Annotated in this window: 50 protein-coding genes, 1 tRNA gene and 1 pseudogene (1 of these 52 running past the window's edge); 24 read left to right on the top strand and 28 right to left on the bottom strand. The window is 65.9% G+C overall.

Going from position 1 to position 57089, the window contains the following annotated elements; all coding sequences use genetic code 11:
* Both Amac_RS38650 and Amac_RS38645 read left to right on the top strand, forming a co-directional pair.
* On the top strand, nt 1–965 hold the 3' portion of the coding sequence (locus tag Amac_RS38650; RefSeq protein WP_155359384.1) for an adenylosuccinate synthase. Its footprint begins 319 nt before the window's first position; the window shows 965 of its 1284 coding nt (coding positions 320–1284); the start codon falls outside the window, past its left edge; its stop codon occupies nt 963–965.
* A 49-nt stretch (nt 966–1014) separates the two neighbouring features.
* Nucleotides 1015–1938 carry a glycerophosphodiester phosphodiesterase family protein gene (locus Amac_RS38645; protein ID WP_155359383.1) on the top strand — a complete coding sequence of 308 codons (924 nt, stop codon included), beginning with the start codon at nt 1015–1017 and terminating at the stop codon, nt 1936–1938.
* 11 nt (nt 1939–1949) lie between these two features.
* On the opposite strand, the gene Amac_RS38640 is transcribed toward Amac_RS38645, so the two are convergent.
* Nucleotides 1950–2579: a response regulator gene (locus tag Amac_RS38640; RefSeq protein ID WP_155359382.1), complete on the bottom strand. Its 630-nt coding sequence runs from the start codon at nt 2577–2579 to the stop codon at nt 1950–1952.
* Complete coding sequence (locus Amac_RS38635) at nt 2579–6760, bottom strand: HAMP domain-containing protein (protein WP_155359381.1); 4182 nt, start codon at nt 6758–6760, stop codon at nt 2579–2581. The genes Amac_RS38640 and Amac_RS38635 overlap by 1 nt, the downstream gene beginning before the upstream one ends.
* A 96-nt stretch (nt 6761–6856) precedes the next feature.
* Here Amac_RS38635 and Amac_RS38630 point away from each other — a divergent pair, with 96 nt between their 5' ends.
* A complete protein-coding gene (locus Amac_RS38630; protein WP_246268994.1) occupies nt 6857–8374 on the top strand; it encodes a PP2C family protein-serine/threonine phosphatase in 1518 nt (505 codons plus the stop codon).
* On the opposite strand, the gene Amac_RS38625 is transcribed toward Amac_RS38630, so the two are convergent.
* Both Amac_RS38625 and Amac_RS38620 read right to left on the bottom strand, forming a co-directional pair.
* Nucleotides 8371–10119, bottom strand: coding sequence for a S9 family peptidase (locus Amac_RS38625; protein WP_155359380.1), 1749 nt, complete (start codon nt 10117–10119; stop codon nt 8371–8373). The genes Amac_RS38630 and Amac_RS38625 overlap by 4 nt on opposite strands.
* 131 nt (nt 10120–10250) lie before the next feature.
* Nucleotides 10251–11018 (bottom strand): putative RNA methyltransferase, encoded by a 768-nt coding sequence (locus Amac_RS38620; RefSeq protein ID WP_344447837.1) that lies wholly within the window; start codon nt 11016–11018, stop codon nt 10251–10253.
* Nucleotides 11019–11125: 107 nt separating this feature from the next.
* Between Amac_RS38620 and Amac_RS54000 the strand changes: the two genes are divergently transcribed.
* A complete protein-coding gene (locus Amac_RS54000) occupies nt 11126–11272 on the top strand; it encodes a hypothetical protein (RefSeq protein ID WP_170322873.1) in 147 nt (48 codons plus the stop codon).
* Nucleotides 11273–11426: 154 nt separating this feature from the next.
* Nucleotides 11427–12176 carry an MBL fold metallo-hydrolase gene (locus Amac_RS38615; protein ID WP_155359378.1) on the top strand — a complete coding sequence of 250 codons (750 nt, stop codon included), beginning with the start codon at nt 11427–11429 and terminating at the stop codon, nt 12174–12176.
* On the opposite strand, the gene Amac_RS38610 is transcribed toward Amac_RS38615, so the two are convergent.
* Nucleotides 12128–13357 carry an MFS transporter gene (locus Amac_RS38610; RefSeq protein ID WP_155359377.1) on the bottom strand — a complete coding sequence of 410 codons (1230 nt, stop codon included), beginning with the start codon at nt 13355–13357 and terminating at the stop codon, nt 12128–12130. The genes Amac_RS38615 and Amac_RS38610 overlap by 49 nt on opposite strands.
* A gap of 88 nt (nt 13358–13445) precedes the next feature.
* On the opposite strand from Amac_RS38610, the gene Amac_RS38605 reads away from it, so the two are divergent.
* Nucleotides 13446–14318: a TolB family protein gene (locus Amac_RS38605; protein ID WP_155359376.1), complete on the top strand. Its 873-nt coding sequence runs from the start codon at nt 13446–13448 to the stop codon at nt 14316–14318.
* 95 nt (nt 14319–14413) lie between these two features.
* Here Amac_RS38605 and Amac_RS38600 read toward each other — a convergent pair whose 3' ends face one another.
* Nucleotides 14414–14905: an NUDIX domain-containing protein gene (locus Amac_RS38600; RefSeq protein WP_218041546.1), complete on the bottom strand. Its 492-nt coding sequence runs from the start codon at nt 14903–14905 to the stop codon at nt 14414–14416.
* Between the two features lie 170 nt (nt 14906–15075).
* Here Amac_RS38600 and Amac_RS38595 point away from each other — a divergent pair, with 170 nt between their 5' ends.
* Complete coding sequence (locus Amac_RS38595; protein ID WP_155359374.1) at nt 15076–17310, top strand: MMPL family transporter; 2235 nt, start codon at nt 15076–15078, stop codon at nt 17308–17310.
* A gap of 35 nt (nt 17311–17345) precedes the next feature.
* Here Amac_RS38595 and Amac_RS38590 read toward each other — a convergent pair whose 3' ends face one another.
* Complete coding sequence (locus Amac_RS38590; RefSeq protein ID WP_155359373.1) at nt 17346–19157, bottom strand: sensor histidine kinase; 1812 nt, start codon at nt 19155–19157, stop codon at nt 17346–17348.
* Between the two features lie 171 nt (nt 19158–19328).
* On the opposite strand from Amac_RS38590, the gene Amac_RS38585 reads away from it, so the two are divergent.
* Nucleotides 19329–19682: a hypothetical protein gene (locus tag Amac_RS38585; protein WP_218041545.1), complete on the top strand. Its 354-nt coding sequence runs from the start codon at nt 19329–19331 to the stop codon at nt 19680–19682.
* On the top strand, nt 19634–20026 hold the full coding sequence (locus tag Amac_RS38580; protein WP_155359372.1) for a nuclear transport factor 2 family protein: 393 nt from the start codon (nt 19634–19636) through the stop codon (nt 20024–20026). The genes Amac_RS38585 and Amac_RS38580 overlap by 49 nt, the downstream gene beginning before the upstream one ends.
* Here the strand turns inward: Amac_RS38580 and Amac_RS38575 are convergent.
* Nucleotides 20010–21185 carry an NUDIX hydrolase gene (locus Amac_RS38575; protein ID WP_155359371.1) on the bottom strand — a complete coding sequence of 392 codons (1176 nt, stop codon included), beginning with the start codon at nt 21183–21185 and terminating at the stop codon, nt 20010–20012. The genes Amac_RS38580 and Amac_RS38575 overlap by 17 nt on opposite strands.
* Nucleotides 21186–21194: 9 nt before the next feature.
* Nucleotides 21195–22055, bottom strand: a complete 861-nt coding sequence (locus Amac_RS38570; RefSeq protein ID WP_155359370.1) for an aldo/keto reductase — start codon at nt 22053–22055, stop codon at nt 21195–21197.
* Nucleotides 22056–22133: 78 nt separating this feature from the next.
* On the opposite strand from Amac_RS38570, the gene Amac_RS38565 reads away from it, so the two are divergent.
* Nucleotides 22134–25289: an AfsR/SARP family transcriptional regulator gene (locus tag Amac_RS38565; protein ID WP_170322872.1), complete on the top strand. Its 3156-nt coding sequence runs from the start codon at nt 22134–22136 to the stop codon at nt 25287–25289.
* On the opposite strand, the gene Amac_RS38560 is transcribed toward Amac_RS38565, so the two are convergent.
* The 4 genes from Amac_RS38560 to Amac_RS38545 all read right to left on the bottom strand — a co-directional run bounded on the left by Amac_RS38560 (nt 25227) and on the right by Amac_RS38545 (nt 29158).
* Nucleotides 25227–26069: an ABC transporter permease gene (locus tag Amac_RS38560; RefSeq protein ID WP_155359368.1), complete on the bottom strand. Its 843-nt coding sequence runs from the start codon at nt 26067–26069 to the stop codon at nt 25227–25229. The genes Amac_RS38565 and Amac_RS38560 overlap by 63 nt on opposite strands.
* A complete protein-coding gene (locus Amac_RS38555) occupies nt 26066–27013 on the bottom strand; it encodes an ATP-binding cassette domain-containing protein (protein ID WP_155359367.1) in 948 nt (315 codons plus the stop codon). Before Amac_RS38555 ends, Amac_RS38560 begins: the two co-directional genes overlap by 4 nt.
* A gap of 92 nt (nt 27014–27105) precedes the next feature.
* Nucleotides 27106–27825 carry an HNH endonuclease family protein gene (locus Amac_RS38550; RefSeq protein WP_155359366.1) on the bottom strand — a complete coding sequence of 240 codons (720 nt, stop codon included), beginning with the start codon at nt 27823–27825 and terminating at the stop codon, nt 27106–27108.
* The gene (locus tag Amac_RS38545) at nt 27812–29158 is read right to left on the bottom strand and encodes an AAA family ATPase (protein WP_155359365.1); all 1347 of its coding nucleotides are present in this window, start codon (nt 29156–29158) and stop codon (nt 27812–27814) included. Before Amac_RS38545 ends, Amac_RS38550 begins: the two co-directional genes overlap by 14 nt.
* 594 nt (nt 29159–29752) lie before the next feature.
* Here Amac_RS38545 and Amac_RS38540 point away from each other — a divergent pair.
* The 3 genes from Amac_RS38540 (at nt 29753) to Amac_RS38530 (ending at nt 33759) form a co-directional block, all read left to right on the top strand.
* Nucleotides 29753–30301, top strand: a complete 549-nt coding sequence (locus Amac_RS38540; protein WP_218041544.1) for a hypothetical protein — start codon at nt 29753–29755, stop codon at nt 30299–30301.
* Between the two features lie 95 nt (nt 30302–30396).
* Nucleotides 30397–31809 (top strand): PepSY-associated TM helix domain-containing protein, encoded by a 1413-nt coding sequence (locus tag Amac_RS38535; RefSeq protein WP_170322870.1) that lies wholly within the window; start codon nt 30397–30399, stop codon nt 31807–31809.
* Nucleotides 31810–31929: 120 nt separating this feature from the next.
* Nucleotides 31930–33759: a bifunctional copper resistance protein CopD/cytochrome c oxidase assembly protein gene (locus tag Amac_RS38530; RefSeq protein ID WP_170322869.1), complete on the top strand. Its 1830-nt coding sequence runs from the start codon at nt 31930–31932 to the stop codon at nt 33757–33759.
* Here the strand turns inward: Amac_RS38530 and Amac_RS38525 are convergent, their stop codons facing one another.
* From Amac_RS38525 to Amac_RS56710, 4 genes are all read right to left on the bottom strand, one after another.
* Complete coding sequence (locus Amac_RS38525) at nt 33760–34353, bottom strand: copper resistance CopC family protein (RefSeq protein WP_170322868.1); 594 nt, start codon at nt 34351–34353, stop codon at nt 33760–33762. It lies immediately after the preceding gene.
* A 75-nt stretch (nt 34354–34428) separates the two neighbouring features.
* On the bottom strand, nt 34429–34689 hold the full coding sequence (locus tag Amac_RS38520) for a hypothetical protein (RefSeq protein ID WP_155359360.1): 261 nt from the start codon (nt 34687–34689) through the stop codon (nt 34429–34431).
* A gap of 509 nt (nt 34690–35198) precedes the next feature.
* Nucleotides 35199–35660, bottom strand: a complete 462-nt coding sequence (locus Amac_RS38515; RefSeq protein ID WP_155359359.1) for a DUF2267 domain-containing protein — start codon at nt 35658–35660, stop codon at nt 35199–35201.
* Nucleotides 35661–35745: 85 nt separating this feature from the next.
* Nucleotides 35746–37434, bottom strand: coding sequence for a bifunctional NAD(P)/FAD-dependent oxidoreductase/class I SAM-dependent methyltransferase (locus tag Amac_RS56710; protein ID WP_155359358.1), 1689 nt, complete (start codon nt 37432–37434; stop codon nt 35746–35748).
* Between the two features lie 79 nt (nt 37435–37513).
* Here Amac_RS56710 and Amac_RS38505 point away from each other — a divergent pair, with 79 nt between their 5' ends.
* On the top strand, nt 37514–38095 hold the full coding sequence (locus Amac_RS38505; RefSeq protein ID WP_155359357.1) for a helix-turn-helix domain-containing protein: 582 nt from the start codon (nt 37514–37516) through the stop codon (nt 38093–38095).
* Nucleotides 38096–38150: 55 nt separating this feature from the next.
* On the opposite strand, the gene Amac_RS38500 is transcribed toward Amac_RS38505, so the two are convergent.
* Nucleotides 38151–38666 carry a DUF6624 domain-containing protein gene (locus tag Amac_RS38500; protein ID WP_218041543.1) on the bottom strand — a complete coding sequence of 172 codons (516 nt, stop codon included), beginning with the start codon at nt 38664–38666 and terminating at the stop codon, nt 38151–38153.
* 153 nt (nt 38667–38819) lie between these two features.
* On the opposite strand from Amac_RS38500, the gene Amac_RS38495 reads away from it, so the two are divergent.
* From Amac_RS38495 to Amac_RS38475, 5 genes are all read left to right on the top strand, one after another.
* Nucleotides 38820–40223, top strand: a complete 1404-nt coding sequence (locus Amac_RS38495; RefSeq protein ID WP_155359355.1) for an ATP-binding protein — start codon at nt 38820–38822, stop codon at nt 40221–40223.
* A 139-nt stretch (nt 40224–40362) separates the two neighbouring features.
* Nucleotides 40363–41343, top strand: coding sequence for an HNH endonuclease (locus Amac_RS38490; protein WP_218041542.1), 981 nt, complete (start codon nt 40363–40365; stop codon nt 41341–41343).
* A gap of 171 nt (nt 41344–41514) precedes the next feature.
* Nucleotides 41515–42603, top strand: a complete 1089-nt coding sequence (locus Amac_RS38485; protein WP_218041541.1) for a Fic family protein — start codon at nt 41515–41517, stop codon at nt 42601–42603.
* A gap of 480 nt (nt 42604–43083) precedes the next feature.
* Nucleotides 43084–43416 carry a hypothetical protein gene (locus tag Amac_RS38480; RefSeq protein ID WP_155359354.1) on the top strand — a complete coding sequence of 111 codons (333 nt, stop codon included), beginning with the start codon at nt 43084–43086 and terminating at the stop codon, nt 43414–43416.
* Nucleotides 43409–44035 carry a DUF2637 domain-containing protein gene (locus Amac_RS38475; protein WP_155359353.1) on the top strand — a complete coding sequence of 209 codons (627 nt, stop codon included), beginning with the start codon at nt 43409–43411 and terminating at the stop codon, nt 44033–44035. Before Amac_RS38480 ends, Amac_RS38475 begins: the two co-directional genes overlap by 8 nt.
* A gap of 452 nt (nt 44036–44487) precedes the next feature.
* Here Amac_RS38475 and Amac_RS38470 read toward each other — a convergent pair whose 3' ends face one another.
* Nucleotides 44488–45303, bottom strand: a complete 816-nt coding sequence (locus tag Amac_RS38470) for a tetratricopeptide repeat protein (RefSeq protein ID WP_155359352.1) — start codon at nt 45301–45303, stop codon at nt 44488–44490.
* 174 nt (nt 45304–45477) lie between these two features.
* On the opposite strand from Amac_RS38470, the gene Amac_RS38465 reads away from it, so the two are divergent.
* Complete coding sequence (locus Amac_RS38465) at nt 45478–45714, top strand: hypothetical protein (protein WP_155359351.1); 237 nt, start codon at nt 45478–45480, stop codon at nt 45712–45714.
* A gap of 290 nt (nt 45715–46004) precedes the next feature.
* On the top strand, nt 46005–46685 hold the full coding sequence (locus Amac_RS38460; RefSeq protein ID WP_246268992.1) for an HAD family hydrolase: 681 nt from the start codon (nt 46005–46007) through the stop codon (nt 46683–46685).
* Nucleotides 46686–46832: 147 nt separating this feature from the next.
* Here Amac_RS38460 and Amac_RS38455 read toward each other — a convergent pair whose 3' ends face one another.
* Nucleotides 46833–48203, bottom strand: a complete 1371-nt coding sequence (locus Amac_RS38455) for a hypothetical protein (protein ID WP_155359350.1) — start codon at nt 48201–48203, stop codon at nt 46833–46835.
* A 478-nt stretch (nt 48204–48681) separates the two neighbouring features.
* Between Amac_RS38455 and Amac_RS38450 the strand changes: the two genes are divergently transcribed.
* Both Amac_RS38450 and Amac_RS56705 read left to right on the top strand, forming a co-directional pair.
* Nucleotides 48682–49578: an AlbA family DNA-binding domain-containing protein gene (locus Amac_RS38450; protein WP_170322867.1), complete on the top strand. Its 897-nt coding sequence runs from the start codon at nt 48682–48684 to the stop codon at nt 49576–49578.
* Nucleotides 49579–49699: 121 nt separating this feature from the next.
* A pseudogene (locus tag Amac_RS56705) lies at nt 49700–49947 on the top strand (IS5/IS1182 family transposase); the annotation flags it as partial.
* Here Amac_RS56705 and Amac_RS38445 read toward each other — a convergent pair.
* The 7 genes from Amac_RS38445 to istA form a co-directional block, all read right to left on the bottom strand.
* Nucleotides 49938–51485, bottom strand: coding sequence for an nSTAND3 domain-containing NTPase (locus tag Amac_RS38445; RefSeq protein ID WP_155359348.1), 1548 nt, complete (start codon nt 51483–51485; stop codon nt 49938–49940). The pseudogene Amac_RS56705 and the gene Amac_RS38445 overlap by 10 nt on opposite strands.
* Nucleotides 51427–51582, bottom strand: a complete 156-nt coding sequence (locus Amac_RS58165) for an nSTAND3 domain-containing NTPase (RefSeq protein WP_373869920.1) — start codon at nt 51580–51582, stop codon at nt 51427–51429. Before Amac_RS58165 ends, Amac_RS38445 begins: the two co-directional genes overlap by 59 nt.
* Nucleotides 51512–52159, bottom strand: coding sequence for a restriction endonuclease (locus Amac_RS38435; RefSeq protein WP_155359347.1), 648 nt, complete (start codon nt 52157–52159; stop codon nt 51512–51514). The genes Amac_RS58165 and Amac_RS38435 overlap by 71 nt, the downstream gene beginning before the upstream one ends.
* Nucleotides 52160–52640: 481 nt before the next feature.
* The gene (locus tag Amac_RS38430; protein ID WP_155359346.1) at nt 52641–52841 is read right to left on the bottom strand and encodes a DUF397 domain-containing protein; all 201 of its coding nucleotides are present in this window, start codon (nt 52839–52841) and stop codon (nt 52641–52643) included.
* Nucleotides 52832–53653, bottom strand: a complete 822-nt coding sequence (locus Amac_RS38425; RefSeq protein WP_155359345.1) for a helix-turn-helix domain-containing protein — start codon at nt 53651–53653, stop codon at nt 52832–52834. The genes Amac_RS38430 and Amac_RS38425 overlap by 10 nt, the downstream gene beginning before the upstream one ends.
* Before the next feature lie 279 nt (nt 53654–53932).
* Nucleotides 53933–54712 (bottom strand): IS21-like element helper ATPase IstB, encoded by a 780-nt coding sequence (istB, locus tag Amac_RS38420; RefSeq protein WP_155359344.1) that lies wholly within the window; start codon nt 54710–54712, stop codon nt 53933–53935.
* Entirely contained in the window at nt 54709–56187 is a 1479-nt protein-coding gene (gene istA / locus Amac_RS38415) for an IS21 family transposase (RefSeq protein ID WP_155359343.1), read from the bottom strand. Before istA ends, istB begins: the two co-directional genes overlap by 4 nt.
* A gap of 152 nt (nt 56188–56339) precedes the next feature.
* Between istA and Amac_RS38410 the strand changes: the two genes are divergently transcribed.
* Nucleotides 56340–56828 (top strand): tyrosine-type recombinase/integrase, encoded by a 489-nt coding sequence (locus tag Amac_RS38410; RefSeq protein WP_155359342.1) that lies wholly within the window; start codon nt 56340–56342, stop codon nt 56826–56828.
* 90 nt (nt 56829–56918) lie between these two features.
* On the opposite strand, the gene Amac_RS38405 is transcribed toward Amac_RS38410, so the two are convergent.
* Nucleotides 56919–56992: transfer RNA gene (locus Amac_RS38405), tRNA-Pro, on the bottom strand.
* Nucleotides 56993–57089 lie beyond the last annotated feature (97 nt).

Here is a 57089-nt window from a genome sequence, read left to right as displayed (position 1 = left end):
CTCACCACAAGGCGCTGGACAAGGTCACCGAGCGCTACCTGGGCAAGGCGAAGATCGGGACCACCGGCCGGGGCATCGGCCCCGCCTACAGCGACAAGATCAACCGGATGGGGATCCGGGTACAGGACCTGCTCGACCCGGGCATCCTGCAGAAGAAGATCGAGGGCGCCCTGCACGACAAGAACCAGATCCTCACCAAGATCTACAACCGCCGGGGCCTGGATCCGGCGGCGGTGCTGGAGGAGTATCTCGGCTACGCGGAGCGGCTGCGCCCGCACATCGCCGACACCTCGCTGGTGCTCTGCAAGGCCCTCGACGAGGGCAAGTTCGTGCTCCTCGAAGGCGGCCAGGGCACGCTCCTGGACATCGACCACGGCACCTACCCGTTCGTCACGTCCAGCTCGCCCACCAGCGGCGGCGCCTGCGCGGGTTCGGGCATCCCGCCGACCCGGCTGACCCGGGTGATCGGCATCCTGAAGGCGTACACCACGCGGGTGGGTTCAGGCCCGTTCCCGACCGAACTCCTCGACGACCAGGGCGAGTGGCTCCGCAAGACCGGCCATGAGTACGGCACCACCACCGGCCGCAACCGCCGCTGCGGCTGGTTCGACGCCGTCATCGCCCGCTACGCCACCCGCATCAACGGCGTCACCGACTTCTTCCTCACCAAGCTGGACGTGCTCTCCGGCCTGGAGCGGATCCCGGTCTGCGTCGGCTACGACGTGGACGGCACCCGTCACGACGAGATCCCGACCACCCAGACCGAGTTCCACCACGCCACGCCCGTCTACGAGGAGCTCCCCGGCTGGCAGGAGGACATCTCCAGCGCCAAGACCTTCGACGACCTCCCGCCGAACGCCCAGTCGTACGTGCGGGCCCTGGAGGAGATGAGCGGCGCCCCCATCTCCGCGATCGGCGTCGGCCCGGGCCGCGACCAGACCCTCCAGATCAGATCTCTCGTGTAGCGAGTGGCGTCCGCGGACCCCCGGGGTTGACCAGGTAGGGTTCGCGGGTGTGTACGGACATGTTGAGTTGCATGGCCATCGGGGCGCGCGGGGTCTGCGCCCCGAGAACACGCTGCCAGGGCTGGCGTTCGCGCTGGAGCTCGGCGTCGACGCGCTGGAGTTCGACGTCACGCTGACGGCCGACCGCCAGCTCATCCTCAGCCACGACCTGACGATCTCGGCCCTGACCAGCGCGGACACCACCGCGTTCACGCCGGGGGACGCGATGTTCCCCTACGTCGGCAAACCCGTCAAAAGCCTCACCCAATATCAGATCCGGACACTGGACGCCGGTGTCCGGCGGCCGAAGAAGGCCAACGATCCCTTCGCGGCCACCCAGGTCCCGATCCCCGACACCCGGATGCCCACCCTCGGCGCGGTGCTCGCCCTGGTCGGGGCGTACGGCGCGGACCAGGTCCGGCTGCACGTGGAGCTGAAATCCGACCCCACCCGCCCGGACCTATCCCCCGACCACCAGCTTTTCACCGACCTGGTCCTGGCGGAGCTGGCTCGCCACAACCGCGTCCAGACCTCGGCGATCCTCAGCTTCGACTGGCGCATCCTGCAGGCCGCCCGCGACGCGGTCCCGCACCGCTTCGCGCTGATCGAAGCCGACACCATCGACCCCGCCTGGCTCGCGGGCTTCGAGGTCCGCGACGTCGCCGACGACATCCCCGCCGCCGCCGAAGCCGTCGGCGCGACCGCCCTCTCACCCGACCGCGTGCTGATCGACCTGCCGCTGATGACCAGCGCCGCCCTGCGCGGCCTGCCGGTCGTGGCCTGGACGGTCAACGACCCAGAAGAGGCCGCGAGCCTCATCGACCTCGGCGTCGCCGGGATCGTCACCGACTATCCGGACCGCATGCGCGAGCTGTGGACGGGCCGGGGCATGCGCCTGCCTGCCCGATCCGTCCCCTTCGCCACGCGGCCATGACCTGAGGAACGTCAGGACAGCGCGTCGAAGCCCGCGCGGAGGTGGGCCAGCCGCTGGGCGAGGTCGGCCAGGGGGCTGGTCAGGGAGCTGTCGCCGGATTTGCGGGCGGCTTCCCGTACGCGGGTGAGTTCGTTCTCGGCGGCGGTGAGACGGCGGGAGAGTTCGGGCAGGACCGAGGGCTGGTCGGCGTTGCCGTTGGGGAGTTCGGCGGCCAGGCGTTCGCGGAGCAGGGCGGCCTGCTCGGTGAGGCGCTGGGTCATGTTGTAGAGCTCGACGAAGACCGCGACCTTGGCGCGGAGCACCCACGGGTCGAACGGTTTGGTCAGGTAGTCCACCGCGCCGGCCGCGTAGCCGCGGAAGGCGTAGTCGGGGGCGCTGTCGACGACCGTCAGGAAGATGATCGGGATGTTGCGGGTGCGCTCCCGGCGTTTGATGTGGGCGGCCGTCTCGAAGCCATCCATGCCGGGCATGCGCACGTCCAGCAGGATCAGCGCGAACTCGGTGCCGAGCAGCGCCTTCAGCGCCTCCTCGCCGGAGCGGGCCCGGACCGGGACCAGGTCGAGCGAGCTGAGGATCGCCTCCAGCGCGATCAGGTTCTCCTCCCGGTCGTCGACCATGAGGATCTTCGCGCGGTCGGGCATCAGCTTCCCTCCGCCGTGGTTCCGCGCAGCAGCCAGCCGCGCAGCCGTTCGAGCAGCCGGTCCACGTCCACCGGCTTGGGCACGTAGTCGGACGCCCCGGAGGCGATGCTCTTCTCCCGGTCGCCGCGCATCACCTTGGCGGTCAGCGCGATGATCGGCAGGTCGGCGAACTGCGGCATGCGGCGGATGGCCGAGGTGGTGGCCCAGCCGTCCATCTCCGGCATCATGATGTCCATCAGGACCAGGGCCACGTCCTCGTTGCGTTCGAGCTGTTCGATGCCCTCGCGGCCGTTCTCGCCGTACACGACGATGGAGCCGTGCCGCTCCAGGACGCTGGTCAGCGCGAACACGTTGCGGATGTCGTCGTCCACTATCAGGATCTTGGCGCCGGTGAGCGGGTCCTCGCCCTGCCAGTCGCGGCCGGAGGCGAGGTCGATCTCGGTGACCCGGCGGGGTTCCGGCAGGTCGGTCGGGAGCGGGATGTCCGGCAGCACGTCGTCGCTGTCGGCCTGGTAGTCGGCCAGGAGCATGCGGTCCCGGCGTTCCGCGGCGTAGGAGGCGATGGTGGCGGCGCCGCCGTCCCTGGCGGCCAGCGGTCCCGCGTACGACAAGGGCAGGTAGAGGGTGAACGTGCTGCCCTCGCCGGGGACGCTGTCGACGTGGATCTCGCCGCCGAGCAGGCGGGCTATCTCCCGGCAGATCGAGAGGCCAAGGCCGGTGCCGCCGTACTTCCGGCTGGTGGTGCCGTCGGCCTGGCGGAACGCCTCGAAGATCACTTCGAGCTTGTCGGGGGCGATGCCGATGCCGGTGTCCACCACCGCGAACGCGAGGATCTTGTCGGAGCTGCGGAGCGTCTCGTCGACATAATCCACCGAGTCGGGCGCGTGTGACACCTGCAGGCGTACCTCGCCCTTCGGGGTGAACTTGACCGCGTTGGAGAGCAGGTTGCGCAGCACCTGCTGCATGCGCTGCTCGTCGGTGCGCAGCTCGTTCGGCACGCTCGGGTCGACGTCGACGGTGAAGGACAGGCCCTTGTCCTGGGCCAGCGGCGCGAACGTGGCCTCCATGTAGTCCACCAGCGTGGGCAGCGACAGCTGCTGCGGGTGGATGTCCATCCGGCCGGCCTCCACCTTGGACAGGTCGAGGATGTCGTTGATCAGCTGGAGCAGCGCGGAGCCCGCGCCGTGGATGGTGCGGGCGAACTCCACCTGCTGCGGGGTCAGGTTGCCCTCGGCGTTCTCGGTGAGCAGCTTGGCCAGCACCAGCAGGCTGTTCAGCGGGGTGCGCAGCTCGTGCGACATGTTGGCGAGGAACTCGGACTTGTAGCGGCTGGAGACGGCCAGCTGCTCGGCCCGCTCCTCCAGGGTCCGCCTGGCCTGCTCGATCTGGAAGTTCTGGATCTCGATGGCCCGGTTCTGCTTGGCCAGCAGCGCCGCCTTGTCCTCCAGTTCGGCGTTGGACCTGCGCAGCTCCTCCTGCTGGCGCTGCAGCTCGTCGGAGCGCTCCTGCAGCTCGGTGGCCAGCCGCTGCGACTCCTTCAGCAGATCCTCGGTACGCGAGTTGGCGATGATCGTGTTTATGGTGACCCCGATGGTCTCCACCAGCTGCGCCAGGAAGTCCAGGTGGATCTCGCTGAAGTGGGTGAAGGAGGCCATCTCCAGCACGCCGAGCACCTGGTTCTCGAACAGGATGGGCAAGACCACGATCTGGGCGGGGTTGGCCTTGCTGAGGCCGGTCTCGATGGTGATGTAGTCGGCGGGGACGTTCTCCAGGATGATCTGCTGGGTCTCCAGCGCGGCTTGGCCGACGATGCCCTCGCCGAGCGCGAAGCGCTGCCGGGGGGCGGAGCCGGGCTGGATGCCGTACCCGGCGATCAGGGTGAGCTCGCCGTCGACCACCAGGTAGCAGGCGCCGTGGCTGGCCGAGACCAGCGGGGTCAGCTCGCTCATGATCAGGCGGGTCACCTCGATCAGGTCGCGGTGGCCCTGCATGAGGCGGGAGATGCGGGCCAGGTTGGACTTGAGCCAGTCCTGGTCCTGGTTGGTGTTGGTGGTGTCGACCAGGGTGGACACCATCGTGTTGATGTTGTCCTTGAGCTGGGCGATCTCGCCGGGCGCGTCCACGGTGATGGAGCGGGTCAGGTCGCCGCGGGCGACCGCGCTGGTCACCTCGGCGATGGCGCGCACCTGGGTGGTGAGGTTGCCGGCCAGCTCGTTGACGCTCTCGGTGAGGCGCTTCCAGGTGCCTTCGACGCCTTCCACCCGGGCCTGACCGCCCAGCTGGCCTTCCGAGCCGACCTCGCGGGCGACGCGGGTGACTTCGGAGGCGAAGGAGGAGAGCTGGTCGACCATGGTGTTGATGGTGGTCTTGAGGACCAGGATCTCGCCCTGGGCGTCCACGTCGATCTTGCGGGTGAGGTCGCCGTTGGCGACCGCCGTGGTCACCTCGCCGATGTTGCGGACCTGGTAGGTCAGGTTGGTGGCCATCGAGTTGACGTTGTCGGTGAGGTCCTTCCAGACGCCGGACACGCCGGGCACCCGGGCCTGGCCGCCGAGGCGGCCTTCGGTGCCGACCTCGCGGGCGACGCGGGTGACCTCGTCGGCGAACGCGGACAGCTGGTCCACCATCGTGTTCATGGTGTCCTTCAGCTGGAGGATCTCGCCCTGCGCGTCGACGGTGATCTTCTTGGACAGGTTTCCTTGGGCGACGGCGGTGGAGACGGCGGCGATCTGGCGGACCTGGGAGGTCAGGTTGTTGGCCATGAAGTTGACGTTGTCGGTGAGGTCCTTCCAGACCCCCGACACGCCGCGGACCTGGGCCTGGCCGCCGAGGCGGCCTTCGGTGCCGACCTCGCGGGCGACGCGGGTGACCTCGTCGGCGAAGGAGGAGAGCTGGTCCACCATCGTGTTCATGGTCGACTTGAGTTCCAGGATCTCGCCTTGGGCGTCCACGTCTATCTTGCGGGTGAGGTCGCCGTTGGCGACGGCCGTGGTGACCTGGGCGATGTTGCGGACCTGGTAGGTCAGGTTCTTCGCCATCGAGTTGACGTTGTCGGTGAGGTCCTTCCAGACGCCCGACACGCCCTTCACTTCGGCGCGCCCGCCGAGACGTCCCTCGGTGCCGACCTCGCGGGCGACGCGGGTGACCTCGTCGGCGAACGCGGAAAGTTGGTCCACCATCGTGTTGAGCGTGTCCTTGAGTTCCAGGATCTCGCCCTGCGCGTCGACGGTGATCTTCTTGGAGAGGTTGCCCTGGGCGACGGCGGTGGAGACGGCGGCGATCTGGCGGACCTGGGAGGTCAGGTTGTTGGCCATGAAGTTGACGTTGTCGGTGAGGTCCTTCCAGACCCCCGATACCCCCCGGACCTGGGCCTGGCCGCCGAGCTGGCCTTCGGTGCCGACCTCGCGGGCGACCCGCGTCACCTCCTCGGCGAACGCGGACAGCTGGTCCACCATCGTGTTCACGGTGTTCTTCAGCTCGAACATCTCACCGACCGCGTCCACGGTGACTTTCCGTGACAAGTCGCCGCGGGCCACCGCGGTGGTCACCACGGCGATGTCGCGGACCTGCGCGGAGACCCGGCCGGACATGGTGTTCACGGCGTCGGTCAGATCCCGCCACGAACCCGACATGCCACGCAGGTTGGCCCGGCCGCCCAGCTTGCCCTCGGTGCCCACGTCCCGGGTCACCCGGGTCACCTCGGAGGTGAACAGGGCCAGCTGGTCGACCATGCCGTTGATGGCCTTGCCCAGCCGCCGCACCTCGCCGCGGGCCGTCCGGTCCAGGTCGATGCGCCGGTTGAGATCGCCCTTGGCGACCGCGTCGATCACATCGGCGGCGCCGGTCACCGGCGTGACCAGGGCATCGATCAGATCGTTCACCGATTCGACGCTCTCCGCCCACGACCCGAAACCGGGGCCTGGGGTGAGCCGCTCGCCGAACCTGCCCTCCTTGACCACCTCGCGGCGGACCCGGCCCAGTTCGTTGGCCAGATGCTCGCGGCGGTCGGCCACCTCGTTGAGCAGCAGCCGGATCTCGCTCAGAATCCCAGGAGGCGTATGCGGCACTCGACGCCGGAAGTCGCCGTCACGCCACACGGTCAGCGTGTCCAGCAGGGGCCTGAGATCGGACTCCGAATATTGACGTTCGGTCTCATCCTTTTCAGCGATCGTGCGCATCATAAGGCCTCCTCACACGCCAGTCTGTCACGTTCCGTGGAAGTAAGGCTCACGCTTGTCTGACTCCGCGTCAGCCCGAAGTGTGGTAGGCACGAGGGGGTGACGTCCACTCTACGTGCCGTCCTGGCCGCGTCTTTCGCGGCAGGGGACACGGCTGTTCCGGAGGTTAAGCGGTTCACGCACGAGGTGCTGACCGCGTGGGCCGCCATGTCCATGGTGGAGGACGCGCAGCGGGTGGCGGAGACCCTCGTGGCGGCGGTTCCGTTCGGATCCTTCGAAGTGCGGTGGCTGCACAAGGGGGACTCCCTCCAGATCGAGGTCAAGGAGATCGGGCAGGAGCAGTCGTCGCCGATCGACGCGCCCGACTGGGGGGTGACCTACCACGGCACGGACCGCACCCGGTGGGCCCGGCTGGACCTGCCCGGGGGAGTCGCCACGGAGGAGGTCGCCGAACGGGTCGCCGGACCCGGCTGGCTGGGGTTCCTGGCCGACGCCAGCGATCTGCTGGCCGGGACGCTCAACCCCGCCATGGTGCCCGCGATCATCGCCCAGATCGTGGTGCCCCGGCTGGCGTCGTGGTGTTCGGTCTACACGGCGGAGCAGCACGGCGGGCCGCTGCAGCTCGCCTACGTGTGGCACGCCGACGAATCCCGCACCGACGCGCTCCGGGCCGAGCTGGACGGGCTGGTGATGCCCGCCGGCGACGATCCCGCGGAGCTGAACGTGGCCGGGTGGCAGGCCCTGGGGTTCCCGCTCACGGCCCGCGGGCGGCGGCTGGGCCTGATGTGCCTCGGGCGCCCCGACAGGTTCCCTGACGAGGTCAGGCAGCTGGCCGAGGACCTGTCCCGCCGCTGCGCCCTCGCCCTCGACAACGCCAGGCTGTACGCCCAGCAGGCGGCCGCCAACCGGGCCCTGCAGCGCAGCCTGCTGCCGCTGGAGGAGCCCAAGGTGCCCGGCCTGGACTCGGCCGTGATCTACGAACCGGCCGGCGAGACCAACGAGGTGGGCGGCGACTTCTACGACCTGTTCCCGGTCTCCGACGGCGTCTGGCGGTTCGCCATCGGCGACGTCTGCGGCACCGGGCCAGAGGCGGCGGCCGTCACCGGCCTGGCCAGGCACACCCTCCGCCTGCTCGCCCGCGAGGGGTACGGCATCGCCGCCGTCGTCGGCCGCCTGAACCAGGCCATCCTCGAAGAAGGCGACCGCGCCAGGTTCCTGACCCTGCTGCACGGCGAGATCACCCTGGCCCACGGCGGCCTGGACCTCCGGCTGGTGTCCGCCGGGCACCCGGAGGCGCTGCGGCTGCGGCCGAGCGGCGTGGTGGAGACCGTGGCCTCCCCGCAGTCCCTGCTCGGGGTGTTCCCCGAGGTGCAGTTCGAGGCCGAGGCCGTCCGGCTCGGCCCCGGGGACGTGCTGCTCGGCGTGACCGACGGGGTCACCGAGCGGCGCGCGGGCCCCCGGCTGCTCGACGACGACGGCGGGCTCGCCAAGTTATTGGCCGAATGCGTGGACCTGTCCGCGCGGGCGGTGGCCGAGCGGATCCGCCGCGCCGTGCAGGACTTCGCGCCGGAACCGAGCGCCGACGACCTGGCCATCCTCGTCCTACGTGCGCCCTAGGGGCGGGCCAGCACCCGGTTGGCGAAGTCGATCTGGGTGCGCATCTGCCTGATGCGCTCCTCCACCACCCGGGAGGCGTGCGTGGCGTCGTAACGGTAGACGTTGTATTCGCTACTCAGGGCGTCCAGGTAGTTCTCGATCTGGCGGATCGGGCAGCGCGGGTCGTTCTCGCCGGCCAGCACCAGCACCGGGGCTTCGACCATGTCGGCGTAGGTGATCGGGGAGGAGGCCGTGTAGCGGTCGGGGAACTCGGCGGGGGAGCCGCCGATCAGCGCGCGGTGGTAGGCGCGCAGGCCCTCCGCCTCGTCCTCGTAGGCGGCCGTGTGGTCGGCGATCGGGACCGCGGCGATCCCCGCCGTCCACGCCTTGGGCTGGGTGCCCAGGCCGAGCAGGGTCAGGAAGCCGCCCCACGAGCTGCCGGACAGCAGCAGCCGTTCCGGGTCGGCGATGCCCCGGTTGACCACCCAGTCGCGTACGGCGGCCACGTCGGCCAGCTCGATGTGGCCGATGTCGCCGTGCAGGGCGTCACGCCAGGCGGAGCCGTACCCGGCCGAACCGCGGTAGTTGATGCGGATCACCGCGAAGCCGCTGTCCACCCAGGCGGCCACGTGCGGCTGGAAGGAGTCGTCGTCCTGCGCGGACGGGCCGCCGTGCAGCAGGAACACGGTCGGGTACGGCTGCGGCGTGCCGATCGGCCGGGACACCAGGGCGTGGATGCGCCCGCCGGGCCCCTCCACGTCGATGTCCTCCAGCGGCACCGACGGCGGCGCGGTCGGGCCGGGGTTGATCACCACATGGCCGTTGCTCGACCTGATCACCGGGGCCTGGGCGGCGCTGGACCAGGAGTATTCGACGGTTCCGTCCGGGCGGGCCACGGCGGCGTCGATCACGCCGTGCGGGGTGTCGATGGGCATCATGGCGCCCCCGGCCAGGTCGTACTTGAGGAGTTCGGTGCGGCCTCGGTGGTTGTGCACGATGAGCAGGGAACGCCCGTCCACATACCAGTCGGCGGTGACCTCGCCGGGCACCCGCAGGTAGATCTCGCGCTGCTCGCCGGTGACCGGATCCCACACCAGCGGCTCGTGGCGGCCGCGCCGCTCGTGCAGCACCAGCAGGCGGCGGTCGCCGAGCACGGGCGCGAACCTGATGCCGGTCACGCCCTTGCCGGAGCCGTCGCGCAGGTCGCCGACGACCGTGCCGTCGGACTTCAGCACGCGCAGCGCGGGGTGGCGCGAGTCGCCGTGCTCGCTGTGGTTGATCGCGATCAGCGAGCCGTCCAGCGAGATCCCGGCCACGGACGCGAACTCGTCGTGCTCGTAGAGGAGCTTGGGGTCCTCGTTCTCGTGCACGAGGACGACCTGGAAACCTTTGCGGCAGGCGCGGCCGATGGCGGCCGTGCCGTTCGCGGCGAGCCCGAGGCCGCATGGGTAGCCGGGGGAGACGTTGACGGGTTCGGCCGGGCCGCCGCCGAAGGGTTGGCGGATCCAGACGCCGTACTCGTCGCCGTCGGTGTCGGCGAACCACCAGATCCACTGGCCGGTCGGGTCCACGTCGCCGTGCGCCGTCCCGTTTGGACGGTTGGTTACCTGCCGGGTCTGCCCGGTGGCGCGGTCCCAGGCGTAGATCTCCCAGGTTCCGGAGGTGTTGGAGCGATAAACCGCGTGATGGGGGGCCTGGCGTGCCCAGACCGGCAGCGTCGTGCGTGGGGCGCGGAACCTGGCCTGCCAGCGTTCCTCGGCCTTCATCGGTGATTCCTCCCGGGGTCCGCCGTTAAGTATGTCTCGTCGGTCTCCAGAACGGCCCAGAAATTGGGGATGTTACGCGCGAATTTACGGCTAAAAGTCCCTCTGGTCACTAGGGTCACAACCGCGAGGTTTCACCCCCGTGGTCGCCAGCCTGTGATCAGCACCGACGCCCGCACCGTGACCGGATCCGGAAGCGCGTCCAGGCGCGTTTCCCGGTCATGCCAGGCGCTCGGCCCCATCCCGACGACCTCCGCGACCGCCTTGTGGCCAAGCTCCAAGTCAAATCCCAGCCGATCCTGTACGGCTATCGCGAACCAATCCCCCAAAGCCGCCGCCAACCGCCCTTCCTTGTCCTCCTCGACCCGCAGCAACCCCAGCCTCTCCACGAGCGGGCTCAGATGATCGGGTCCGGGCGTGACCGTCACCAGCATGCCCCCAGGTTTGAGCACCCGCGCGAACTCGCCGGGATTCCGCGGCGCGAACACGTTCAGCAGCACGTCAAGCGCATCGTCCTTGACCGGCAGCGGCTTCCACACATCGGCCGCGACCGCGCCGATCCGGGGATGCGCCCGCGCGGCCCGCTTCAGCGCGTGCTTGGACACATCCAGGGCAAGCCCGACCCCTTTGATGGCCTTGGCGAGATAGAACCCCGTTCCCGCGCCCGCGTCCCCCACGATCTGCCCCGGCCCGCAGAGATCGGCCAGCCGGGCGGCGATCGGGTCGTAATACCCGGCAGCGAGAAAATCATCCCTGGCCGCGACCATGGCCGGAGTGTCGGCCGTGCCCGGCCGCGTCGATCCGGTAAGAAGGTTGACATATCCTTGTTTGGCGATGTCAAACCCATGTTTATGCGTACAAACCACCGATTCGGGCAGCAAGGAGAAGGACCCCTGACACACCGGACAACGAAGCAGTTCCAATACGTCGACAAGCACCTGTTCAGTAAAACAGCAAGTCGACTGCAAGCCGCAGGGGGTGCAATAGGCACACCACTAAGGAGAACGAAATGACCAGGATCCGCCGCTGTTGCCCGCGATGCCACACCGTCCTCGACGAGGGCCCCATCCTCTACCGTTGCGCCCGCTGCCAGCGCGCCGTCTACGCCGCCGACCTCGACTTCGACTACCCGATCATCACCCGCTCAGCACGCTGATCAAGCGCCGGTGCCGACACCCGGTGGATGTCCTGCGGCTCAGTGCCAACCGCTGTACCCGCTCGACCGGCGCCTCGATGTCGTTCTTGCGGCGCGGGAATGATCTGCACCGCCAAATCAGGTTCTCGCGCGGTATCAAAGATATTGTGCGGTAATGCCGTACCAGCCGAGGGTCTTCGCGGGGGTCGAGGTGGTCGCGCTCTGCGACGCCGTCGGCCCGATGGGGGCCGCCATCAGCCGCCCGCTACCCGAACTCTTCCCTGGTGGGAGCTTCGCCGACGGCGAGGAGTGGATCCTGCACTTCCACTGCCACCTGCTCCGCGCGGCCGGCGGCACGGTCCTGGTGGACACCGGGATCGGCGGCCTGGACTCGCCCGCGTCCGGCTGGGCGCCGGTGCCGGGACGACTGGAAGCCGAACTCGCCGCGGTGGGCGTGACGCCCGAAGACGTGGACGTGGTCGTCCTGACCCACCTGCACAGCGATCATGCCAGCGGCGCCGTCGTGAACGGCGCCCCCGCCTTCCCCAACGCCCGGTACGTGATCCAGCAGACCGAACTCGACTGGTCGGGCGGCGGCCTGATGCGCGACCGGGTGATCCGCCCGCTCAAGGACGCCCTCCAGATCGTGCACCGCACAGCCGAACCGATCCCCGGCATCAAGGTCGCCCTAGCTCCCGGCCATACTCCTGGCCATCAGATCGTCGAGGTCGGCGACCTGATCATCTCCGGCGACGCCCTGCTCCACGAAGCCCAGCTCGCCGACCCGTCGATCCGCTACCTCTACGACGACGACCAGGAACTGGCCGTGAAGACGCGAACCGCCCTGGTGAACCGCGCGACCGTGCTGGCCACCGGTCACTTCACCAACCCGTTCACGCCGGTGCGATCAGGCGATACCGCCTGAGCCTGGCGCCGTGCCCGAGCCCGGTAGCGCAGCAGCTGCCAGATCGCGATCGCCCAGATCGGATACTGCGCCGCCAGGGCCAGCCGGAAGTCGCCGTGCACATCCAGGCCGATCCCGATCAGGCCCAGCAGGGTCACGGTGACCAGGAAGCCGCCGCCGTTGACGATGCCGGTGGCCACGCCGATGCGCTCGGCCGGGTTGAACGTCCGCGCGTAGTCGAAGCCGATCACCGAGCCGGGGCCGTTGGCGGCCAGCACCCCCATGTGCGCGATCAGCAGCCACCCGGGCGCGGGCCCCGGCCACAGCAGCACGACCGTCCAGGACGTGGTCGTGCTGGCGACGATCGCCAGCACCATCCAGGAGCGCCGGGTCGGGAAACGTCCGGCCAGCCAGCCGAACAGCGGGTTGTAGGCGAGGGACAGCACGGTGAGCGCCGTGATCAGGCCGCCCGCCGCCTGCGGGCTGAGACCTTGCTCCTTGACCAGGAACGGGTATCCCCAGAGCAGGAGGAAAGCCGCTCCCGACGACTGCGTCGCGGCGTGCGTCCACATCCCGAGGCGGGTGCCCGGTTCCGCCCAGGCGGCGCGTACGCCCCGGGCTTCGCCGGCACCGTCCGGACGGCCTTCGCGTAACCCCACCAGCACGACGATCAGCGCGAGCGCGCACAATCCGGCGGCGCCGAGGAAGGTGGGCGTCCAGCCGTACCGGTGTAAGGCGGTGATCAGCGGCACGGCCGCGGCGATCCCGCCGATGGCGCCGAGCAGGCCGGTGAGCTGGACCATGAGCGGGTTGCGGTGGGCCGGGAAGGAGAGGTTGATCATCCGGATCACGCTGATGAACGTCATCGCGTCGCCGCAGCCGACCAGCACCCTGGCGGCGACCGCGCCAAGCGCCCCGGCGGACAGGGCGAAGACCAGCTGTCCCAAGCCCATGATCAGGGCTCCGGCCAGCAGCATGCGTTTGGAGCCGAGCCGGTCGACCAGGATGCCGACCGGGATCTGCATCCCGGCGTACACGAGCAGTTGCAGCATGGCGAGCACGGACAGACCGGCCGCGCCGAGACCGAAGCGTTCGGCCGCGTCCAGGCCGCTCACGCCGAGCGTCTGACGTTGGAAGACGGCCACCGCGTACCCGAAAACGCCGACCAGCCAGAAAATCAGCGCCTTCCGTCCCCCCGCCATACCGACAACTTTACCTTTACTATATTTTTTCGGGATAAACGGGGTGGCTGGTTGGCAGTGCTGAGGGGAATCCAGCAAGATCTGGTGGATGAGAACCCGGATCTTGGCCGTCGCGGCGCTGCTGTCCCCTCTTGTCCTCCCGGTTAGTGCGGCCGCCGCGACCGCGCCCGTTTCCGGAGCGGTCTTCTATCGCTTCTCCGACAAGGCCGACATCTACCGCTACCTGGCGGGCAAGTTCACCAAGACCAGCGTCGACGGCGCCGGGCAGTTCTCCGCTTCGCCGGACGGCAAGAAGGTGGCCTGGGTCGACTACAACAGCAAGCTGCATGTCACCTCCGGCAAGACCGACAAGATCGTCGCCAAGAATGTGATCTTCGGGGCACCGTGCGCCACGCCGGTCTGGTCGGCCGATTCCCAGCGGCTGGCGTTCCCGATGACCGGCACCGAGAGCACCGCGCCGATCGGCGTGGTCAACGCCGACGGCACCGGCGCCAAGAAGGTCGGCCGCACCTACGGCGTCTGCCACCTGGCCTGGTCGGCGAACGGCCGCTACCTGGCCGGATACGCGGGCACCACGCAGGGCGTGCACCTGCTGGACGTGACCACGGGCAAGACCCGCAAGGCCGCCGGCATCAAGCTGGCCAACCACGTGCAGAGCCTCTCGCCCGACGGGCGGAAGGTCATCATCCACGCGCTCAAGCCGTCCGATGAAGGCGGCGACGGCGTCTGGCCGAGTCACTTCCGGCCGACCGTGGTGGACACGGTAAGCGGCGCGAAGCTCACCATTCCCGTCAAGGGCACCCTGATCGGCGCGATCTACCTCCGCGACGGCCGCCTGGCGGTCCGGGTCAAGGGTGCGACCCGGAACACGGTGGTCATCCTCAGCAAGGACCTGAAGACGGTCCAGCGTTTCGCCGAACCCGCGAACGTGCGCAATATGGGCCTGCTTCAGCTGCTCTAGACAGGAACCGTAGGGCGTTCAGGCCTGACAGGAATAGCTTCCCTATTTGTGAACCGTCGAAGCCATCGACGGGGAGGAGCTGCAAGCTTGGTCGTTTACGGCCGAGAAGCTGACCTGCTCTGAGGCCCCCCGGACAGGTAGAGGCACTCTGAGTTCCGCCGCGCCCGCTGGCTCGCCGTGAACCGCTCCAGCAGGTGCGGCGGCAGCAACTCGGCCGCCTGCTCCGCCGTGAAGAAGCCATACGCGTCCAGCTCTTCCTCCTGCAGCACGATGCTGTCCCCATTGGGCAGAGTGCCGCAGTCGAACATGAAGTGCACCAGCGCGTACGGCCGGTCGGTCAGCTCGGGCACCCAGTGCACGGTCAGCAACCGCCCGACCGGCAGCTCCAGCCCGAGCTCCTCCTTGACCTCGCGAGCGCACCCGGCCTCAGGAGCCTCGCCGTCGTCCACATGCCCGCCCGGCCACCCCCAATGGTCCCGGTAGTTGGGTTTGACCAGCAGGACGCGGTCGGCGGGATCGGTGATGAAGGCTCCGGATGCCGCGATCACTCGATACAGCCCGGCGTAGAACTCGTCAGCGGGGATCACGACCAAGAGCGTAGCCGGGGGTATCCCCCACCCTGATACTCGGGTTTTCCCCTAGACCTTCCGGACGAGAGGTGTAGCCCCTAGGCAGTACACCTGAATTGGCTGTTCAGGCGGATGTTTCTCAACTGATCCATTCCTACGGTTTAAAGAAAACGTAAAGGGGATCGGATATGAGAACTCGGAGAAACCTGGCCGCCACGGTCGGGGGTTGGAGCGCCCGCCACCGGTGGTGGGCGCTGCTGATCTGGGTGGGCTTTGTGGCCGCCGCGACCTTCGCCGGAAGTGTGGTCGAGACGGGGGAGATGCGGAGCTACGAGGGCGCCAACGGGGACTCCCGGGTCGCGGAGCAGATTCTGGACGAGGCGAACTACAAGAACGTGGCGGGCGAGGTCGTGTTCGTCCAGAGCGACACGCTCGTGGTGGACGATGCCGAGTTCCGGGCGGCGGTGGCGGCGGTCACCTCGGCGGTGAACGGCACCGGGCAGGTGGAGCACGTGCGCACGCCGTACGACGCGGAGCCGTCGCCGGTCAGCGCGGACAAGCGCACCACGCTCGTGCAGTTCGACATGAAGGGCGACGGGGAGACCGCCGACGAGCGGGTGCAGCCGGTGCTGGACGCGGTGGCCAAGGTCGCGGCCGCCCATCCGGACCTGCGGATCGAGCAGGCCGGTGGCGCCAGCGCGAACAAGTTGATCGGCGAGGCCATCGACCAGGACTTCGTCCGGGCCGAGCAGCTCTCGCTGCCGATCACGCTTGGCATCCTGCTGGCCGCCTTCGGCGCGCTGCTGGCGGCGCTGATCCCGGTGGCCCTGGCGATGACCGCGATCTTCTCGGCCACCGGCCTGCTCGCGCTGACCAGCCAGCTGCTGCACGTGGACAGCGCCACCACCAACGTGATGCTGCTGGTGGGCCTGGCCGTCGGGGTGGACTACTCGCTCTTCTACATCATGCGGGAGCGTGAGGAGCGGGCGAAGGGCCGGGACAAGCGCCGGGCCATCGAGATCGCTGCGGCCACCTCCGGCCGGGCGGTGCTGGTCTCCGGCATCACGGTCATCGTGGCCATGGCCGGGATGTTCCTGACCGGCAACGGCGTCTTCATGGGCTTCGCCGAAGGCACGATCCTGGTCGTGCTGACCGCGGTGGTCGGCTCGCTGACCGTGCTGCCCGCGTTGCTCTCCCTGATCGGCGACAAGATCGACGCTCGGGTCGTCCATGGCACCGTCCGGGTCGCGACGCGGGGGCGCGTGACATGGCGGCGCATCCTGGGCGTGCGCGGCGGCGAGAGCCGGTTCTGGCACGCGGTGCTGAGCCCGGTGCTGCGGCACCCGGTGCTGGCGATCGTGGTCGCCGGCGGGCTGCTGATCGCGCTGGCGGTTCCCGCGCTCGGCCTCAAGCCGGGCCCGACCACGATCGACGACTTGCAGGGCGACTACGCCATCGCGGAGACGTTCAAGTCGATCGAGAAGGCGTTCCCCGGCGGCAACGAGCCGGCCGTGGTCGTGGTCAAGGCCGCCGACGTGACCACCCCGGCGGTGACGTCCGCGATCGAGAACTTCAAACGCGAGGCCTTCGCGACCGGCGAAGCCAACGAACCCTTCAGTGTCACGATAAATCCGGACAAAACGGTGGCGCGGATTGATATCGCGATCAAGGGCAGCGGCACCGACGAGGTGTCCGAGCACGCCATCCACACGCTGCGGGAGAAGGTCATCCCGGCCACCCTCCCCGGCGCCAACGTGACCGGCAGCACGGCCGGTTCGATGGACTTCAACGACCAGATGGTCAGGACCCTCCCGCTGGTCTTCGGGTTCGTGCTCCTGCTGGCCTTCCTGCTCCTGCTGATGTCCTTCCGCTCCCTGGTGGTCGCGATCAAGGCCATCGTGCTCAACCTGCTCTCCGTCGCCGCCGCCTACGGCGTGCTCGTCCTGGTCTTCCAGGACGGGTACGGCGAGAGCCTCCTCGGCTTCCAGTCCACCGGAACCATCACCGACTGGCTCCCGCTGTTCCTGTTCGTGATCCTCTTCGGCCTCTCGATGGACTACCACGTCTTCATCCTGAGTCGGATCCGGGAGGCGTACGACAAGGGCATGCGCACCGAGGACGCCATCCGGCACGGCATCACCAGCACGGCGGGCGTGGTGACCAGCGCCGCGCTCATCATGGTCGCCGTCTTCGCGGTCTTCGCCACCCTCTCCCTGCTGTCCTTCATGCAGATGGGCATCGGCCTGGCCGTGGCGATCCTGATCGACGCCACCATCGTCCGGGCGATCCTGCTCCCGGCCACCATGAAGCTGCTCGGCGACTGGAACTGGTATCTGCCGCGCTGGCTCGGCTGGCTTCCGGCTCTCTCGCACGGCGACGACGACGAAGTCGCGTCCCCGCCGAGGGAACCCGCACTCGTCTGACCCGCCCTGAAGGCCTCGTACCCGGTACGAGGCCTTCAGGCGTCGATGGCCGCGGGGCGTTCGATCAGCGACTCGGGGATGACCACGATCCCGGTGGTGCCGCCATAGGGGGACGGGCGCAGGCTCACCGTGATCTGGTTGCGGTGGGCGAGGCGGCCCACCACGAACAGGCCGAGCCGGTCGCTGTCGGCGAGATCGAACTCCATCGGCCCGGCCAGACGCTCGTTCATGGCCGCGAACTCGGCGCCGTTCATGCCCAGACCCCGGTCCTCCACCTCCACGACCACCCCGCCGCGCCCGGGCTCGGCCCGCACGTAGACCTTCGTGTACGGCGGCGAGAAGATCGTCGCATTCTCCAGCAACTCGGCGATCAGGTGGATCACGTCCGCGACCGCAGCCCCCGACAGCGACACCGACGGCATCGGCAGCACGGTCACCCGCCCGTAGTCCTCCACCTCGGCGAGCGCGCCGCGGACCACGTCCACGATCGGGACCGGCTTGCGCCAGCCCCGGCCCGGGACCGCGTCGGAGAGGATGATCAGGTTCTCCGCGTGGCGGCGCATGCGGGTGGTCAGGTGGTCCAGGCGGAACAGGTCCTCCAGGGCCTCCGGATCCTCCTCGCGGCGCTCCATCGTGTCCAACTGGGTGAGCTGCTTGTGCAGCAGCGACTGGCTGCGCCTGGCCAGGTTGAGGAAGACCATGCCGACGCCCTTGCGCAGCCGCACCTGGCCGGCGGCGGCCTCGATGGCGGTGCTCTGCACCGTGTTGAGGGCCTTGCCGACGTGCTCGATCTCCAGGATGGCGTCCGGCATGGCCGGGACCTCGCCGGGCTCCTCGATCTCCTGGCCCTGCTGGAGCTGGTCGACGGCGCGCGGCAGCCGCACGTGGGCCAGGTTGAGCGCGGCGGTGCGGAGCTGGGTGAGCTCGCGGGTCAGGCGGCGGGTGAACCGGACGCAGATGATCACGGTCATCACGATGGCGACCAGGCCTAGGCCGCCCGCCAGGCCCACCCGCAGCAGCACGCCGATGGCGGCCGGGGTGACCCGGGCCACCAGGCGGTCCACCGAGGCGACCTGGTTGCGCTCCACCTCGGTCCAGTAGAGGTCCACGACCACCTGGGCGTCCGGGGGTGCGGTGCCGGCCGCGACCTTGTCCTCCAGGGCCAGGAAGTTGGCCTGGGCCTGGGTGGGCGCGTACGGCGCGGCGAGTTCGGCGTCGAGTTCGGCCAGGGCCTTGCCGTACTGGAAGCGGCGGGTGGCGGAGGCCTGGTTGAACGCGGCGCGGGCGGCCGGGTCGAGGCCGCCGACGATCAGGGCGCGCTGGCGGGCCAGCAGCTCCTTGGCCTGGCCGAGCGAGGTGACCGCGCGGGCCTGGCGGTAGATGCCGGTGTCGGGGACCAGGATCATCGTGTCGTACATCCGGAAGGTGACGTCCACGATTCCGTTGTAGGCCTCGATCACGTGCAGCCGGGTGTCGCCCTGGTCGGCCTGGGCGCGGATCTCGTCCAGGCCGTCGAGCTCGTCGAAGACCGCGGTCACGTGGGGTTTGAGCTTCTCGTCGACCTCCAGGTCGCCGGCCAGCTTCCGGAAGGTGCCGACGGCGGCGTCGGTCTGGGCGCGCTGCTTTTCCAGCGGGCTGCCGGCGACCGTGAGCAGGCGCTCGTGCTGGAGCTCGATCACCACCTGCTCGGAGGGCGTGGCGATCGCGTTGACCAGCGAGTTGATCTGGAGGAGCCGCATGCCGTCCACGCCAGTGATACCGGCGGCGAACGCCCAGAGGGCGATCAGTGCGACCAGTGCGGGAACGACCAGGATCACAACCTGGAACCGGATGGGTCGAGTACGCATACCGTCCCTGACAGTTTGTGGTGGAATGCACCCCCAGAGATCATCGCTGAGGCTACACCCATTGGAGCGCTCGTGCCCCGATCATCTTCGGGCTGGACCATGGCCGTTTTCGGCATACTCGCTTTCGCCCTCGGTATCCTGGGCCTTCTTTCCCCGTCAACCCTGCTCGGCATGCTGGGCTTCGAGGCGCTTGACCAGCGCGCTCCTGGCGATTACACCCTCGTGTACATGGCGGCCTCCTCAATGGCAGCCATCAATATGGGGATTTATTACGTTTTCGCCGCCGCATCTGAGTTCCGATCGTTCTACCTGTGGACGGTTCCGTTCCGTCTGCTCACCTGTACGGTTTTCACCATCCTCGTCATCACCGAAGCCGCGCCGGCGGAGTTCCTCGGCGTCGGCCTCTGGGAGGGCGCGGGCGCGCTGATCACCGGCGCGGCGCTGTGGATCGAGGCCCGTCGTGGTGTCATAACCCGATGGATCCCCGAGAGGCAGCCGGCCGTTTCGCCCGTACCTGGCAAATAGGCTGGACCACCCACGACACCGCTCTGCTCGCCGCGCTGTACGCCGACACCTGCGTGCACCGCTCGATGCCGTTCCGCCCGGTTCACCAGGGCAAGACCGAACTGACCGAATACCTGGCCTGGTCCTTCGCCTCCGAAGAGATCGTCCAGGTACGGTTCGGCGAACCCCTGGTGGACGGGCGTACGGCGGCGGTGGAGTTCCTCGTCCATGCCAACGAGGACGGTCAGCCGGTCACGCTGGCCGGGTGCGTCTTCGTGACCTTCGACGACGAGGGCCTGGTCACGGAGTCACGGGACTACTGGCATACGACCGAAGGGCATGTGGAGCTCACCAGGACTCGATGAGCGCGCGGTCGCGGGCGGGCATGCGCAGACCTTTGGGGACGCTGTCCGGCGGGGGCGTCACCGTGAAGACGAACCTTCTGCCGGTGACTCCCGTCGAGCTCACGTAGTCGGCGGCGCCCGCGTAGCTCGGCGGTCCAGGATGCAGGCGCGCGATCGCTTGCTCCAGACTCTCACCCGGCCGCACGATCGTGGACGGCAGCCGATCGTTCTCCGCGTCCGAGATCATCAACACGCCACCGTCGACCGCCGCGAGAACGGCCACGGTCAGTTCCTCGCATTTGGATCGCGCCGCTTCGTCCCGCAATTCGGCCAGTTCGGGCCGCTCCCAGCCGTGCAGAGAGAACCCCCCTTGGGCTTGGATGCCCGCGACGACGGCTGGAAGCGTGTTTGCTGGGAGCTCCGACACCGGAAACCAGGCGATTTTTTCGCATTTATCGGGTTCTGCGTTTATGGGGGTGCCTGACCAGGACCGCGCGACGAGGAAGAAGCCGATGCGGCTTGCGCAGCCTGGGTTGCGGTGGTGCATGACGTGGACGACATCGAGTTCGCCGACCTCGATTCCGAGTTCTTCCCTGGCTTCGCGCGCTCCGGCGGCGAGCACCGATTCGCCCTCGTCGAGATGGCCGGAGGGCATCGCGCCCCACTCGCCGTCCGCGTAGCCGGTGTCGTGACGCAGCCCGAGCAGCACACGATCCCCGTCGAACAGCAGGACGTGCACGTCCACGACCGGGCGATATCGTCGCCGCGCGTCCACCAGCGAGGGGAGGACGGCGGCGTTCTCGATGACGAACTCGCGCAACTCCGCCGGGACGAAGTTCACCGTGCCGACGTCCTCGGGGTGAATGCGCTGGATTTCGTGGCCGCTGTTGTCGTGTTCGTTCCGGCGGGACAGATCCATCTCGACCAGGCGGGCCACGTAGACCGTGCTCCGATAACCGGGTTCGACCCGCGAGAACACCGGCACGACCGGGCCGGCGGTCGCGCCGAGTTCCTCTTCGAGTTCCCGTCGTAGCGCCGCCTCCGGGGAGGCGTCCGTCTTCTCGATTCCCCCACCCGGCGTGATCCAGTACGGCTCGCGTCCCGCTTTATCCCGCCTGAACAGGACAAGCTCCTCGCCGTCGAACAGAAGGGCGCGGACGCTGTGCCGTACTGGATCCATAGGGTTTGATTATCCGCTCAAACGAGCCAATTCCTCCGGGGTGAGCTCCAGGTCGAGCGCGCCCAGCGAGTCCGTGATCGTGTCCGGGTGGCTGGACCCCGGAATCGGGATCACGATCGGGCTGCGCGCCAGCATCCACGCCAGGCAGACCCGCTGCGGCGACACCCCGTGCGCGTCCGCGATCTCGCCGAAGGCGGCGTGCGCGCTGCCCAGCTGCCGCGCCGACCCCATCCCGCCCAGCGGCGACCAGGGCAGGAACGCCAGGTTCAGCTCCTCGCACACATCGATCTCCGGCTCGCTGCTCCGGAACCGGGGCGAATACTCGTTCTGCACGCTCACCAGACCCGGCCCGAGGATCTCCGCCGCCTCCCGGATCTGCGCCGGATTCGCGTTCGAGATTCCGGCGGCCCGGATCTTCCCCGCCTCCAGGAGCTCCTTCAACGCGCCGATACTCTCCGCGTACGGCACCGAAGGATCGGGCCGGTGATGCTGATAAAGCGCGATGCTGTCCACACCCAGCGCCTTGAGCGACCTCTCACAAGCCTCCCGCAGGTACATGGGACTCCCGTTCAACCCCCAACCGCCCCCGGCCACCCGGGTGTGCCCGCCCTTGGTCGCGACCAGCACATCGTCGGTGTCGCCACCCCAGGACGCCAGCGCCGTTGCGATGATCCGCTCGTTGTGCCCGACTTCGCGATGCGAGGGCGTGTACGCGTCCGCGGTGTCGATCAACGTCACTCCCGCGTCCAGCGCGGCGTGCACGGTCCTTACCGACTGGGCTTCATCCGGCATATGCCCCAGAACCGACATGGGCATCGCGCCAAGACCAATGGCGCTGACACTCACGGTACCGATCTCTCGCGTTCTCATACGTCCCACCTTGCCAACTGGAGTGGGCTCCAGGTCAAGCTGCCCGCCCTATCCCCATCGAGTGGCAGAGTGGCTGGTATGCGAGTGAGCATCCTCGGGCCGCTCGAAGTGGTCGCCGGGGGCGAGGTGTCGACGATCGGCGGGGCCAGGTTGCGGGCCCTGCTGGTCCGGTTGGCCATCGACGCCGGGCGGGTCGTGACGCTGGACCAGCTCACCGAGGCGCTGTGGGGCGAGGCGGCGCCGGCGGACCGGGCCAACGCGCTCCAGTCGCTGGTATCCCGGCTGCGCAGGGCGCTGCCGCGGGCGGAGCCGCTGCGGTCCGCGCCGGGTGGCTACCGCCTGGACGTGCCCAGGGACGACGTGGATCTGTACAAGTTCGAGCGGCTCGCCAGGGAAGGGCGGCGATGCCTGGAGGCGGGGGATCCGGGCACGGCCTTGGCGCGGCTCGACGACGCGCTCGGGCTGTGGCGCGGGCGTCCGCTGGCGGATCTCGCCGAGGCGCCCTTCGTGGACGCGGCGATCAGCCGGTTGGACGAGTCCTGGCTGTCGGCCACCGAGGACCGCATCGAAGCCCGGCTCGCGCTCGGCTCCCCGGCCGGGCTCGCCGCCGACGTGGCCGAACTCGCCGCCAAGCATCCCCTGCGGGAGCGGCTTCGCGGCCTGCTCATGCGCGCGCTCTGCGCGGAAGGACGGCAGGCCGAGGCGCTGGCGGGCTACGACGAGTTCCGGCGGCTGCTCGCCGACGAACTCGGCGTCGACCCCGGGCAGGAGCTCCAGCAGACCTACCTCGCCGTCCTGCGCGGCCCGGCCACTCCCGTACGGCGGTCGCGGGGGAATCTCCGTACCGCGCTGACCAGCTTCGTCGGCAGGGACGACGAGATCGCCTGGATCGGCGCCAGGCTCCGGCAGGATCGGCTGGTCACGCTCGTCGGCCCCGGCGGCGCGGGCAAGACCCGGCTCGCCGTCACCGTCGCCGCCGGGCTGCCCCAGGCCGCCTGGCTGGTCGAACTCGCCCCCGTGACCAATCCGGCCGACGTGCCGCAGGCCGTGCTGGGCACGCTCGGCCCGGCCTATAGCGGCGGCGCCAAGGACGACTCGATGGCCCGCCTGGTCGAGACGCTGTCCGGCGCCGAGACCGTGCTGCTGCTCGACAACTGCGAGCACGTCGTGGACGCGGTGGCCCGCCTCGCCGACGAGATCCTCGGCCGCTGCCCGCGCCTGCGCGTCCTGGCCACCAGCAGGGAACCTCTGGGCATCCTCGGCGAGACGCTCTACCCCATCCCGCCGCTCCGCCTGCCCACCGCCGACGACCTCGGCCCCGCCGTCCGGCTCTTCGCCGACCGGGCCGCCGCCGTCTCGCCGGGCTTCGCGCTCACCCCCGCCAACACCGGCCACGTGATCGAGATCTGCGGCCGCCTGGACGGCCTCCCGCTGGCCATCGAACTGGCCGCCGCCCGGCTCCGCGTCCTTACTGTCGAGCAGGTCGCCGCCCGCCTGGACGACCGGTTCCGGCTCCTGACCGGCGGAAGCCGTACCGCGATGGCCCGGCACCAGACGTTGCGCGCGGTCGTCGCCTGGAGCTGGGACCTGCTCACCGGCGCGGAGCGGCGGCTGGTGGCCCGGCTGGCCGTCTTCCCGGCCGGATTCACGGTGGCCGCCGCCGAATCCCTGGGCGGCACGCTCGACCTGGTCGCCGCCCTCGTCGACAAGTCGCTGCTCCAGCTCGTCGAAGGCCCCCGCTACCGCATGCTGGAAACCATCCGGGAGTACGCGCTGGAGCGCCTGGCCGAATCCGGCGACCTGGTCGAAACCCGGGCCGCGCACGCCGCGTACTTCCTGGACCTCGCCGAGACCGCGGAGCCGCACCTGCGGGGCGGCGACCAGATGACCTGGATCACCACCCTGGACACCGAACACGCCAACCTGCTCGCCGCCCTGCACTTCGCCGCCGACCGCGGCGACGCCGACACGGCGGTACGGCTCGGCGCCGCGCTCAGCCAGTTCTGGTTGATCCGCGGTAAACGCAGCGAATCCGCGGGCTGGCTGCGGCTCGCTCTCGACGTCCCCGGCGAAGCTCCCGCGGCGGCCCGCCAGATCGCCACCGCGCTCTATCTGATCAACTCCGCGGTCTCGGCCAACTTCGCCAAGCTCGCCAACACCATCGAGGAGCTCGAGGAGCTCGCCGGTCTGTCTGGCACGGAGGGGAGCCATCCGCTGCTCCTGCTGATCGAACCGGCTCTCGCCCTGTTCACCGACGACACCGCGCGCGGCCTGGAGCGCATCGGCGCACTACTCGACCACCCCGACCCCTGGGCCCGGGCGACCCTGCACCTGCTCCGCGCCTTCATCCGCGAGAACGACGGCGACCGCTCGGGCATGCACGTCGATCTGACGGTGGCCGTCACCCTCTACCGCGAGATCGGCGAACGGTGGGGCCTCGGGCACGCGCTCACCTCGCTGGCCGACGTGCTGCTGGTGTCCGGCGACTTCGACGGCGCCATCGCCGCCCTGGAGGAGGCGATCACCCTGGTCCGCCAGCTCAGCCCCGACGACGACGCCGGGCACCAGCGGATCTGGCTGGCCCAGGTGCGGGCCCAGAAGGGGGACGTGGCCCGGGCGCGGGCCGAGCTGGAGGAGATGGCGGTGCACGACATGCGGGAGTGGACGGTGCGCAATGTCGTCTTCGCCCGCCTTGGTCTGGGGGATATCGCCCGCTGGCTCGGCGATCTGGACGAGGCCGCCCGCCAGTACGACCTGGCCGTCGCCGAAGTGACAGGCCTGAACGAGATGCGACTGCTCGCGCCGCAGTTCCGGGCGCTGATCCTGACGTCCCGGGCCCACCTGGCCGTGGAGATGGGCGACCTGGAGGCAGCGGCGGAGCTCGTCGACCAGGCGGCCAACCTGACCATGATCGCGAAGGATATGCCCGTGCTGGCCAGGGTGGGGGTCGCCGCGGCGGCTGTCCAGGCCAGGCGTGGCGAGCCCGCCCGGGGCGCGGTGACGCTCGGGGCGACCGAGCAGCTGCGCGGGGCGGCGGACCGGCTCAACACCGAAGTGGTCAGAGTCTCCGGCCACCTGGCCACCGTCCTGGGCGAGACCGCCTACGGACGGGCGTACGCGAATGGCGTCGCGCTCGCCCGAGCCGACGCCATCGCGCAGGTGCGGTGCGGCTCAAGTCCTGCGGCGGTAGGCGCGCACGGCGAGTGGCGCGAAAACGGCCAGCAGCAGCACTGAGAACGCCATGCTCCAGGTGATGTGCGACCCCACCGGGCCGCCGATCATGAGCGCCCGCGACGCCTCCATCGCGTGCGAGACCGGGTTGATGTCCACCCAGGTCTGCAGCCAGCCCGGCAGCGTTTCCTTGGGGGCGATCATGCTGGTGCCGAAGGTGAGGGGGAACAGGACGAGGAAGGCGATTCCCTGGACTGAGCCGGGTTCGCGTACCAGCATGCCGACCAGGACGAAGACCCAGCTCAGACAGAACGCGAACACGATCGTCAGCACGATGGCCAGCAGTGCGGACAGCGGATTGGTCTGGATGCGGAAGCCCATGATGGAGCCGGTGATCATCAGGGAGATGGTCGCGACGACGTACCTGATCAGATCGCCCATAACCGAGCCGATGAGCGGCGCGGATCGTCCGATCGGCAGGCTGCGGAACCGGTCGAACACGCCTTTTCCGATGTCGGTGTTGAGGTTGACGCCCGTGGCCATGCCGCCGAACAGCACCGTCTGGACCAGGATGGCGGGCAGCAGGAACTGCAGGTAGTCGTGGGTGGAACCGGCGACGGCTCCGCCCAGCAGATACACGTACAGCAGGGTGAAGATGATCGGCTGAAGGGTCACGTCGAGCAACTGCTCCGGCGTGCGAAGCGTCTTGATCAGGCTCCGCCTGCCCAACGCCAGGCTGTGCCGCACCAGCCCGAACGGCCGCTCCACGGTCCGCACCGCAACCGGCCGGGCCATGGTCGTCGTGCTCGTTTCCCTGTCCGTCAGTCGGGATGTCTGGGTCATGCCGCCTCCTCCTCGGTGTGGCGGCCGGTCAGGGTGAAGAAGACCTCATCCAGGCTGGGGAGGCGCAGCGAGAGCTCGGTGACGACGATGCCCGCGTCGGCGAGCCGCCGCACGATCTCGGTGAAGGCCGCGTCGCCGTCCACGGGCACGGCCACCACGCCCCGGGTCGGCGAGTCGGCCGGGCGTCCGGCCACCGACGCGAGCACGGCGGCGGCGTCCCCCAGCCGGGCCGGATCGGCCGGTCTGGCCAGCACGGTCTGCCCCCCGACCACCCGCTTGAGCTCGGCCGGACTCCCGTTCGCGATCACCTTCCCGTGATCGATGACCGAGATGTCGTCGGCCAGCGCGTCCGCCTCCTCCAGATACTGCGTGGTGAGCAGCACGGTCACGCCGTCCCCCACCAGCGACCGGATGATCGTCCACACGTCGTCCCGCTTGACCGGGTCAAGACCCGTCGTCGGCTCGTCGAGGTAGAGGACATCGGGGCGACCCACCAAGCTGGCCGCCAGATCAAGCCGCCGCCGCATTCCCCCCGAATACGTCTTGGCCGTGCGATTGGCGGCCTCGGCCAGCCCGAAGTCGTCCAGCAGCTCCGTCGCCCGGGCCTTCGCCTCCGTCCGCCGCAGATCCAGCAACTGCCCGATCAGGACGAGGTTCTCCATCCCGGTCAGATCCTCGTCCACCGAGGCGTACTGACCGGTCAACCCGATCATCCGCCGCACCTTGGCCGCCTGCCGCACCACATCCAGCCCCCCGACCGCGGCCCGCCCCTCATCCGGCCGCAACAGGGTCGCCAGAATCCGCACGGCCGTCGTCTTCCCCGCCCCGTTCGGCCCCAGCACCCCCAGCACACTTCCCTGCCGCCCACCCAGATCGATCCCGGCCAGCGCGGTCGTCTTCCCATACCGTTTCACGAGGCCTTCCGCCTCGAACGCGAATGTCATACCACCAGCCTGGCCACCCCCACTGTCATCGACCGCACAGACCGCTGACACGAGGCAGGCACCCCTGTGCGGCATGGGATCCCAGCGAGCGGCTACAGGAGTTGCGGGAAGTCCTTGAAAGCCGCCAGGACATCATCGGATAGGAACAGCTCGGGATTGTCGGAATTGACGAAAAGGTTGGCCATGGCCGCTCGGACCGACTGAAAAGGATATTCACGCAGCGCGGCCAGGATCTTGTCGGCTGAGTTCGACTTTCCGAGTCGAACCGCTTTCGCATAGGCTGGTATCAGGCATTCAATACTCGTCCAGGCGTTGATTCTGCCTGCCGTGCAGATATCGCGATTCAGGCCGCACACGTCGATCGTGGTGACGCCTTTCGGGTCCAAACCAACGTAGAGTCCTGTGGTTGGTGAGAGCAGGAGATGGAACGAAGGGTCGTCTTTGGTCGGATCGATGAGAAGCGGCTCGTTGTGTGCGTCAAGCGGAAACTTCGTCCGCTTGTAGTTGCTATTGCAGCGTGTGCAGGCCAGCAGATAATTCAGCCACGAGAAGGCATGCTCCGGAAAGCTGGATTTGGGTCTGAAATGTTCGATATCCGTGCCCTGGCTGTCCTCACAGTACATGCATCGTTCAAGTCCTGAACTCATGCTCGCGAGAACGGCCTGTATCTCGTTCTTGAGGCCACGATCGAGTCTGGTCCACAACGCCTGCGCTTCATGCTTCGGATCTTCCGCGGCGGCCACTCGCCTACCCAGATCGACCAGCTTGCTCTGGGTGGCGTCGCTCAGGGGGAGCCGGTCAATCTTCTGCATCGTCGAGACTTAGCGTGAGTTGCTGAATGGCGCTCGCGACATCCGCGGACGGAGTTCTGGGTAGCTTGGACTTCAACTCCTTCAAGCGGGCCGCCTCGGCGGGTGATATGGGTTCGGCAACCGCCTTCCTTTCGAGCGAAGCCGCCTCACGCCGGAGAGCCACAGTCTTCTCCGAGAAGGGTGTGTCAAGGCCGAAGAGGTCGGTTAGGACGGCATCGTCCGCCGTTCCATTGACGACTCGGTTGAAGAGTTCGCCCGTGACGATCCGGGCAGGTTCCGTTTCGCCTGGCGCGGCCAGGCGTACGAGCCCTCTGTCATCGGCTGCCTGGCAAATGAAGGGACTGTGCGTGCTGACGATAAACTGAATGTTGGGGAAATGGTCCTTCAGCCAGAAACCAATTCTCTGTTGCCATGAAACATGGAGGTGGACGTCGATCTCATCGATCAGCACCACCCCTTCGTGGCCAAAGGCGATATGCGGGGAATCTTTGATTTCTTTGAGGTCACCGTAGGCGTGGTAAAGCTGCTTCACCAGGTCCAGAACCAGGGCCGCGACAGTTCGATATCCGTCACTCAAAGATCTCAGCGGGAGTTCAGCACCAGCGGGAGTGGTGACCCACAATCCTTCTGACGTGACCCGGTCAACCCGCATTCCCTCGGGGAGAAGTCCATCATCAAGAAGGCGAAGAACGGCTTGCTCCACCTTTTCCGCAGCCGGCGCCCCTTCGAGCCGGCGCAGATAGAGTTGTTGCAGCCATTGGACGGATTCCGACAAAGACGCCTCTTCGCGGAAGAGACTGGCGAGACTTGCCGGACGACCGGGAGTCATCATGAGGCGCTGAGCCTCTGTGGGGGCAAGCGAGAGTCGCCGGAATGGCCCGTAACCCGCGAGGAACCATCCCTGCGGGTTTGCCGCCCAAGGGCCACGCACGGGATTCCAGGGTTCTGTTTTCGTTCCGCTGATCTTCTCGATGGAAGGTTCAGGCCCCTCGTGCTCGCGTGTCCACGTCAATCCGGCCCAGGGGTTGAAGTCGGGTTCTTTCCCGGCGAAGTGATCGAATTTCGAGAATCGGAGCCGAACTTTTCCCTGGGCTTCCCGTGCGCCCTCGCGAATCCAGTCGGAGAAGGTCTCCCGTAGGGTGCGGGCTGCGGAAGGTCCTGCGACAGCTAGGGCGACAGCCTGGAGAAGTGACGACTTCCCCGCACCATTTCGCCCGGCGATAACAATCCAATGGGGAAGGCTGCCATCGGGCCGGGCAAAGTCCAGAGCGACCCCGGTCTCCTTCTCGCCGAATCCCTTGATGTTCTCTAGAACAAGCTCGCTAATTAGCATCTGCGCTGCCTGACGTAAGTCTCAATAATAGTCGTCTCCGGATCTGCATTCCGGAAGCTGTGCCATTGGCATTCGTAGAATATCGCCACTCGGCATGGCTGCTGTTCCCCGGCTGGACTCTGAGCAGTGTCGCCCGACGCCCTCTATCGCTTGCCCCGTTTCTGATCGTCGGTGCCGTACAGTCGGGCGGGCGATCGCCCGGTTCGCGTATCCGCAGACCGACGCTAAGCGGGCGATCTCCTGGCTGAACCAGACCTGCCGCGTGTGAGTGTTTGGTCGACGATGCCGGGGCTGAAGCTCCTTCGATCGCCCTAGTTTCCGGAAACTATCACTTCGGCGGGCCGATTCTCCAACAGAGATCGGTATGACACTGTTTGGTGGAATTCGGCTGCCGCGCACCTGGCCCTCTGCCGTCGATGATCGGGGCGTCTGAGGGTCGATGCGTTGAACCGAGCCTGATCGCGCTTCGGGCGTGAATGGTTCAACCCGGACCAACCGAACCGGAGGCCCGTGGGCTGCGTATCTTTGCGCGTGGGTGGTGGTCCCGGGAGATTGGATCTTGCCAGGCTGATCGTTTCTGCGAGCATGGGGGGCGTGGACAGCGGTCGGCCCATGTTTCGTGCCCTGCGTGCCGGGGTGTTCGCCGTTGTCTGCGTGTTGACGTCACTGGGGATGCACGTGCTCGCGGGTGGGGCTGGTGTCCGGCCGGTCACGTTGGCTGGGGCGGCGGCTGCGACTGGGGTGGGCGCGTTTCTGCTGGCCCGCCGCCGTCGGGGGTTCGCCGCCTTGCTTCCCGCCGCTTTCGCCGCCCAGTACGGCATGCACCGCCTCTTCGGCGCCGGCGCCGTGGTGGACACGGACGGGCACCACAGCGGTGGCCTGTCGACCGCCTTGGGCATGGTGCTCGCGCATGCGCTCGTCGCGACGCTGTCGGCCTGGTGGCTGGAACGCGGCGAGAACGCGCTCGCCACCCTGATCCGCCTGCTGGCCTGCTCGCTTCTTGACCTTCTCCGTCTCCTCGCCGCCACTCTGGTCGTCATTCCGGTTCGGTCGGTGGCTCCGATCACCGGCCCGGCTCCCGCCATCACGGGCAGCCAGATCTTCACCTGGACGCTGTGCCGCAGGGGCCCACCGCGTCACTAGGTCTTTCTCGCTCTCTCTAAGCCGCTGTTGTCGCCGCGGCCATTCCGTCATGGCTTCCATGACGTCCCCCTGCTGCTCTCCCCATGGAGAAACTCATGACCTCGGTCGAGGTGCGCCCGGAGATCCCCTCCGTGGCGCCGGCTGCTTCCTCGCAGCGCTACCGCGCCTTCTGGCGCTGGCATTTCTATGCCGGTCTCTTCGTCGCTCCCGTGCTTTTCGTGCTCGCCGTGACGGGCGGGATCTACCTGTTCAAGGAACCCTTCGAGGAGTGGAACTATCAGGACGTCCGTACTCTCGCGGAACCGGTCGGGAGCGCGAGGCCGCTCGCCGAGCAGGTCGCGGCGGCGCAGCTCGCGCGGCCGGGTGTGCCGGTCATGTCGGTCATCCCGCCGGTCGCGCCGGACCGGAGCACACGCGTGATCATGGAGGGGGCGGAGTCGGGGCCGTGGGCGCAGGGCGTCTCGGTGTATGTCGATCCGTCGAGCGCCGCGGTGCTCGGGCAGATCGACGACTCGGCCACGTTCATGCGGATCGTCAGAACCGTTCACGGCGAGCTCATGTCGGGCGTGGTCGGGGATCGTGTGGTGGAGACCGCAGCCTGCTGGGCGCTGATCCTCGTGGCCACCGGCACCTACCTCTGGTGGACCAGCCGCGCCCGGAAACGGCCGCGCCGCTCCGGGCGGGCCCGGCTGCGCCGCCTGCACACGCTGACCGGAGCATTCGCCGGTTTCGCGATCGTATTCCTGGTTCTGTCAGGTCTGCCGTGGTCCGGCGTGTGGGGCGACGGCGTTCAGCGTCTCCAGGACGGCCTCGGTTCGGGATACCCGAGCGTCGAGTCGTCCTCCACGCTCTCCGGCGATCTCTCCACCAACCCGGACGCCAAGGTCCCGTGGGCGGCCGAACGTCTGCCGGTGCCCAAATCCCACGCGGGCCACGGCTCCGCGACCGGCGTCCTCCAGCCTGGCGCCATCTCCATCGAAAGCGCCCTCGCCACCGCCAGACCGGCCATCCGGGACTGCCCCCCAGCCGAATGCGACGTCAAGATCCTTCTTCCTGACGGCGCCGAGGGTGTCTACACCGTCGTCACCGACCCTCGCCGCGATCCCGCCGCCGCCCAGACCCTGCACATCGACCAGTACAGCGGCCGCCTCCTCGTCGACTTCGGCTGGAACGAATACGGCCTCATGGCCAAAACCGTCGAACAGGGCATCGCCCTCCATGAAGGCCGCCGCTACGGCACCGCCAACCTGATCGTCATGCTGGCCGCCTGCCTGGCGCTGATCACCCTTATCGTCACCGGCGTCTGGATGTGGTGGAAACGCCGCCCCCACGGCCGCGCGGGCGCTCCGGCGCGGCCGACCAGCCGCCGCACCTCGTACGCGGTGATCGCGATCATGGCCGTCCTCGGCCTGCTGTTCCCGCTCGCGGGCATCACGATGCTGGCCGTGCTCCTCCTCGACTGGCTGGTGATCCGCCGAGTCCACCGCCTGAACCGGATCTTCGGCTGACGCGCGATCGTGCCCGTCCGACGGCAGGGCGGGCACGATCCCCAGCACCTCTCGCCCCGGACTACCGAAACAGACATACTGAGGAACCGTTATGGCGGGATCTTTTAGAGGATGTCGGCGATGACCACTCCGCGGTCACGCGGCGGGACGCTGGCATTCGTCGGCGCGCTCGCGGCTCTTGCTGTTCTTCTGCTGGCGCTCTGGTTCGGCGGAGGAACACCCGCGCCGACGATCGCTGGCCTGCCGTCGCCAGGGTCGCTGACCCGCTGGGGCCTGCCGATCGTCCGATTAGTCCACGACATCTGCGCGGTCGCGACCGTCGGCATCCTGGTCGTATCGGTCATCGCCGCGCAGGACGCCAAAGCGCGCGCCTCGCTCGCCCAGGCCGCCGGGCGATGGGCGGTCGTCTGGACGTTCAGCGCTTCGCTGACCGCGCTGCTCACGTTGTCCGACTTCCTCGGCTTGCCGGTCGGCGAAGCCGTCGAGTCGGGCGTGCTGCCGACGTTCCTGTTCAACATCCCGCAGGGACAGGCGTTCCTGATCGTGACCGTGCTGGCGCTGGCCGTCTCCATCGGCGTGCTGCTGCCGCTCGGCACCTGGGGCAGGGTCGCCCTGCTCGCGACGGCGGTCGTGACCGTGCTTCCCCCCGCGTACGCCGGGCACTCCGCCTCCGCCGCCGACCACAACCTGGCCGTCTCCAGCCTGATGCTGCACATCGCCGCCGTGACGATCTGGGTCGGCGGCCTGCTGGCCCTGGTGCTGCTCCTGCGCGATTCCACCGACCTGGTCACCACCGTGCGGCGGTTCAGCGCGCTCGCCCTGTGCTGCTACATCGCCGTCGGCGTTTCCGGCACGATCAACGCGTGGGTCCGCGTCGGCGGCCTCGAACCCATCTTCACCACCCGGTACGGCCTGCTCATCCTGGCCAAAATCGCCGCTCTCCTCGTCCTGGGCTGGTTCGGCTGGCGGCATCGCCGTACCACGATCGAGGCCATGTCCTCCGGCGACACCCGAGCGCCCTTCCTCCGCCTGGCCGCCGGCGAGATCGTCGTCATGCTCGCCACCGTCGGCCTGGCGGTCGGCCTGTCCAGGACCGCGCCGCCCCCGTCCGAGGTCGAGCTGACCACCGACAACACCGCCCTCGGCTACGTGCTCTCCCCGTTCTCGCCCGGCGGTCTGCTCACCCAGATCCGCCCCGATCCGATCCTGCTGCTGATCGTGGTGGGCCTCGCCGTCGCGTACCTGGCGGGAGTGCGCCGCCTCGCCCAGCCCTGGCCGCCCGCCCGCACCGCCGCCTGGCTCGGCGGCCTCCTCATCCTCCTGTACGCGATGACCGGCGGCCTGGCCGCCTACGCCCCCGCGATCTTCTCCATCCACGCCGTCCAGTACGGCCTGCTGGGCACCCTCGGCCCCGCCCTCCTGGTCTTCGGCGCCCCTTTAACCCTCTACCAGGAGGTCAACCCGTCCGGCCAGGCCAGAATCGACAGCCCGCTCGGCCGCGCGCTCTCCCATCCGTGGACCGCCCTGGGCTTGTACGGCGTGCCGCTCCTGGCCCTGTACCTGACCCCGTTCTTCGACCTGGCCCAATCCAGCCTCGCGGTCCGCTTGGTCCTTCAGGTCATCGTGGTCCTGACGGGTTTCATCTTCTTCGCGACCGCGATCGGGGAGGACCCGCTCCCTCGCCCGATCGTCGCCATCGTGCGCACCCGGATCCTGGCCGCCGCCCTGGCTCTGAACGCTTTGATCACGTTCGTCCTGCTGATCGGCCCGTCGCGCGGGGACGACTGGTATGTCTGGCTGGACCTGGTCTGGGCTCCCGATCGCGAGACCGATCAGCAGCTGGGGGCGATGCTCGCCCTGGCCTTTCCCGCCCTGACGATCATCACCCTCATGCTGCTCCTGATGGGCCGCTGGCGAACCGTCCGCCAACTATCCGGCAAACGCCAGTGATCAGGTCTCGTTCGTCTTGCGTCCGGTGCTGAACCAGACGACGACCCCAACGACGACCAGGATCCCGCCCCCGATCCAGAGCCATCCGGGCACGCCCCCGCCGTCCGCGGCTTCCTCCTGGCCGCTCGCCTCCGAGAAGGTGGTCACCGGCGTCGGCGTAACCGGTGCCATCGCGGTCTCCGTGGGGCTCGACGTGGGTGTGGACTCAGGCGAAGGGCTGGGGGCGGCCTTCACCGTGAACGGGATCTCCCCTTCGATGGGATGCCCGTCCGCGGACACGACCCGCCACGCGATCGTGTACTTCCCCGAGGCCAACGGCTCCGGCACCTCGGTACGCACCTTGGTCCCGTCCAGTTTCGGCTTCCCGAGGTCGATCTTCTCCTCCCCCAGCATGAGCACGACCGCCGGGAACCGCACCTTCGAGGTGAAGTCCAGCGTGATCGTCTCCACACCGTCGACTTTGGCGTTCTTGGCGGGATTACTACTCTTCAGACGGTCATGGGCAGCGGCCGGCGCGGCCGGTATCGCAAGGAACAGTCCGCAGGCGAGCGCGGCCGCCAGGGAATTGCGGACGAATCGCGGCAGGGAAGCCAACGTGAACTCCAGAGGTAACGCCCGGACTCCAGCCGGGCACGACGGGGATGACCTACAACGTCCGCGCCGACCACATCAGCCGGCGCACGCCGCCTCCGGAGGCCCGCGCCTGGCGATACCCCCCGCGACATCCCGCGTCCGCCCCACCGCCGGTTCCTCAAACGCCACAACCGTCCACAACGGCGTAGCCACCCGGACCGGCACAACCCCCAACATCCACCGCAGCACCGGAACCGACGGCGCCCCCCACAGCCGCAGCATCAGCCACAGCGCACTTTCCCCCCGATACAGCCACCACCCAGTCAGCAGCCCCACCACCAGATGAACCACCCCCATCCCCACATTCAGATGAAGATGCTCACCCACTGGCGGGATGACCGGCGCCGCCCAACTGAACAACAGATGTAACAACGCCTGCGCCCCGAGGGTCGCCCCCAGGACCGCTCGAACCCCCAACTCCCGCCCACCAACGAGATACGCGACCCCCAGCGCGCCGATCCCCCCAACACCGGCTACACCCGGACCAACCGCCCCACCCCCGGCGAAGGCATGGCCACCTGCGGTGACGCCCACACACACCACCGCGAAACATGCTGCCCGCACCGCCCTCAGCACGGGATCCTCAGGGGACACCCCGCCATCCTTCCAGCCCACCGCCGTACAGTCGACACGCGTGAAAGGGGCGGAGCAATGGACTCACGCCGAATTCATGACATCCTCGAAATCTTCTGGGGTTGCGAGGAAATACATCTCACTTTCGTCCACGGGAAAGACATGGCGACGGTGGCACCAGTTCTCCCGCCGCTGGTTCCTGACGCACCGCACCATCGGATTATCGTGCCCAGTTATCGGCCCGGTATTGGATGATCGGTCTTGGGTACCTCGGCGGGTTGTAGCAGGGCGCGAACCTCTTGGGGCAACTGGCCGAGCGCGTGTTGGACAGGTGACTCCGACATCTCATCGCAGAGGAAGGTGGTCACGATCGGTCCAAGCTTGGGTACGTCCGTACGGGCGATGCGACCGGAGCGGCAGAAATGGTCGATGAACTCCTGCCGGTCGCGACGGATCGGTACGGAGCTCGGGCTCCAGCCGTTGTAGTAGATGCCGCGCACCAGATCGGGCAGCTGGGAGGCCAGATGCGCCGCGCTGTCCACGGTCAGGCCGTCCCTGACCGAGTGCAGCCACATCCTCAGCACGTGGTAGGCGAACTCCCGGTTGTCGGTGCCGATCGCCTCGGCGAGGTTCGCCAGCCAGCGGTTGGTGGTCTGGATGGTGCGCTCAAGACTGTGTACTCCTGTGGGTGACATGACCCCACCACCTTCGTATACGACCTTCCTTCCCCTTCTTGCTTAAATCGCGTGCCAACTCTCGCCTCGTAAATCGGCAAGCACGTCAGTGACGGCGGACGGCACGCAGGACGGCGTCGCGGACGGTGATCGATTGTCCGTCGGGGTCGACGGTCTGACGTTCGGGCGTCGCGGCGACGATATGCCAGTCGTCCGGGTCCAGGGTGGCCGCGATCTGGTCCGCTGTGAACAGGAGGTCGGGAAAGTGGTGGCGGCCGATCGAGGTTTCCCGATCGTGACCGACGATGAGGAGCGTTCCGCCTGGGCGTACGGCCGCGGCCAGCCGTCGGTGCAGTGCCTCGAGCTCCGGGCGGGGTAGGTGCATGAACTGCGCCGACACCAGGTCGAACTGCAGCGGCGCGGGATCCCATGACAGGACATCGGCCTGCTGCCAGGTGATCCGGCCGCCGATTTCGGCACCGGCCTCGGCGGCCTGCTTGTCGGCGCGATCCAGCGCCACGCGGGACACGTCGACCCCGGTGACGCGCCAGCCTTGGGAGGCCAGCCAGATCGCGTCGGCGCCTTCGCCGCTGCCGACGTCCAGCGCGGTAGCCGGGACAAGGTCGGTGGCAGTGGCGACGAGGTGGGGGTTGGCGTTGCCACTCCAGATTCGGTCGGACGTGCTGTAGCGCTCGTCCCAGAACTCCTGGGTGAACATGACGGTGACGTCCGGATGATCAGCATGTGTTGCGTCGCCGCCCGCGATCTCGCCGCTGTCCGTGGACATGTGGTCTGCCCTCTCGCTCGTGGTCGCGTGGTTGCCCGTGTGCAGGTGCGTTCTCCGGTAGGCCGTTACGGCGCGTCGGGTGTCCTCGGTGATCAGATCCGCGTTGATGGCAGCGGCGGCGGAGACGCCCTCGGCGGCCGCGGTGACGACCTGTGCCATGAGATTGGTGACGTTGCCGGCGACCCACACGCCCGGGACTTCGGTCAGGCCGGTGGGATCGGCGGCGATGAACGCGCCGTGGCCGGAGGGGTGGGGGGTGGGGCGCAGCCCGAGGGTGGCCAGCACCTGCGAGGATGCCACGAACTGCGGCGCGACGACCACCGCCTGCCGGGCTATGACCGTGCCGTCGGATAGACGCACCCCAGTGATCCGATCGTCGGCGACTTCGACGGAGTCCACGATGCCGGTGACGACCCGCACTCCGGAAGCGGTCAGTTGCTCGGCTTGCTCTTCGGTCAGGGGAGGTGCGGTGTGGGTGAACAACACGAGGTCCGAGGTCCATTGCCGGAACAGCAACGTCTGGTGCACAGCCGCGCCTCCGGTGCCGAGGACGCCGACGGCCTGATCACGGATCTCCCACCCATGGCAGTACGGGCAGTGCACCACATCCCGGCCCCACCGTTGCCGTACACCGCTGACGTCGGGCAGTTCATCCACCAACCCCGTGGTCACCAGCAACCGCCGGGCGCTGACGACCCGGCCCTCATCGACGGCCACCTCGAACCCGTCCGCGGTACGGCGCGCCGACTGCGCCTCGCCATGGACAACAAGGCCACCGTAGTGTTCGACCTCTTTACGGCCGGTCTCGATCAGCTCCGCCGGGCTGATGCCGTCCAGGGACAGGAACCCGTGCACCCCTGAGGCGGGGGCATTACGCGGCGATCCCGTGTCGATCACGATCACCGAGCGCCGCGCCCGCCCCAACACCACCGCCGCGCTCAAACCGGCGGCCCCGCCACCGATCACCGCGACATCGAACCTCTGCGCCAACTGCTCTGCCTGGGTCATCGCGACCACCTCCACCCACACCATGCGATCGCAGACCCGAGACGCGCAAACATTCTTGCTGTTATGGCAAACTGGTCGTGTGGAGGACAACCTGGACAGCGTGCTCACCGCCGTCGGACCCCGGCTGCGCACGCTGCGGCGCCAACGCGAGACCACGCTGGCCGACCTGTCCGCGACCACGGGCATCTCGGTCTCCACCCTGTCCCGACTGGAATCCGGCCAGCGCCGCCCCACCCTGGAACTACTCCTGCTGCTCTCCCAGGCGTACGGAGTTCAGATCGACGAACTCATCGGCGCCCCACCAACCGGCGACCCCCGGGTCCACCTACGCCCCGTCACCTACAACGGCATGACCATGGTCCCGCTGACCCGCCGCGCCGGCGGCGTACAGGCGTACAAACTGATCATCCCCGCCTCCCGCCAGCGACCCCCCGACCCGAAAACCCACGAAGGCTACGAGTGGATCTACGTCCTCAACGGCCGACTCCGCCTGCTGCTCGGCGATAAAGATCTCGTTATCGCCCCAGGCGAAGCGGCCGAGTTCGACACCCGCATCCCCCACTGGTTCGGCACCGCCGACACCACCCCCGTCGAGGTCCTCAGCCTCTTCGGCCGCCAGGGCGAACGCGTCCACCTCCGCGCAAAATCCGTACACGACTAGCCCAGACCGCCGCAGAACACTGGACAGAGCCACCATTCCAAAGGCGAGGACGCTGTCAGCCGTAGCCCTCCTGGAGTCGCTGCATCTGGGCCACATAATCCTCGAACGGCTCCAGACCAACCGCGGCGCGTCGCTCGTCCAGATGCTCCGGGTCTTCTATCGGCCGCGGTCCGAAGTCACGGCCGTCATCCATGAATTGTGTTCCATACAACTGAGGACGACCGGAATTCACTCGAACTCGATCCTCGAGATAGGCAAGATTGGCAGGCATCGCCTCCTCGCCGACCACGGCCTCCGAAAGCGCCGCATGAAATTCACGCTGAATCTCAGGCGAGGCGTCAGCGTGCTGAGCCAGTAGCCAAGCCGCCAGCCCTCCATCCTCCCCAACCTGCGACAACAGCGGCCAACCCCGCTCGCGCACCACCGCCCAAAGCCACGCCGTATTATCCCGGTCGATCTCCATCCACCGCGCCATGTACTCCTGAGTCGGAGGCTCCGCAGCCGGCTGACGAATATCCTGATCAACCTTCATACGCCTCAACAGCTCCGCACGCAGCTCGTCGTCGGTCATGCCTTCGAACATATGACGCGAGCGACTCATAAGCCCCGAGAAGTATGAGGGCGCCGTAAATAGACTGCGCAGAGATACCCTCGCGTGCGATCTTGCGTCCCGGCGTAACCTACGACCATTGCAGCATACGATAGTCGTAGGTTACTCTGGATCATGTCCTTCATCAACCGACGGCGAGAGCTGGCCGCGCTCGACGCCTGGTGGAATCAGCCCGGTCCCCAGTTCGGTGTCGTCTGGGGGCGCAGGCGGGTCGGAAAGTCCTTTCTGATCTCCCATTGGGCCCGGGACAAGCGGGTTGTTTTCCACGTCGCGCGCAACCGGGCGGTCCAACAGGAACTGGCGCTCCTCTCCAGACTCGCGCATCCGTTCGCCAGCGACAGCCGTCGCGACCTGACGCGCCGGCCATTCGCAGACTGGGACGACGTGATCGAGGTCCTTGCTCATGCCGCGAAAGATGAGCCGCTGCTGCTGGTGATCGATGAGTTTGGCGAACTCCTGCAGAGCGAACCCAACCTGGAAAGCGCTTTGAGAGCGCTCTGGGAGCAGGTGGGGGATACCAAGTTGCGGCTGCTGATCACTGGCTCGGCGGTCCGGGTGATGGAGGCGTTGCAGGCCGAACGTGCTCCGCTGTTCGGACGGGCGACGCTCCGGCTTCACCTGCGCCCGTTCACTCCCGGGGAGTCCGCTCTCATGCTGCCGGGACTAGGGGCCGCCGACCGTGCCAGGGCGTGGGGGGTCTGTGGTGGCACGCCGTACTACCTCGCCTTGTGGGACGACCAGGCCACTTTCCAGCAGAACCTCGAACGACTGGTTTGCACGGAGCAGGGCATTCTGCTGAACGAAGGCGAACTGGTGCTCGCCACCGAGGATTTCGCTGGCGGGCGCCGCGAACGGATCCCGGAACAGGTCCTGCGCGCAATCGCCGCGGGTCGTACGAAATTCTCGGAGATCAAGGACGCGATCGGCGCGGAACCCACTAGGGCGCTTCAGGCGCTGCGAGATCTCGGGTTGATCGAACGAGTCCAGCCCGTCCGCGCCAAGCCGGACGCGCGACGCGCTCACTATCGGGTCGCGGACAACTTTCTCGCCTTCTGGCTGTCCATCGTGGAAACTCACCGGCCTGCCATCGTGCGTGGCCTGGGCCATGACGTTCTCCAAGTCGTTCAGGAGCAGTTCGACGATTTCATGGGCGACCGCTGGGAGGAGGCCTTCCGCGCCCACCTGACCCTGATCGCGCCGAAGGACCCTCGCTTGTCGCCGGTGGTCGACGTCGGCCAGTTCTGGCGGCAGAGCGTCTCCGGTGCGGAAGACCCCTGTCAGCTTGACGCCGTCGTGCTGACCGGTCGCAGCCGTACGGTCACGCTCGTGGGCGAGGCCAAATGGGGCGCGGGCGCGAACGGCCAGCGCCTGTTGACCGGGTTGCGCCGCAAAGCGATCGAATCAGGTCTGCCGATCGCCGACGAACTCGTCTACGCACTGTGCGCACGCGAAACCGTGACCCATGTCGACCCCGCGCCGGACATCATCTCGATCACCGCTGCCGATATTTTCGGGTGAAGAACCGGCCTACCAACTGAGATCCCGGCTTGATCGTAACGAGGCCATCCTCTATGACGTCGTCCCGCTGCTGACCTTGTCGGCGCTTTGACGGGTCTGTCATGATCCCTCGGGCTATGGCTGAGCGGGGGGATCAGGTATGAAGAGCGGTAGCGCTGCCGGGATGCTGGCTGTTCTCTTGCTGCCGGCTTGCGGGAGCGAGATCGCACCTTCCACCGCAACACCGTCTAACCCGCCGGTGACCCCGTTCGCCGGCAGGCCCGATGAGGCGATGGCGCTGCAACTAAAACGTGGAGTGACCGTGCGTGTTCAGAAGGTCGAGCGCACCGAGTCCAGCGAGCCATCCGTGAACATCTCTCAGCAGGGCGACGAGGTGATGGTCCTGGACGGCGGGGGTTACAACGAGAAACGGACCGAAGGCGTGGTCCAGCTAGGCGAGTACGGCGAGAGCAATCACATGGGGACCACGGCCTCCGATCTCATCACGACGTATCACCGCACGGATATCCCCGAGGACATGTGGGATGTGGTCGACGAGGACCTACCGAGCGACACCACCCGCACCATCAAAATCGCGGAGGGCATCGGTGAGAGCAAGGAATTCGTCCGTCCCGCCACGACAGAGCACCTGCCGCAGGGAAAGATCTGGTATCGGGATGCCCGCGACTACGACTGCGCGATGAAATCGGGGCTCGGCTCCTTCTCGATAAGCGAGCTCATCCAGGTCGATCTACTCAAGAGCCTGGTCACGCTCGCCGCCCCGCCAGCCACCGGCGAACCACTCGACGGCGTTGACACCACCCTCCTCAAGCACCTGTCCCTGCTGGATGCCGCCCATATCATCCCCGATCGCGAGGAGCGTGGTGTCCCTGCGGTTTCCAACGGCATGGCCCTGTGCAAGATCCACCATGCTGCCTATGACCAGAACATCCTCGGAGTCCGGCCGGATCTGATGATCGAGGTGCGCTCCGACATTCTGGAGGAGATCGACGGACCGATGCTCAAGCACGGCTTGCAGGAGATGCATGGGCTCTGGCTGGTGGTGCCGCATCGGAAGATGGACCGGCCAAAGCCGGAGTTGATTGAGGAGCGGTACGAACGCTTCCGCACCGCCGGATGATCAATTAGGAGCGGTGGTGACGTTACAGTCCGATCGGCTGTGGCGTGTGGCTGCGAGGGTATTGCTGGCCTAGCCTCGACCCGTTGCACGCGGTGCTTGGGCAGGCTTGTAGGGACCGTTTTATCGACGATTTATTCGACATTTATCAACGTGATCGCGTATCATTGAAGGGTGTTCACGCCCAACTTCACCATCTCACCGTCGATCGCCACGGCGCTGATGGCCATCGAAGGAGACCGTCAGGCGATCATGGAGTTGCCCATCAACGTAGAGGTGCTGGCCGGGCTCCGCCAGACCGCCAAGCTCACCGCGACCCACTACTCCACGCAGATCGAAGGTAACCGGCTCACCCAGGCGCAGGTCAGCGAGGCACTGCAGGGAGCGCACTTCCCGGGACGAGAGCGTGACGAGGTGGAGGTGCGCAACTACTATCGCGCGCTCGAATACGTCGAATCCCTGGCCGCAGCCACAGGGCCGATCGACGAGACGAAGATGCGCCGCGTCCATGGGCTGGTCCAAGATGGCATGGAGAGGCCCTCACCCTACCGGCCTGGCCAGAACGTCATCCGGGATGCCGCCACCGGACGCATCGTCTACATGCCGCCCGAGGCCGGGGACGTGCCTGTCCTCATGGCCGGCCTCTTCGAGTGGATCAACGAGCAGCTGGAGAGACGGGAGTTGCCTGCTCCCATCGTCGCGGCCATCACGCACTACCAGTACGCCACGATCCACCCGTACTACGACGGCAACGGGCGTACAGCCCGCCTGCTGACCACGCTGGTGTTGCACCGGGCTGGCTACGGCTTGAAGGGTATCTACTCCCTGGAGGAGCATTATGCCCGCGATCTCACGGCGTACTACGCGGCGCTGACGGTTGGTCCTTCGCACAACTACTACTTGGGGCGTGCGGAGGCGGACATCACCGGCTTCGTGGGCTTCTTCTGTGTGAGCATGGCGGATGCCCTGGGTGCGGTCCGCGTCCGCGTAACCGAGGCCCAGGCAGGCAGCGCCGTCTCCGGCCGTGACGATTCGGCGGCGTTGCGGCAGCTCGATCCGCGCGCCCGCCGGTTGCTCGAGCTCTTTCGCGACCACGGGATCGTGACCAGTGCCCAGATCGCCTCCCACCTGGGCCTCAGCCCGCGAACGGTTGCCCCCCTTGCCCGTCGATGGGTCCAAGACGGACTGCTGGAGATCCACGACTCGGCTCGCAAGATCCGTTCCTACCAGTTGAGCCCTCGCTACGAACGCCTGATCCACTGAACCCCCGATAGCCCTACAGAGGTGTCCAACCCTCCGGTGACCCCGTTCGCTGGCAGACCGATGAGGCGATGGCGCTGCAATTCGAACGCGGAGTGACCGTGCGTGTTCAGAAGGTCGAGCGCACCGAGTCCAGCGAACCATCCATTCACCACACACGGACCTCCCGCCGGGCATGTGGGATGGGACCATCGACCCCAGCCGCGACTACCAACCCCAAAACAGAAAGAAACCCCCGAACCGTAGGTTCGAGGGTTTCTGATGTCTTGAGACATCACATGGGTCGGGGTGGCGGGATTTGAACCCACGGCCTCTTCGTCCCGAAGCAACTCCAGTGAGTCGATCCAGGTCGAAGTGAGTCGGACGGGGTGTTCCTCACCTGCACCAACGCCCTGAGGGGGTCGCGGTGAGTCGGCGGGAGTTAGAAGGCATTGGCTCCCCGAATTGGCTCCCGCGGCTCCCCCAGGCGGGAGAGGAGTCCCTGTGACCAAGAAGATCAAGTATAACGATGTCACCGCCGATGGAGCCCTGTTCCCAGTAGACGCCCCGGTTTTGGTGCGATACCCCCTGCCCGGCGCCGACGAGGCCGATGGGGACTCATGGGCGTGGCTGCCGGGATCGGTCATCGACGAATGCGGTCCCGGCGAGTGGTCCATCGTCATCGAGGTATCCGTGCTGGCTGAGCCGGACCCCAGCGTCTCCGATGCGGGTCCGGAGGACATGCTCTATCCCGTGTGCTTCCGCGACGCGAGCGAGATCCGCGCGGTCAGCGACGAGGAGTGGTTCAAGGTCCATGAGGAGTTGGCTCATGGCTGAGCGACTCACGCGCATTACTACGGCGCTTGCCGTGCTCGCGGTCGCGGCCGTTGCGGCTGTGATCTCCTACCAGCACGCCTACGAACTCGTCAGCTCCCATGGCGAGTCGGGCATCACCGCGCGATTGGTCCCGTTCACGATGGACGGGCTCATTTGGGCGGCGTCGATGGTGATTCTTGATGCCAGTCGTAGCGGCCGGCATGTGCCAGGGCTGGCCAAGTGGAGTCTCGGCGTGGGTATCGTGGCCACCGTCGGCGCCAATGTGGCGCACGGCATGAACCACGGCATCGTGGGCGCGCTCGTCAGCGCGTGGCCCGCGGTGGCCTTGGTCGGATCCTTCGAGCTACTCATGATGCTGACTCGACGTGTCGCGTCGACGGACCCGCAGGAACGGGAGAATCCGGCGCGGGACGAGATCGGGTCGGCTCTGGTGCATGTCGGAACCATCGGTACCATAGTGGCGCAGTCCACCGAGGAGGCGATCCTCGCCGACTACGTGGCCAGCCTCAACGGGCCTGGGAGGCCGCTGTCACAACGGTTTCTCGCAGAAAAACATGGTGTCGACCGCCGCAAGGTGAGGCAGATCGTATCCGCCATCAGCCCACGGCAACTCGCCTGACATTCCAGGTCGTGATGATCGCAAGCCCTCTCCTGACGATCGTTGACGGGAGAGGGCTCTTCGGTCAGCTCGGCAAGATCCGCGACGCCACGGCACGCCGGGGAAGGGGGTCGACCTCTACGCACTGTTCAACGAGGCGACCTTCTCCGGGCGTGCATGGTTCGGCGGCGTGACCTTCTCAGCCTGACGACGGGTGGAGCCCAACCGAAGAGATTGTGATAAGGCTTGCCGTGTTCGACGGGGCGACCCTTACTGGGCTCACCCCGTGGCCGTACGGATGGCAGCTGGAGGTCACTGCAGAGAGGGCGCCTGGTGGAGACCAGCGAGTCCGGAGTGGCCGAAGGATCGGTCACCCCCGAAGGGAACCGGTCATCCGTGAGCAAATTAACCAAGGGCCCTACACCGTAATCCAGCGAATGTCGAGCGACACGGAAAGATCAAGAGCGTCCTGATCAGTCCTCTTGCTCTCCCTCAACCCGAAGCGCGTCCCTTTCGGTCCATTGGGCGAGGTTGTCCTGGGTGGACCGGGTGCTGGGATGCTCGGCACCCAGAACGCGAAGGTAGTCAGAGAGCAGGGCGGCGAACTGGTCGCGGGCAGCCTTGGCATCGCCAGCGTTTCCCGTCCAAAGAGCGAGGCTGTGCCGGGTATCCAGCGTCTGGGGATGGTCGGGGCCTTCGACGCGAAGGTAGGCGGCGAGCAGACTGGTGAAGAGGTTGCGGGCGGCGATGTGGTTGCCAGCCTTACCGGTCCACTCCGCGAGCAGTGCCCGAGCCCTCAGGAGAACAGGATCATCAATGGTGTAGTGGCTAGTCAGGGCGTCATGAATCTGAACTTGAAGAGCCCGCGCAAGGCGATAGTGACCGGTGGCCGCGAGTTCCCTTGCTACAGGCTCTAGAGCGTGCCATCTCCATGCTTCATTGCGGCGATCGGAATCGGTCTTCTCCTGTCGCGTATCGATGTCTGGCGTAGATCCGTGGGGTGCGCGGCCTATCTGGCGTGTCTTGATCCACAGGCGGTGAAATTCACTCACCGTCTTGGCGTCGCCGCTGAGGGCTTTGACGACGTGTTCGAGCTGCGGCCACCTGAGGTTGGGCAGGACGCGCAGCACTTGGGCGACGGTGGTGTGACTGACCTCGCTCTTGGTGCGCTTGGAGATTGTTCGTGTGCTGGGTTCGCCCGCGGTGACGTGAAGCAACTGCAACCGTTGCCTGAGGGCGTCCAGCGGGGCGGTCGCGTCGTTGCGGGGGATGGCGGCTGGTTCGCTCATGTCGACAGTAGTATCGCATGTTGTCAGGAAGTGTAAGTGGAAGCGGCAGCTGTCAGTAGATGTTCGCAGTAGTCAGCGCCTGTAAAGCATCGAATGCCCTGTTGGAAGGCCCTGTAGGGCCGTGTAAGAGTTTGTAAGAATCTTGCGCACAAATGGGTCTGGCGCTCCAAGGTGATGATCAGGCCGCCCCCTCCGGGGCGGCTGCGCCACTTCATCGGCGTCCGCACCACCTTCTCAGGGGTTACCGGCGCGGACGCCGAGGCGCCCTCCAACGGAAGGGGCTCTCTCATCATGCCCTCGCTTGTTCGTCGCCTGCCCCGCATCGCGCTGATCGCCGCTATCCGCGGCATAGCCGCGGCCATAGCCGCCGCACCGATCCACCTGGCCATTTGGTGGATCGCCCACCACTGACCAGCCAACCGGCCCGACCCGGTCTCCGCGTGCGCGCGGAGACCGGGTCTTTGGTTTGCCCGTTTCTGGCCTGCGGATGGCGGCCGGCTCGATCATCGGACAATGCGGACCGGCCGAGTGGCACGTGGTGGTCGAGGTGCCGGCGCTGGCCGTGCCCGACCCGTTCGTACCGAACGGCGACGCCGCTCCCGAGAACCTGCTCTACCCCGCATGCTTCCGAGACGCTACCGAGTTGCGTCCGGTCACGGTGGCCGAGTGGGAGCGCGGGGGATGGCTTGGCAATAGGAACTATGATCACCATCGTGCAACGTCTCGCCCTCCTAGATCTTGACAACACCCTCATCGACCTAGACGAGGCGTTCGGCGTTTGGGCGCGAGAGTTCACCGCCGATCACGGGCTTGGGAGCGAGGGGTTCGCTTGGTTGATCGCGGTCGGGCGCAAGGTGCCCCACCGCGCCACGTTCTTCGCCATGGTGCGGGAACGCTTCGGCATGGTCGAGCCTGTTGACACGCTGTGGGCTCGATACCGTCAGCGGATGCCGGACCTCGTCTCTTGTCGCCCAGAGGTGCTTGACGGGCTGACTGTTCTCCGGAGGGCTGGGTGGCGTCTTGGGATCGTGACGAATGGTATGGCTGATAACCAGTTGGGGAAGATCCAGCGGACCGGTCTCGCTGAGGTGGTGGACGGCTGGGCCATCTCGGGAACCGAGGGCGTCCGCAAGCCTGATGTCAGACTCTTCGCGATCGCCGCCTCCCGTTGCGGTGCGACCATCGCCGACGGCGGATGGATGATCGGAGACAACCCGGCCTCCGACATCATCGGTGGGAATCAGGCGGGCCTGTACACGATCTTGATCAACCGAGACGGAGCAACCCACGACGTAACCCATAGCGTCACGGACGTGCTCCAAGCCATCGAACTTCTCTTACTGTGTTACCACCCCAGCTATGGAATGTGCGCACCGCAGTAAGGCGATCGTTGGCAGCTGTGGTGTAGTGGCAGATAGCGAGTCTGGAGGAATTCACTTCCCGGCCGCCTGGCGTATCGTGGCGCAGGTCAGAGTACGGGGCGACGTGACTAGCCTTAGGGCCGACTTTGCCGACGCCACATACTCACTCTAGTTGTCACTATTCAGCCCACGCGTGAGGTATTCCTCCGAATCTGCTTCCACTAGTTCCAACTTCCAAGCATTCCCGTCTCTCTGGATAACTGCAGTTAGGGTAATGTCTTCGTTGTTGCTTTCTGCGTAGGCGGCCAACTCATCGAATGGCACGGCTACCCCAATTTGCTCCAACATCCCTAGGCTAGAAACAGCGACTGGCTCTGAGTCAAATGGCGACGAGGGATAGACGAAAGAGTGTGTTGCATTCACAGTAGGAGAAGCCCATTCCGTGGCTTCTTCCTGCGGTGTTTGTTCATCGATATCTCCGACTTGATCCAACATCTGCAAGATCATGGATCGCACGCCAGGCAGCGGCATGAAGTCGAATAGTATCTGATCAACGAATCGGTCGGAAACGTCCATAACGCGCTCACCAAGCCTGGCCTGGATGTGGGAACTTCCGGACTTTCGATATACGCGGATGCGTACTTCACGACCACCGTGTATTCCCTCATACTCAAGCACCCCCAAATCTACAAAGTGTGCAAGGATTAGCTCGCTCTCCGCCAATGCCGCTCGATAGTCAGCCGACATTGGTAGATTGTAGGGATTTGCCCTAAATGGATCCGGGTTGTCGACTGCCTGCGAAAACCATGCCCATGCGGGCATGGTCCAACCCGCTGGATCATTTGACAAATGGCCGACAACTTCTTTTACGGGCAAGTCTCGAACCCATATGGCTAGAATGCGATCACGATCACCAATATCCACAAGTGCAGAACCCTTTGGGTCGGCCCAGGCATCATCAATACATTTGGCTACGGCATCGAGCGGAGGAAGGGGTTCATCCACGTCGAATGAAACTTTCACCTCACCCTGATTACTAATCACATGGCCATGGGTCAAGTATTTGGCTGCCTGCTGAGCGCGCTGCCACTGTCGCAAATGCCGCCCCCGAGGCTGGCTTATCGATGCCTGGCGATTCTTGCATTCAACGATATGGATATGGCCATTGGTTACGGCAATGATGTCACCGGTGGCAATCAGATGCGTGAGGTCAGAAACTATCGGCATTATGCCAGAGCTGGCATAATCACGGGCGGTATTGAGTACAACCTCGAAGTCTTTATCTTGGCTTGAAAGGTGTGCTGCCCGAAGACGATCTTGCCCAAGCACTCTAATGGTGTGGCGATCTAGCACTCTACGTGTAAGAGCGTCACCCACTAGTCGCAGAAGATGCCTGTGCCAATCGTTATCCTCGCTCCTCTCTCGTTCAGCCGCTTGAATCTCCCTGGCCAACGCAATCTGAAGAGTTACAGCATCGTCAGGGCTGCTTATCGCGTCGAGCTGCTGTAGGAGGTTCAGGCGGATCTGTTCAGAGGACATCTACCGATCATTACACATCGGCTCGTCCTTCTCCAATGAATTTCCGTTTCGCTCTGACGAGCGAGTCTCCCCGACTCAACAGGGAGCCAGACTCCCACCATGAGCAGGATCGCTAATCAATGGCGGGTGCACCAGACCAGTCATCTAGCCCCACAGAAGACCGCTGGGTTGATGAAGACGTCACATAGCTGCGTACTCAATGCCATACTTGTCATTCAAATGGACACCATCGCTTGGGGATGCTCGCAGCAGTCAGGACTGTGAGCTCGTCACCTCTTCTGGCGGACGTCTGCGGCCAGTCGATGATTTTGGTGACTATCGTGCGCCTCTACAGACAGTGAAGACGGTTTCACTTAGCTCACTTCGACGGACTTTCGTGCACCTACTTCGTCGAAATTGGGGAAGCGATGTCACTTCTAGGGAGTGGAACGGTGGGCTAGTTGAGCCTCTCCGTTGGCGGGAATACTCATGCAGCTTAATGATCTCCGATACGTCACCCGAGCTTTTTGATCCAGAATACAGCGAATTCTCTCCAGTAAGTATATTACTCGCCCCCGACGGACATCTAATAATCCGAGTTTTCGCCTTCATATCAGGCGATATTGAAGAAGAGGATATTGCTGGGATAGTTGCCCCCTATTTGTCGCGAAAGGGTGGCGCCCTCGTCAATCACGAACTGGAGGGTTCGGGAAGTCAGATCTATTGGGAGCTGAATATTGCTCTCCGGACCCGAAGCCGCACAGTCGAATACGCCTATGAAATCGGAGTCAATGTCGCTGAACTGTTGGCCGCCGTAGGATCAAAGGTTCCAAAACTCCCACAAGCCATGGATATCCTCATGGCTGGCAGGGCCAGTATCCTGATTGGCCAAAGTGAATCAGAATGGCTAGAGGTTAAGTCCCAGCCGTATAATCTTGATAGTGAGGCTGCGAGGATAGAACTTGCCCAAGATGCGGCAAGGTTTGCCAATAGTGAGTCGGGCGGGATATTGATCATTGGGATTGCTACAAAGCGTACGCTGGGAGGTGAAGTCTTAAGTCGAATTCTTCCATTCCAGTTAGACTTGAAGCAGCTTCGACGATATCGCGATATCTTGGACAGGAGAATATTTCCCCCCATCGACAATCTTCGTATCGAGAGAGTCTCTAGCGGTAGCGGACACTTGCTCGCCGTGGAAGTTCCTTCCCAGCGCGAAGAGCTCAAACCGTTTCTGGTTCATGGTGCTATAGCGGGAGGTAGATATGAGGGAGCATTCATCTCTATCGTTCGCAGGAGAGGGGATGGATCCATACCCGTATCCGCTGCGGCTATTCATGCTTGGATGACCGCAGGTCGGGCCCTTTTACGAGGTACTCGCGGTCCGGATGCAATGTGAATGTTCAAAGCGGGCCTCGCGCCGTGTCGCTGGAGGAGGAGCGGACGCTCCAAGTCTCCGGCTCGCTGGACGAGATCGGTGAAAGGGGTGCCAGGTGGAGCGGGCCTGGACGAACGAACCTGGCGCCGGCGGCACGATCCGCACGCCGTTTCGGCGGCACCGTTCGGCCGCGCGGTTGTCGACGAGCCAAGAAGGCCGTCAATCGCGCCCACGCCCAGATCCGCGCCATCGGCGAGCGCCCCATCACCCTGGAAGGTATTGACGCGCTTACGCTGCTGCCCGTACCGCGCGACCATCCTCATCCAGGCAATCCTCGTGCTTCAGCGCGTCGAGTACGGCCACTGCTCAGGACAAAATGCTCAATCTTGATCAGCAATATCCATCAAAGCGGTCATGATTTCATAAATGATACCATCGGACCATTCGGGGTCGTCGTCTTCATAGTCCTCCTCCCCGTCAGCATCGTTTACCTCAACACGAAAGTCCTCCATAGCCGCCTCGGCCATTGGCCAATTGGTGTAGAAGTCTGGGAAAATGCTGATGTATCGAAGAGCCTCCGCAAAGACATCAGGATCGAGCTCATCCGGGGAACCGAACTCGTAGAGTTCCATTAGATGGCCAAACTGTTCTCCCGCTTGAGCATCAATATTATCTAGCACCTTCTCATCTACGAACTCGGCGAGTTTGTGGGCGTAGATACCTGCAGTGAATACCCCCTTCTCGCTGCGATCGCGATTGAAGAGAGCCGTAAGACCCTCTATCAAGATAGCCTTATGATGCTTGCGAATTTGCGGATTCCTAGACCCGGCAGTCTCTCTAATCATCTCGGCAATGTCGTCATATTGCCCAAAATAGATCCGGCCTTGCACGCTTATGAGATCGGCTACACGGTCATTAAGGCGAGAGAGGCCTAATCCAGCGGAAACTCTAAGTGCAATGACTAGGCGGCCTACGAGTCCACGCGTAGATGCCGTTGGCACCTCTAGAGTCGCCAATGCGGCATCCTCTATCTCATGCGATAAGGGATGTAGGTCGATGTACAAATCGCCATGGTCGCAAATGTTGGAGCTGGGATGATAGACCCAAATATTGGCGACCTGCTCAAACGAGCGAGCGTTGAGCAGAACACGTCTTAGAATGCTATTGTCATCCGCCATCTCCCGAATAAGAAAGTCATTTATAGAGGGATTGCTGAGTTCTATATACTGGTGAGACTGCTCATAATATATCTTGACAAAGGTTCCATCGAGAACGTGGAGACTCCGCCTCATTCGAGAGGTGTCCCAATCTTCCTGGGCTAAAAGCACTTCTTGCAGGTGCACAAAGAACGAGCCACCTCCGAGAGAGAATAGCGTGGCGAGAAGCACTCTATCCGCATCTGTTAACTGGTTCTCGAATATGTGTCTCCATACGCGCATAGGGTCATCCAGGCTAGCCACCAGTTGTGTAGTGACATCACCCCAGGAGGGGTTAAAGGAGGTCGCCAGGACGTCGGATATTACCCGCGGATTGAAGTTCGGGTGATCTATAATTCTTCGGTAGTTGTCAGGATCGGCCAAGCTCGCCTTCTGCGAAGCTGGCCAACGTGACCAGAATGTGTGATTGTAGAGTATTCTTGCTCTGGTCTCGCGGTCGTAGTCGTCCAAGTTAACTACGCAAGTAACGGGTTCAAAATTTTCCCGATCAAGACGCTCGTAACGAGTCTTGCCTTGAGCCAGAATGTAACTGCGAGTGGTGCAGATGAACCTTTTTGTGGGATCTGCACTGATTCGCTTCATGAGTGAAATGAGTCGACTGTCCTCATTCTTATACAGCTTATCCTCTAGTGTACTCTGCCCCAGGAAGTCGTCATAGACGAATAATTGATTGCAATTGGCGTTCCACATCCGATAGGCATCCTCCAACATTCTCCGAAATCTCCACAAGCTCATACTCAAGAGCCGCATAGTGTGCGGCGACAATTTTCGCTAATGTTGTCTTCCCAACTCCAGGCGCGCCCGAAATGATACAGACGTGGTTCAAGTCGAGAATTTTTAGCGCCTGCCCAAGGTTTGCTCGTGGACACGTAGGTCTTCACCGACCCCTTGACTTCGTCGGCGAAATGCTGCGAGCGCACGAATATGTTCTTGGAAATCGCGGCATCGAGCACGTTTGAATCGTTCAGCCAGAGTCGTATATGCTTTCTTATTACGTCTGGATGACCTTTGATTAGAGATGTAATTTCGTCAATGCCGAATAGGTCGCTCGGCGATTTGACGTAAGGCTGAAATGATGTATATAGCTTATCTTTCGCGGGTATAGTCATATCGACGGTTGAGGCCACGATATAACGGGTGGGCCTAAGCTTTCTGACTTTGGGAAGTTCCGTCTTGAGCATGTGCCCTATAAGTTTCGACCTGCCACTCTTCATCCAATGCTTACATTGGATTACTATCTTTTCCCCCGTGTGGCTCATGTATCGTAAATCAGTGCCGCCGTCACTCCCTGCTGTGAACAGCTCCAGTCTAACTCCGAGCATCTTCTCAAAAAGATCCTTGCATAAGCACTCAAAATCAAAATCGGTCAACTTATCCAAGTTCATGAGGTCCAAGGTATTTCACCTCCTTATTGCAATCCGGAGGGCTTGACGCACGGGCTGGGTCTCGCCTCACCACTGACCGAGTGAAGGGAATCTTACCTGGTTCGGAGCCAGAAGCGCCGTTTCTTCGCAATCCATCGAGGAAGCACTGTGGCAGCGTGATGGTCACTGAGACATGTCCGCACACTCAACTACGGAGTAGTGTTGCATGGCCCAATAGCTGAGTTGTGGGGGCTAGGCCCAAACACGGACCTGCTCTCAACTCCACCACCTGGGCCAACTCAGCTAACGAACCTCCCCGTCCGGCCCCTTCGACCAACGGGTCTCACGACTGACTGTCTCAACTTGATCGGTCACGGTTGACCGAAATCCGCGAACACGGGACTCCGCGCCAACCTCGACATCGGTAGCGCCCTGAGGGCGAGCCAGTTGCAGGTAGCCAAACGGCCTCGCTTTGTAGGCTATTCATGCTTGGCGCTCAAATTCAGACGTCGAATTCGCCGTCTTTGACCCCTCTAAGGAACGCCCGCCATTCGTCGGGGGTGAAGATGAGCGCGGGACCGCTGGGGTCCTTGCTGTCACGGACGGCGATCACATCCGGCAGGTTGGTTGCCACTTCAACGCATTGCCCGCCGCTCCCGCCGGAGCGCTTGGATTTCCGCCACTCGGCGACGCTCAGGTCCATTCTTGCGCCACTTCCTTGATCATCCGGAGCGATACATGCTCAGGATACGCCCACAAACGTATGGCCTCGTACCTGTCCAGGACCGATGTGACCACGGCTGGATCTGTTGAGACTTGACCCTCAGCTGAAGACTCGGCGTGGATGGTCGTAGGTCCGTTCGTAAGCTCGGCGATCATGAAGGCGCCCATGAGCCCTGGGAGGCAGGCTGGATCGACGAGTTGGATTGAGACCGCTGAGCGCTGGGCGACTTCGAGAAGGAAGCTGATTTGTTGGCGCATGAGCGCGGCATCTCCGACCGGGCGGCGGAGGACACCCGTGTCGATCAGCGTCAACAGTGACGGGGCGTCGTCGCGGTCTAAGATCTGCTGGCGTAGCAGGCGAGCTTGTACGCGGTCCTCGACTTCGGCCGGCGTTATGCGTGGCTCGCGGGCGAAGATCTCACGGGCGTACGGCTCTGTCTGAAGGAGGCCGGGAACGAGGAGGGGATCCCAGGAGCGAAGCACACGGGCATTCGGCTCGATTTCTTCGACCCACCCCATGAACCACCCTGGCGCACCTGGGCGAGAACCCATGCGCCGGTAGAGGTTGGCGAAGTGACCTTTCTCGGAAAGCCCGAAAAGCTTGTCGAGGATCTCGGCTTGTTCGCGCTGGGGTGTACGGAGTGCTTGTTCTAGGCGGCTGACCTGGGTTTGTGTGCAACCTAGGCGAACAGCAACGGCTTGTTGGGACAGCCCTGCCTCCTCCCGGAGTCTGCGCAATTCGGCACCGAATCGGGCCTGTGGAGATGTGCTGCTGGGCGGGTGAGCCGTCATGCCGTCCCTCCAGCATTCTTCACGGTCAATTGGCTGTTATCCACGCTGTACGCCTACGTGGTGATCAGCCTCCTGACCGGCATACGTACCGAGGAAGCGCGCGCGCTTCGCTGGGATCACGTTGTGACATGGGTGCCCAAGGCCAAAGCATGGCGACCCGTGATCGAAGTGGGTTTCCGGCATCACCGGTTCGCGATCTACGTGTGGCGTGCTGTGTCAACGGCCAAGTGCGTGTCGCCGCAGGTGGCCAGATCGAGGTCCCCACCTCGTCGAAGTTGACTACTGCTTGGTGAGCCGTGCCGGGCCTCGGGTGCGGGCCTGCCGCATGCGGAAGGACTCACCCTCGGTGACGACCACGATGCTGTGGTGGAGCAGCCGATCGAGCAGGCTGACAGCGGTGGTGTGTTCGGGCAGGAAGCGGCCCCACTGGTCGAAGGGCCAGTGCGAGCCGATACCCAGGGCGCGTCGTTCGTAGGCGGCGGCCACGAACCGGAACAGCAGCTGAGCGCCGGTGTCATCCAGCGGGGCGAACCCGACTTCGTCGATGATCACCAGGTCGGCGCGCAGCAGGTTCTCGATCACCCGGCCCACGGAGTTGTCGGCCAGGCCGCGGAAGAGAGTCTCGACCAGTTCGGCGGCGGTGAAGTAGCGCACCTTGTAGCCGGCGCCGACGGCGGCGACGCCCAGGGCGATGAGGCTGTGGCTCTTGCCCGTGCCCGCCGGGCCGACGGCGCAGTAGTTCTCCGCTGCCCGGATCCACTCCAGCGAGGCCAGGTAGTCGAAGGTGGCCCGCGGGATGGAGGAGGCTGTGACGTCGAACTCGTCGATCGTTTTGATCACCGGGAAGGCGGCGGCCTTCATCCTGGTGCGGGCGTTGGACTCATCACGCGCGGCCAGTTCGGCGTCGATGAGCGTGCGCAGGAACTCCTCGGGGTTCCAGCGCTGGGTCTTGGCGGTCAGGAGCAGCTCGGGTGCCAGGCGGCGCATCGTGGCCAGCTTGAGCCGGCGCAGCCCGGCATCCAGGTCGGCGGCCAGCGCCGGGGTCGCTGGGGCGGTCATGACACCTCTCCGATCTTGTCCAGGGAGTAATCGGCCAGCGATCGGGTGGGGACCTGAGGCAGTTCCAGCACCAGCGCGTCCCCGGCCGGGGCGGGCTGCTGGGTTCCGGCGCCCGCCGCCAGGATGGAGCGGATGTCCTCGGCTCGCCAGCGGCGGAACCGGGACGCGCGCTCCAGCGCCGCCACCAGCGCGGCCTCGCCGTGAGCCGCGCGCAGAGCGGCCAACTCGGCCAGATCACCGGCCAGCCGGGTGTTGCCCGAAGCGGCTGAGCCGGTCAGCCAGGTCTCGGCGGCCGGACCGAGCGCCAGGAACGCCTTCTCGGCCTCTGTGCGCGGCCTGGCCGCGCGGCGTGGCGCGGGCCTGGGCCCGCCGTAGTGCTCATCGCAGATGGCGGCTTCGCCAGGCGCGACAGGTGCGTGGTCGGCGACCATCTCCCCGGTGGCCAGGTCGATGATCAGCAACCGGCCGTCGGCCTCCATGACGGCCACCCTCGCGCCGATAAGCCGGTTGGGCACCGAATAGCGGGCCGAGCCGAACCGCACGCACGACAGCGTGTCCACCTTGCGCGTGAGGGGTGGCTTGCCGATAGCCGGTCGCAGCGAGGGCAGCGCGTTCATCACCTCGCGCTCGGCGACCAGGCGTTCAGCCGGGACGGCGCAGATCTCCGAGTGCACCACCGCGTTGACCTCGGCGCACCAGCTCCGGGCGGCGAGGTTGGCCACCGTCAGATCATCGAAGGGGGCGTGCGGCACGACCAGGTCGCGCTTGGCGTAGCCGACGAGGTTCTCCACGATCCCCTTCGATTCGGGATCGCCGGCCTCGCACCAGTCGGGGCGGAAGCCGTAGTGGGTGGCGAATCGCACGTAGTCGGCGGTGGGAATGACCTTGTTGGCCACCACCCCGCCCTTCAGGCAGCCCATCCGATCGGCCAGCACCGCCTTCGGGACCGCGCCGAGCGTCTCGAAACACTCGGCCAGCAACGCCAGGGTGGTCTCGGCACGCTCGTTGCCGGCGAAACGGACGAACCGGAAACGCGACCACGCCGAAACGGCGCAGAACACGTGCAGCCCGCCGCCCGCATCGCCCCAGTCGATGACCAGCATCTCGCCCGGCGTCCAGACCGCCGGACGCCGCCCGCGCGGGTTGGCCCGCCGCCAGTCCTTCTTAGTTCGGGCGACCAGACGCCGGAAGTTACGCGCCGACCCGGTATACCCGGCGGCCTGGGCCAGCGGCAGCAGCCGCTTGGCCGAGATCTTCCCCTGCGTCGCGCGAACCTTGTCGGCTACCAGCCGGGCGACCGTGTCGTAGTTGCGGTCACGCTGCTTGCGGGGCGGCGCCTTGTCCCCTGCCAGCGCCCGCTCGATGATGCGTTTGACGGTCTTGTGCGTGGTGCCGCACATCTGCGCGGCCCCACGATAGGTGCCTACCTCCCGGTAGGCGGCGATGATGTCCATGACTTCCCCCGAAGATTTCATGGCCGGGCAGACTCCCTGAGCGGTGACCTGGTGACTGGCTAGACACCGTCACGATCACCGTTCAGGGGCGCACCCTTCCCCACGACACGCGGACCCGCGATCAGGAGTGGGGACTTAAAACTGGCCACCAGTGGTGACCTCAACCTGGCCACCTGCGGCTACTTTTACACGGCCACGGACATGCTGAGCGGGTCGGCGGTGACACCAAGACACCCAAGTCGCGGCGCACGCTGGAACTGCCACAGCAAGCCGCAAAGGCACTGCGACAGCACCACCAAAGCCAAGCCGCTCAACGCATCAAGGCAGGCAAGGCGTGGCATGATCACGGTCTCGTGTTCTGTTCGGCGATCGGCACGCCACGGGATGCCGCCCACACCCGGCGGGCCTTCCGTGCGATCACCAAGCGAGCGGGGATCGGAGAGAACTGGACTCCCCGCGAGCTACGACACTCGTTCGTGTCGATCATGAGCGACAACGGCGTACCCATTGAGACCATCGCCGATCTCGTCGGGCACACCGACACCAGGGTCACGGAACAGGTGTATCGGCACCAGCTCAAGCCCGTGATCACCAAAGGTGCTGAAACCATGAACACGATCTTCAGTCGTGCTGGTAAGAACCCTAGGAAAAAGTCCGCGTGAGGTGGCTCCCCGTTTGGCTCCCCACGACTCTAAAGATCGAAAAAGGGCCCCGGATGAACTCCGAGACCCTTCCTCAACTGGTAAAACGGGTCGGGGTGGCGGGATTTGAACCCACGGCCTCTTCGTCCCGAACGAAGCGCGCTGCCAAGCTGCGCTACACCCCGGTGCGAGGGCCTTTGAGTGCCCTGCGCCTCGGCAAGTCTAGCGGACTTTGGGGATGCTCGCTTCACCCTTAACGGGCGGGTCGGGCGGGGACCAGGG

It is taken from the genome of Acrocarpospora macrocephala (assembly GCF_009687865.1).
Classification (GTDB): Bacteria; Actinomycetota; Actinomycetes; order Streptosporangiales; family Streptosporangiaceae; genus Acrocarpospora; species Acrocarpospora macrocephala.
The sequence above is the reverse complement of the archived record's forward strand: the minus strand, read 5'-3'. Positions and strand labels throughout refer to the sequence as shown.

Bases quoted from the DNA above. Each gene is read 5' to 3' on its own strand.
- Amac_RS38455 (WP_155359350.1), bottom strand. From the start codon at position 48,203: ATGTCCTCTGAACAGATCCGCCTGAACCTCCTACAGCAGCTCGACGCG.
- Amac_RS38470 (WP_155359352.1), bottom strand. From the start codon at position 45,303: ATGAGCGAACCAGCCGCCATCCCCCGCAACGACGCGACCGCCCCGCTG.
- Amac_RS54000 (WP_170322873.1), top strand. From the start codon at position 11,126: ATGACCAGGATCCGCCGCTGTTGCCCGCGATGCCACACCGTCCTCGAC.
- Amac_RS38590 (WP_155359373.1), bottom strand. From the start codon at position 19,157: ATGCGTACTCGACCCATCCGGTTCCAGGTTGTGATCCTGGTCGTTCCC.
- Amac_RS38585 (WP_218041545.1), top strand. From the start codon at position 19,329: ATGCTGGGCTTCGAGGCGCTTGACCAGCGCGCTCCTGGCGATTACACC.
- Amac_RS38640 (WP_155359382.1), bottom strand. From the start codon at position 2,579: ATGCCCGACCGCGCGAAGATCCTCATGGTCGACGACCGGGAGGAGAAC.
- Amac_RS38595 (WP_155359374.1), top strand. From the start codon at position 15,076: ATGAGAACTCGGAGAAACCTGGCCGCCACGGTCGGGGGTTGGAGCGCC.
- Amac_RS38555 (WP_155359367.1), bottom strand. From the start codon at position 27,013: ATGACATTCGCGTTCGAGGCGGAAGGCCTCGTGAAACGGTATGGGAAG.
- Amac_RS38605 (WP_155359376.1), top strand. From the start codon at position 13,446: ATGAGAACCCGGATCTTGGCCGTCGCGGCGCTGCTGTCCCCTCTTGTC.
- Amac_RS56710 (WP_155359358.1), bottom strand. From the start codon at position 37,434: ATGACCCAGGCAGAGCAGTTGGCGCAGAGGTTCGATGTCGCGGTGATC.
- Amac_RS38570 (WP_155359370.1), bottom strand. From the start codon at position 22,055: ATGAGAACGCGAGAGATCGGTACCGTGAGTGTCAGCGCCATTGGTCTT.
- Amac_RS38535 (WP_170322870.1), top strand. From the start codon at position 30,397: ATGACCTCGGTCGAGGTGCGCCCGGAGATCCCCTCCGTGGCGCCGGCT.
- Amac_RS38515 (WP_155359359.1), bottom strand. From the start codon at position 35,660: ATGTCACCCACAGGAGTACACAGTCTTGAGCGCACCATCCAGACCACC.
- Amac_RS38520 (WP_155359360.1), bottom strand. From the start codon at position 34,689: ATGGGGGTGGTTCATCTGGTGGTGGGGCTGCTGACTGGGTGGTGGCTG.
- Amac_RS38545 (WP_155359365.1), bottom strand. From the start codon at position 29,158: ATGCTAATTAGCGAGCTTGTTCTAGAGAACATCAAGGGATTCGGCGAG.
- Amac_RS38490 (WP_218041542.1), top strand. From the start codon at position 40,363: ATGAAGAGCGGTAGCGCTGCCGGGATGCTGGCTGTTCTCTTGCTGCCG.
- Amac_RS38475 (WP_155359353.1), top strand. From the start codon at position 43,409: ATGGCTGAGCGACTCACGCGCATTACTACGGCGCTTGCCGTGCTCGCG.
- Amac_RS38495 (WP_155359355.1), top strand. From the start codon at position 38,820: ATGTCCTTCATCAACCGACGGCGAGAGCTGGCCGCGCTCGACGCCTGG.
- Amac_RS38615 (WP_155359378.1), top strand. From the start codon at position 11,427: ATGCCGTACCAGCCGAGGGTCTTCGCGGGGGTCGAGGTGGTCGCGCTC.
- Amac_RS38530 (WP_170322869.1), top strand. From the start codon at position 31,930: ATGACCACTCCGCGGTCACGCGGCGGGACGCTGGCATTCGTCGGCGCG.
- Amac_RS38430 (WP_155359346.1), bottom strand. From the start codon at position 52,841: ATGGACCTGAGCGTCGCCGAGTGGCGGAAATCCAAGCGCTCCGGCGGG.
- Amac_RS38550 (WP_155359366.1), bottom strand. From the start codon at position 27,825: ATGCAGAAGATTGACCGGCTCCCCCTGAGCGACGCCACCCAGAGCAAG.
- Amac_RS38500 (WP_218041543.1), bottom strand. From the start codon at position 38,666: ATGACCGACGACGAGCTGCGTGCGGAGCTGTTGAGGCGTATGAAGGTT.
- istA (WP_155359343.1), bottom strand. From the start codon at position 56,187: ATGAAATCTTCGGGGGAAGTCATGGACATCATCGCCGCCTACCGGGAG.
- Amac_RS38610 (WP_155359377.1), bottom strand. From the start codon at position 13,357: ATGGCGGGGGGACGGAAGGCGCTGATTTTCTGGCTGGTCGGCGTTTTC.
- Amac_RS38460 (WP_246268992.1), top strand. From the start codon at position 46,005: ATGATCACCATCGTGCAACGTCTCGCCCTCCTAGATCTTGACAACACC.
- Amac_RS38445 (WP_155359348.1), bottom strand. From the start codon at position 51,485: ATGTTGGAGGATGCCTATCGGATGTGGAACGCCAATTGCAATCAATTA.
- Amac_RS38465 (WP_155359351.1), top strand. From the start codon at position 45,478: ATGATCAGGCCGCCCCCTCCGGGGCGGCTGCGCCACTTCATCGGCGTC.
- Amac_RS38635 (WP_155359381.1), bottom strand. From the start codon at position 6,760: ATGATGCGCACGATCGCTGAAAAGGATGAGACCGAACGTCAATATTCG.
- Amac_RS38565 (WP_170322872.1), top strand. From the start codon at position 22,134: ATGCGAGTGAGCATCCTCGGGCCGCTCGAAGTGGTCGCCGGGGGCGAG.
- Amac_RS38435 (WP_155359347.1), bottom strand. From the start codon at position 52,159: ATGAACTTGGATAAGTTGACCGATTTTGATTTTGAGTGCTTATGCAAG.
- Amac_RS38425 (WP_155359345.1), bottom strand. From the start codon at position 53,653: ATGACGGCTCACCCGCCCAGCAGCACATCTCCACAGGCCCGATTCGGT.
- Amac_RS38575 (WP_155359371.1), bottom strand. From the start codon at position 21,185: ATGGATCCAGTACGGCACAGCGTCCGCGCCCTTCTGTTCGACGGCGAG.
- Amac_RS38450 (WP_170322867.1), top strand. From the start codon at position 48,682: ATGATCTCCGATACGTCACCCGAGCTTTTTGATCCAGAATACAGCGAA.
- Amac_RS38625 (WP_155359380.1), bottom strand. From the start codon at position 10,119: ATGAAGGCCGAGGAACGCTGGCAGGCCAGGTTCCGCGCCCCACGCACG.
- Amac_RS38580 (WP_155359372.1), top strand. From the start codon at position 19,634: ATGGATCCCCGAGAGGCAGCCGGCCGTTTCGCCCGTACCTGGCAAATA.
- Amac_RS38560 (WP_155359368.1), bottom strand. From the start codon at position 26,069: ATGACCCAGACATCCCGACTGACGGACAGGGAAACGAGCACGACGACC.
- istB (WP_155359344.1), bottom strand. From the start codon at position 54,712: ATGACCGCCCCAGCGACCCCGGCGCTGGCCGCCGACCTGGATGCCGGG.